Annotated in this window: 53 protein-coding genes (1 of these 53 only partly in view); 25 read left to right on the top strand and 28 right to left on the bottom strand. The window is 66.7% G+C overall.

All coding sequences use genetic code 11. The features are described 5' to 3' along the window. From wecB to AVMA1855_RS12540, 9 genes are all read right to left on the bottom strand, one after another. Nucleotides 1-820, bottom strand: partial view of a non-hydrolyzing UDP-N-acetylglucosamine 2-epimerase gene (gene wecB / locus AVMA1855_RS12580; RefSeq protein ID WP_284425952.1) — the 5' portion only. The gene continues 275 nt to the left of window position 1, outside the view; the window shows 820 of its 1095 coding nt (coding positions 1-820); it begins with the start codon at nt 818-820; the stop codon falls past the left edge of the window. Continuing rightward, nucleotides 817-1905, bottom strand: a complete 1089-nt coding sequence (locus AVMA1855_RS12575) for a DegT/DnrJ/EryC1/StrS family aminotransferase (RefSeq protein WP_284425951.1) — start codon at nt 1903-1905, stop codon at nt 817-819. The genes wecB and AVMA1855_RS12575 overlap by 4 nt, the downstream gene beginning before the upstream one ends. Nucleotides 1906-1930: 25 nt before the next feature. Further along, nucleotides 1931-2515: an acyltransferase gene (locus AVMA1855_RS12570; RefSeq protein WP_092743376.1), complete on the bottom strand. Its 585-nt coding sequence runs from the start codon at nt 2513-2515 to the stop codon at nt 1931-1933. 21 nt (nt 2516-2536) lie between these two features. Next, a complete protein-coding gene (locus AVMA1855_RS12565) occupies nt 2537-3286 on the bottom strand; it encodes an ABC transporter ATP-binding protein (protein WP_092743589.1) in 750 nt (249 codons plus the stop codon). 2 nt (nt 3287-3288) lie between these two features. After that, nucleotides 3289-4104 carry an ABC transporter permease gene (locus AVMA1855_RS12560; RefSeq protein WP_284396534.1) on the bottom strand — a complete coding sequence of 272 codons (816 nt, stop codon included), beginning with the start codon at nt 4102-4104 and terminating at the stop codon, nt 3289-3291. Nucleotides 4105-4108: 4 nt separating this feature from the next. Beyond that, complete coding sequence (locus AVMA1855_RS12555) at nt 4109-5059, bottom strand: Gfo/Idh/MocA family oxidoreductase (protein WP_284425950.1); 951 nt, start codon at nt 5057-5059, stop codon at nt 4109-4111. A 20-nt stretch (nt 5060-5079) separates the two neighbouring features. Then, nucleotides 5080-6375 (bottom strand): nucleotide sugar dehydrogenase, encoded by a 1296-nt coding sequence (locus AVMA1855_RS12550; RefSeq protein ID WP_284425949.1) that lies wholly within the window; start codon nt 6373-6375, stop codon nt 5080-5082. 117 nt (nt 6376-6492) lie between these two features. Next, the gene (locus tag AVMA1855_RS12545) at nt 6493-7977 is read right to left on the bottom strand and encodes a mannose-1-phosphate guanylyltransferase/mannose-6-phosphate isomerase (protein WP_284425948.1); all 1485 of its coding nucleotides are present in this window, start codon (nt 7975-7977) and stop codon (nt 6493-6495) included. Beyond that, entirely contained in the window at nt 7974-8345 is a 372-nt protein-coding gene (locus tag AVMA1855_RS12540; protein WP_284426012.1) for a DUF2304 domain-containing protein, read from the bottom strand. The genes AVMA1855_RS12545 and AVMA1855_RS12540 overlap by 4 nt, the downstream gene beginning before the upstream one ends. A 363-nt stretch (nt 8346-8708) precedes the next feature. On the opposite strand from AVMA1855_RS12540, the gene AVMA1855_RS12535 reads away from it, so the two are divergent. Together AVMA1855_RS12535 and groL are read left to right on the top strand one after the other, a co-directional pair. Next, nucleotides 8709-8999: a co-chaperone GroES gene (locus AVMA1855_RS12535; protein WP_005799501.1), complete on the top strand. Its 291-nt coding sequence runs from the start codon at nt 8709-8711 to the stop codon at nt 8997-8999. 52 nt (nt 9000-9051) lie between these two features. Then, nucleotides 9052-10695, top strand: a complete 1644-nt coding sequence (gene groL / locus AVMA1855_RS12530; RefSeq protein ID WP_284425947.1) for a chaperonin GroEL — start codon at nt 9052-9054, stop codon at nt 10693-10695. 128 nt (nt 10696-10823) lie between these two features. On the opposite strand, the gene AVMA1855_RS12525 is transcribed toward groL, so the two are convergent. From AVMA1855_RS12525 to tal, 4 genes are all read right to left on the bottom strand, one after another. Further along, nucleotides 10824-12914 carry a TonB-dependent siderophore receptor gene (locus AVMA1855_RS12525; protein ID WP_284425946.1) on the bottom strand — a complete coding sequence of 697 codons (2091 nt, stop codon included), beginning with the start codon at nt 12912-12914 and terminating at the stop codon, nt 10824-10826. Nucleotides 12915-13144: 230 nt separating this feature from the next. Then, complete coding sequence (locus AVMA1855_RS12520) at nt 13145-15055, bottom strand: methyl-accepting chemotaxis protein (RefSeq protein WP_284425945.1); 1911 nt, start codon at nt 15053-15055, stop codon at nt 13145-13147. Nucleotides 15056-15209: 154 nt separating this feature from the next. Continuing rightward, complete coding sequence (gene pgi, locus AVMA1855_RS12515; RefSeq protein WP_284425944.1) at nt 15210-16805, bottom strand: glucose-6-phosphate isomerase; 1596 nt, start codon at nt 16803-16805, stop codon at nt 15210-15212. Nucleotides 16806-16808: 3 nt separating this feature from the next. Further along, nucleotides 16809-17756: a transaldolase gene (gene tal, locus AVMA1855_RS12510; protein WP_284425943.1), complete on the bottom strand. Its 948-nt coding sequence runs from the start codon at nt 17754-17756 to the stop codon at nt 16809-16811. A gap of 170 nt (nt 17757-17926) precedes the next feature. Here tal and zwf point away from each other — a divergent pair, with 170 nt between their 5' ends. Next, nucleotides 17927-19435, top strand: a complete 1509-nt coding sequence (gene zwf, locus AVMA1855_RS12505; protein WP_284425942.1) for a glucose-6-phosphate dehydrogenase — start codon at nt 17927-17929, stop codon at nt 19433-19435. Between the two features lie 174 nt (nt 19436-19609). Further along, a complete protein-coding gene (locus AVMA1855_RS12500; protein ID WP_272551228.1) occupies nt 19610-20455 on the top strand; it encodes a MurR/RpiR family transcriptional regulator in 846 nt (281 codons plus the stop codon). A 92-nt stretch (nt 20456-20547) separates the two neighbouring features. On the opposite strand, the gene fabF is transcribed toward AVMA1855_RS12500, so the two are convergent. Continuing rightward, the gene (fabF, locus tag AVMA1855_RS12495; protein WP_284425941.1) at nt 20548-21816 is read right to left on the bottom strand and encodes a beta-ketoacyl-ACP synthase II; all 1269 of its coding nucleotides are present in this window, start codon (nt 21814-21816) and stop codon (nt 20548-20550) included. A 166-nt stretch (nt 21817-21982) separates the two neighbouring features. Between fabF and AVMA1855_RS12490 the strand changes: the two genes are divergently transcribed. Both AVMA1855_RS12490 and AVMA1855_RS12485 read left to right on the top strand, forming a co-directional pair. Then, nucleotides 21983-22582 (top strand): TetR/AcrR family transcriptional regulator, encoded by a 600-nt coding sequence (locus tag AVMA1855_RS12490; RefSeq protein WP_284410872.1) that lies wholly within the window; start codon nt 21983-21985, stop codon nt 22580-22582. Between the two features lie 165 nt (nt 22583-22747). After that, a complete protein-coding gene (locus AVMA1855_RS12485; RefSeq protein ID WP_284410870.1) occupies nt 22748-23179 on the top strand; it encodes a DoxX family protein in 432 nt (143 codons plus the stop codon). A 114-nt stretch (nt 23180-23293) separates the two neighbouring features. Here AVMA1855_RS12485 and AVMA1855_RS12480 read toward each other — a convergent pair whose 3' ends face one another. The 3 genes from AVMA1855_RS12480 to AVMA1855_RS12470 are packed head-to-tail and all read right to left on the bottom strand — an operon-like array spanning nt 23294 to nt 26265. Continuing rightward, nucleotides 23294-24367: an ABC transporter ATP-binding protein gene (locus AVMA1855_RS12480; RefSeq protein ID WP_284425940.1), complete on the bottom strand. Its 1074-nt coding sequence runs from the start codon at nt 24365-24367 to the stop codon at nt 23294-23296. After that, nucleotides 24364-25341 carry an ABC transporter ATP-binding protein gene (locus AVMA1855_RS12475; protein WP_272567463.1) on the bottom strand — a complete coding sequence of 326 codons (978 nt, stop codon included), beginning with the start codon at nt 25339-25341 and terminating at the stop codon, nt 24364-24366. Before AVMA1855_RS12475 ends, AVMA1855_RS12480 begins: the two co-directional genes overlap by 4 nt. A 12-nt stretch (nt 25342-25353) precedes the next feature. Continuing rightward, nucleotides 25354-26265: an ABC transporter permease gene (locus AVMA1855_RS12470; RefSeq protein WP_272567462.1), complete on the bottom strand. Its 912-nt coding sequence runs from the start codon at nt 26263-26265 to the stop codon at nt 25354-25356. A gap of 79 nt (nt 26266-26344) precedes the next feature. On the opposite strand from AVMA1855_RS12470, the gene AVMA1855_RS12465 reads away from it, so the two are divergent. After that, complete coding sequence (locus tag AVMA1855_RS12465; RefSeq protein WP_284396463.1) at nt 26345-26662, top strand: hypothetical protein; 318 nt, start codon at nt 26345-26347, stop codon at nt 26660-26662. Between the two features lie 129 nt (nt 26663-26791). Here AVMA1855_RS12465 and AVMA1855_RS12460 read toward each other — a convergent pair whose 3' ends face one another. The 6 genes from AVMA1855_RS12460 to AVMA1855_RS12435 form a co-directional block, all read right to left on the bottom strand. Continuing rightward, complete coding sequence (locus tag AVMA1855_RS12460; RefSeq protein ID WP_284425939.1) at nt 26792-28363, bottom strand: ABC transporter substrate-binding protein; 1572 nt, start codon at nt 28361-28363, stop codon at nt 26792-26794. Nucleotides 28364-28416: 53 nt separating this feature from the next. Next, a complete protein-coding gene (locus tag AVMA1855_RS12455) occupies nt 28417-29637 on the bottom strand; it encodes a M20 aminoacylase family protein (RefSeq protein ID WP_272567459.1) in 1221 nt (406 codons plus the stop codon). A gap of 3 nt (nt 29638-29640) precedes the next feature. Continuing rightward, nucleotides 29641-30621: an ABC transporter permease gene (locus AVMA1855_RS12450; protein ID WP_272567456.1), complete on the bottom strand. Its 981-nt coding sequence runs from the start codon at nt 30619-30621 to the stop codon at nt 29641-29643. 121 nt (nt 30622-30742) lie between these two features. Further along, nucleotides 30743-32323, bottom strand: a complete 1581-nt coding sequence (locus AVMA1855_RS12445; RefSeq protein WP_284425938.1) for an ABC transporter substrate-binding protein — start codon at nt 32321-32323, stop codon at nt 30743-30745. 261 nt (nt 32324-32584) lie between these two features. Then, nucleotides 32585-33706, bottom strand: a complete 1122-nt coding sequence (locus AVMA1855_RS12440) for a porin (RefSeq protein ID WP_284405052.1) — start codon at nt 33704-33706, stop codon at nt 32585-32587. Between the two features lie 208 nt (nt 33707-33914). Beyond that, on the bottom strand, nt 33915-34949 hold the full coding sequence (locus tag AVMA1855_RS12435; protein WP_284425937.1) for a porin: 1035 nt from the start codon (nt 34947-34949) through the stop codon (nt 33915-33917). 305 nt (nt 34950-35254) lie between these two features. Here AVMA1855_RS12435 and coq7 point away from each other — a divergent pair, with 305 nt between their 5' ends. After that, nucleotides 35255-35872, top strand: coding sequence for a 2-polyprenyl-3-methyl-6-methoxy-1,4-benzoquinone monooxygenase (gene coq7 / locus AVMA1855_RS12430; protein ID WP_284425936.1), 618 nt, complete (start codon nt 35255-35257; stop codon nt 35870-35872). Between the two features lie 47 nt (nt 35873-35919). Here the strand turns inward: coq7 and AVMA1855_RS12425 are convergent, their stop codons facing one another. After that, nucleotides 35920-36369, bottom strand: coding sequence for an OsmC family protein (locus AVMA1855_RS12425; RefSeq protein ID WP_284425935.1), 450 nt, complete (start codon nt 36367-36369; stop codon nt 35920-35922). Between the two features lie 304 nt (nt 36370-36673). Between AVMA1855_RS12425 and ilvA the strand changes: the two genes are divergently transcribed. The 3 genes from ilvA to AVMA1855_RS12410 all read left to right on the top strand — a co-directional run bounded on the left by ilvA (nt 36674) and on the right by AVMA1855_RS12410 (nt 39711). Continuing rightward, nucleotides 36674-38239 carry a threonine ammonia-lyase, biosynthetic gene (gene ilvA / locus AVMA1855_RS12420; protein ID WP_284425934.1) on the top strand — a complete coding sequence of 522 codons (1566 nt, stop codon included), beginning with the start codon at nt 36674-36676 and terminating at the stop codon, nt 38237-38239. Between the two features lie 78 nt (nt 38240-38317). Further along, nucleotides 38318-39130, top strand: a complete 813-nt coding sequence (gene cobS / locus AVMA1855_RS12415) for an adenosylcobinamide-GDP ribazoletransferase (protein ID WP_284425933.1) — start codon at nt 38318-38320, stop codon at nt 39128-39130. Then, the gene (locus AVMA1855_RS12410; protein WP_284425932.1) at nt 39127-39711 is read left to right on the top strand and encodes a histidine phosphatase family protein; all 585 of its coding nucleotides are present in this window, start codon (nt 39127-39129) and stop codon (nt 39709-39711) included. Before cobS ends, AVMA1855_RS12410 begins: the two co-directional genes overlap by 4 nt. A gap of 84 nt (nt 39712-39795) precedes the next feature. Here the strand turns inward: AVMA1855_RS12410 and AVMA1855_RS12405 are convergent, their stop codons facing one another. Continuing rightward, on the bottom strand, nt 39796-40239 hold the full coding sequence (locus AVMA1855_RS12405; RefSeq protein ID WP_284425931.1) for a general secretion pathway protein C: 444 nt from the start codon (nt 40237-40239) through the stop codon (nt 39796-39798). A 47-nt stretch (nt 40240-40286) separates the two neighbouring features. On the opposite strand from AVMA1855_RS12405, the gene gspG reads away from it, so the two are divergent. The 10 genes from gspG (at nt 40287) to AVMA1855_RS12355 (ending at nt 49841) form a co-directional block, all read left to right on the top strand. Then, the gene (gene gspG, locus AVMA1855_RS12400) at nt 40287-40739 is read left to right on the top strand and encodes a type II secretion system major pseudopilin GspG (protein ID WP_284396434.1); all 453 of its coding nucleotides are present in this window, start codon (nt 40287-40289) and stop codon (nt 40737-40739) included. Nucleotides 40740-40820: 81 nt separating this feature from the next. Beyond that, nucleotides 40821-41258, top strand: a complete 438-nt coding sequence (locus AVMA1855_RS12395) for a pilus assembly FimT family protein (RefSeq protein ID WP_272567445.1) — start codon at nt 40821-40823, stop codon at nt 41256-41258. Continuing rightward, complete coding sequence (gene gspI / locus AVMA1855_RS12390) at nt 41255-41638, top strand: type II secretion system minor pseudopilin GspI (protein WP_272567444.1); 384 nt, start codon at nt 41255-41257, stop codon at nt 41636-41638. The genes AVMA1855_RS12395 and gspI overlap by 4 nt, the downstream gene beginning before the upstream one ends. A gap of 1 nt (nt 41639) precedes the next feature. After that, nucleotides 41640-42326, top strand: a complete 687-nt coding sequence (locus AVMA1855_RS12385) for a PulJ/GspJ family protein (protein ID WP_284396429.1) — start codon at nt 41640-41642, stop codon at nt 42324-42326. After that, complete coding sequence (gene gspK / locus AVMA1855_RS12380) at nt 42323-43321, top strand: type II secretion system minor pseudopilin GspK (protein WP_284425930.1); 999 nt, start codon at nt 42323-42325, stop codon at nt 43319-43321. The genes AVMA1855_RS12385 and gspK overlap by 4 nt, the downstream gene beginning before the upstream one ends. Before the next feature lie 56 nt (nt 43322-43377). Further along, the gene (gene gspL, locus AVMA1855_RS12375) at nt 43378-44622 is read left to right on the top strand and encodes a type II secretion system protein GspL (protein WP_284425929.1); all 1245 of its coding nucleotides are present in this window, start codon (nt 43378-43380) and stop codon (nt 44620-44622) included. Beyond that, nucleotides 44619-45209 carry a type II secretion system protein M gene (locus AVMA1855_RS12370; RefSeq protein WP_284425928.1) on the top strand — a complete coding sequence of 197 codons (591 nt, stop codon included), beginning with the start codon at nt 44619-44621 and terminating at the stop codon, nt 45207-45209. Before gspL ends, AVMA1855_RS12370 begins: the two co-directional genes overlap by 4 nt. Nucleotides 45210-45276: 67 nt before the next feature. Further along, a complete protein-coding gene (gene gspN, locus AVMA1855_RS12365; RefSeq protein ID WP_284425927.1) occupies nt 45277-46092 on the top strand; it encodes a type II secretion system protein N in 816 nt (271 codons plus the stop codon). Nucleotides 46093-46096: 4 nt separating this feature from the next. Beyond that, entirely contained in the window at nt 46097-48475 is a 2379-nt protein-coding gene (gene gspD / locus AVMA1855_RS12360) for a type II secretion system secretin GspD (protein ID WP_284425926.1), read from the top strand. A gap of 4 nt (nt 48476-48479) precedes the next feature. Next, nucleotides 48480-49841, top strand: a complete 1362-nt coding sequence (locus AVMA1855_RS12355; protein ID WP_272567432.1) for a GspE/PulE family protein — start codon at nt 48480-48482, stop codon at nt 49839-49841. A gap of 9 nt (nt 49842-49850) precedes the next feature. Here the strand turns inward: AVMA1855_RS12355 and AVMA1855_RS12350 are convergent, their stop codons facing one another. Further along, entirely contained in the window at nt 49851-50243 is a 393-nt protein-coding gene (locus AVMA1855_RS12350) for a hypothetical protein (RefSeq protein ID WP_284425925.1), read from the bottom strand. 9 nt (nt 50244-50252) lie between these two features. Then, nucleotides 50253-50849 carry a peptidoglycan recognition protein family protein gene (locus tag AVMA1855_RS12345; protein WP_284425924.1) on the bottom strand — a complete coding sequence of 199 codons (597 nt, stop codon included), beginning with the start codon at nt 50847-50849 and terminating at the stop codon, nt 50253-50255. 185 nt (nt 50850-51034) lie between these two features. On the opposite strand from AVMA1855_RS12345, the gene AVMA1855_RS12340 reads away from it, so the two are divergent. The 4 genes from AVMA1855_RS12340 (at nt 51035) to AVMA1855_RS12325 (ending at nt 54976) form a co-directional block, all read left to right on the top strand. Beyond that, entirely contained in the window at nt 51035-52054 is a 1020-nt protein-coding gene (locus AVMA1855_RS12340; RefSeq protein WP_284425923.1) for an LLM class flavin-dependent oxidoreductase, read from the top strand. Nucleotides 52055-52208: 154 nt separating this feature from the next. Then, nucleotides 52209-53444 (top strand): type II secretion system inner membrane protein GspF, encoded by a 1236-nt coding sequence (gspF, locus tag AVMA1855_RS12335; RefSeq protein ID WP_284425922.1) that lies wholly within the window; start codon nt 52209-52211, stop codon nt 53442-53444. 38 nt (nt 53445-53482) lie between these two features. Next, nucleotides 53483-54388 carry a 5'-nucleotidase gene (locus tag AVMA1855_RS12330; RefSeq protein WP_284425921.1) on the top strand — a complete coding sequence of 302 codons (906 nt, stop codon included), beginning with the start codon at nt 53483-53485 and terminating at the stop codon, nt 54386-54388. A gap of 120 nt (nt 54389-54508) precedes the next feature. Further along, entirely contained in the window at nt 54509-54976 is a 468-nt protein-coding gene (locus AVMA1855_RS12325; protein ID WP_272567427.1) for an EF-hand domain-containing protein, read from the top strand. 110 nt (nt 54977-55086) lie between these two features. On the opposite strand, the gene AVMA1855_RS12320 is transcribed toward AVMA1855_RS12325, so the two are convergent. After that, the gene (locus AVMA1855_RS12320) at nt 55087-55518 is read right to left on the bottom strand and encodes a hypothetical protein (RefSeq protein ID WP_284396393.1); all 432 of its coding nucleotides are present in this window, start codon (nt 55516-55518) and stop codon (nt 55087-55089) included. Nucleotides 55519-55746 lie beyond the last annotated feature (228 nt).

Below are 55746 nucleotides of genomic sequence, written 5' to 3'. Positions count from 1 at the left end.
CCACCATATCGAGATATGAGAGCGGTTCAACCACATGCAACTTGGACAGGCTGGCTTGCAAGCCCGTTGCCTCGATAAGGCGTCTTGTGCGCGGATGCAAAGGGAGGACAACGGGCATGTCCTGCGCGACTTCTACCAACGCTTCGACGATCTGCGTAAGACGTGAGGGGTCGTCTGTGTTTTCTGCACGGTGACAGGTTGCAAGCACATAGCCGCGCTGAGACAGTTGCAGCTGTTCGAGGATGAGACTCCGCTGCAGGGCAAGGCTGCCATAAAACAGCGATGCGTCGTACATGACGTCCCCCACCAAATGAACCCCGCGGGTAAGACCTTCGTTGGCAAGATGCCCAACGGCGGTAGACGTGGGACACAACAGCAGTGTCGAAACACGGTCAGTCAAAATCCGGTTGATTTCTTCCGGCATGCGCATGTTGAATGATCGCAAGCCCGCTTCCACATGCGCCACGGGAATGTTCAACTTGGCAGCCGCCAACGCACCGGCCAGTGTCGAATTGGTATCACCGTAGACCAGCACCCACTCTGGCCGCTCTTTGAGTAGCACCGCCTCGATCGCCTCCAGCATCCGGCCGGTCATCGCACCATGGTTGCCTCCGGATATCGCCAAGTGCACGTGGGGTGCAGGGATCTCCAACTCGTCGAAAAACACCTTCGACATGTTGTCGTCAAAGTGCTGGCCCGTATGAACGATGAGTTCTTCCAATTGATCGGCAAACCCAGACTGGATGGTCCGCGACACTGCGGCTGCTTTGATGAACTGGGGTCGGGCACCCACGATCGTGAGAATCTTGCGTCTGGTCATTCCATGGCTTTCGTCAATGCACTCACTACCCGATCCTGGTCGGAAACGGTCAGGAAGGGTCCCATGGGCAGACTCAGCACCTCTTGAGCCAAACGATCACCCACGGGTAACTGCAAATCCGGGTCTGCCACGGCAGGCTGCTTATTCAAAGGAAGTGGGTAATGAATGGCGGTAGGCACACCTGCCTCGCTCAGCACGGCTTGAACGCGATCACGCTCTTGCACACGAACGGTGTACTGAGCCCAGGCACTCTGCTGATTGGCTGCGATGAGCGGGATAGTAGAAATACCCGCTGAATTCAGCAATTGGCGATAACGGTCTGCCACTTGCTGACGCAACTTTATTTCTTCGTCAAAGCTATCCAGCTTGGCCAGAAGCACAGCGGCTTGCAAGGTGTCCAGACGGCTGTTCACCCCAACCCGTATGTGGTGATATCGCCGATCTTGCCCATGGCGGGCAATCTGGCGCATCACTCGCGCGAGCGCTTCATCATTGGTAAAAATGGCGCCACCATCGCCGTAGCAGCCGAGCGGTTTGCTTGGGAAAAAGCTTGCACACGCCACCGTTGTGAGATTGCAGCTTTTTCGGCCATGGTAGGTCGCGCCAAAGCTTTGGGCTGCATCTTCGATGACGGGGATGCCATGGCGAGCAGCAACCGCATTGATCGCGTCGAAATCCGCGCATTGACCATACAGGCTGACTGGAATGATGGCCTTGGTCTTCGGCGTGATCGCTGCTTCAAGCTTGGACGCATCGAGGTTGAAGGTGTCAGCCCGGACATCCACATAGACGGGCCGTGCACCGAGCAAGGCAACGGTTTCCGCCGTGGCAATGTATGTAAAACCAGGCGTGATGACTTCGTCCCCTGGACCAATGCCCAGGGCCATCTGAGCGATCTGTAGCGCGTCCGTGCCATTGGCCACCGTGATGCAATATTTCGCGCCGGTGTACGCAGCCAACCGCTCTTCCAGTTCATGGACTTCAGGGCCCAGGATGTACTGACCGTGTTCCAGCACCTTCTGAATGCGGGCGTCGATATCAGGCCGAAGCTTTTGATACTGGGTCTTGAGATCTGTGAATTCCATGTGTGGACTTATTGTGTTTAAGGAGTCAAGCACGCTGAAGCCGACCATCTCGCAAGGAGTAGCGCAAACCGGTGTCGGGACAGGTCGCATCACCGTCGCCTTCCAGGGGCAAATCCAGTCGCTCGCCGTGCTCGCTCATCCAGCCAATTTGACGGGCGGGGACGCCAGCCATCAAGGCATATGGTTTGACGTCGCGATTGACCACCGCACCTGCTGCAATGAAAGCATGTGCGCCTACGGTGCTTCCGCACACGATGGTGGCGTTGGCACCCAGGGTGGCGCCACGCTGAACAAGAGTTGGACGGTACTCATGCTTGCGCTTCACGCTGCTCCTTGGGTTGTAGACGTTCGTGAACACGACGCTCGGGCCACAAAAAACGTCGTCTTCCAAAGTGACAGCGTCGTAGACGCTGACATTGTTTTGAACCTTGACGTTATTGCCGATGACCACATCGTTGCCCACATAAACGTTCTGCCCGAATGAGCATCCTTCTCCAATGCGCGCGCCCGCACAAATATGTGCCCAGTGCCACACGCGAGTTCCGGCCCCGATCTGCGCGCCCTGGTCGATGATGGCTGTTGGGTGGGTTGTATATATAGGCTCGCTCATGCCAATGCTCCTGATGTTTGGCTAGCTGGCGTGATATGCCGCAAGGCAGTCATCGATGTTGCCGTGCATGCGAATTTGCCCCTCATTCAGCCAGATGCCCTGATTGCAGAACGTCTTGAGAATGGGATCGCTGTGAGAGGCCAGCACCAGAATCTTGACGCGGCTCATCATGTTCTCCAGTCGAATACGGGCTTTATCGATGAATTGCGCGTCCCCTACCCCGATCATTTCATCCATCAAAAGAATGTCGGGCGCAACGGCGGTGGACACAGCGAAGGCGAGCCGCAGCATCATTCCCGAAGAGTAGGTGCGGACTGGCAGATGCAAGTAATCGCCGAGTTCCGTGAACTCCTCGATGTCCAGCACCAGTGCTTTCGCATCCTTGCTGTTGATGCCCATGACGACACATCGTGTCGCAATGAATTCATATCCACTTGCTTCGGGATCCATTCCCAGCATCAAGTCGATCAGTGAAGAGATGTGTCCGGATGAGCGCATGACGCCAGAGGTCGGCTCATAGACACTGGACAGCACACGCAACATGGTCGACTTGCCCGCACCATTGCGCCCGATCAGCCCAACACGGTCCCCATCCTTGAAGGACAAAGTTACGTTGCGCAGCGCCCTGACTGCAATCGCGCCACCGCCGATATCTTCAATTCGGCCTCGGTGTCCTTGTGCCTTGCCCAGCAAAGTATTGAGGAGTCCGCGCGAGCGTGAAGAAAACAGTGGGAAATCGACGCTCACCTGGTCGAGTTCGATACTTGCCATGTTCAGAGCCAATACACGAGCCTGCGGCGGCTCTTGAGAAAAATGGTGAAAAATGCCGCCACCAGCGCAATGAAGGTCAGCCCGGCCATCAGATAGCTGTGGGGATCGACTGCTTGCCCCAAGACCGGAGCCCGGATCAAATCCAAAAAGGCCGCGAGCGGATTGATGTGCACGATCAGCTTGGCTCGCTCGCTGAGTTGCGAGGGCTGCCACATCACCGGGGTGAGAAACATGGCGATCTGCATAAAGCTGGTGACGATCATTGGGATGTCCCTAAATCGAGCACATAGCGCCCCCAGAACGCACGCCACCAGTACCGCGCAGAGGACGGTAAAGGCAAGTCCCAGCACAAAAGGCAGTACCTGAACTTTTCCCAAGCCGCCGAACACCAGCAACACGATGATCGCGATGGGAATGTTGTGTCCCAGCATGAGCAAGTTGCGCCATATCACCCGTAATCCAAAGGCAGACTTGGGATAAGGCGTTTGCTTCAGGAAAGCACCGGCTGAAGTGAATGTGTGACAGCTATCGGAAATAGACTGGGAGATAAACAAGAACAGGACATGGCTGACGCAGAAAAACGGCAGGTAAGTCTGCACATCGATCTTGAATACTTGCGATCCAATCAGCCCGAATGCACCGATGAAAATCGCTGTGTTGATCGATATCCACACCGGTCCAAGAAAGGACCTGCGATATTGCTTGAGAATATCTTCAAGCCCCAAGTGCAACCAGAAACGCCATAGCTTCAACGCGCCCTGCACGTCGGACAATAGCAACTGGAGTTGAGAAAGCGGCTTCAGACCGAAAGCTTCCATGCTCTCAATACCCCTTCCGGCGCACGAAGGGATGCACACGCTCATCCCTATCGGCCGCAATGGACGCGCTGCGAATCACGTCCACCGTTTCGATACAATGCCGCGCGTCCGCCAAGCCGTACCCTCGGCCCTCCAGGATTTCGCGGTAACTGGTAGTGTGCAGATCGGTGAAGCCTTCGGAAAACTCGAGTTGCTCACCGCTGACATCGATGTTCCGGTACGTGGGCTTCTTGCCTTTGACTTCTTCGGGTAGATCGTTGGCATCGATGGACAAAAACCATCGCACCCGGGCGCGTTCGTATTCCAGATAACCGGCGGCCTTCGTTTCCTCGCTCAGGTGGATGCGATTGTTCTGAAGCTTGCCGAAGATGAAGTGCAGCATGTCGAAGAAATGCACGCCGATGTTGGTGGCCACGCCAAACGATTTGCGTGGGTCGCCCTTCCAGCTCTCCAGGTACCACTTGCCACGCGATGTGATGTAGGTCAGTTCGACATCGAACTTGGTGTCCTTGGGTGCCGCAGCCACTTTGTCGCGCAGCTTCAGGATCGCTTCATGGTGGCGCAACTGGAGAATGTTGAATACCCGCCGGCCCGTCTCCTGCTCGATGCGCGCCAGTTCGTCCATCAATTGCGGTGTGGGAACGAGCGGTTTTTCGCAGATCACATCACATCCCAGGCGCAGGCCAGCAGCGATGTGGGCATGGTGCAGGTAGTTGGGCGAGCAGATCGACACGTAGTCAAGTGCGGTAACTGGATCGCGCTTGAGCTGGTGCGCATGTTCCGCAAACCGTTCGAACTCGGTAAAGAAGTCGCTCTGCGGCGAAATGCTGTCGATGATGCCGACCGAATCGTTGATGTCGTAAGCCACGGCCAGATGGTTGCCGGTGTCCTTGATGGCACGCATGTGGCGCGGCGCGATGTAACCGGCGGCGCCGATGAGGGCGAAGTTTTTCATGGCGGATCCGAAGGAGAGAATTACAAGCGAAAGACGGTGAAGCCGGCCTCGACGGCCTGCCCGCGGTGGTAGAGGCTCTTGACGTCCGCCAGCACAGGTTGTGCGCCACGGCAGTACGAGCGAAGCTCCGCGGGCGTGGCCTGACGGTATTCGTTATGGCCGACCGCTACCACCAGGGCATCGACCGGATGGTCGGCATCGACACGGCCCAGCGCCAAGCCGTACTCGTGGTCCACCTCTTGCGCGCTGGCCCAGGGATCGGCGATCACCACGTCCGCGCCCCACGCCAGAAACTCCCGCACCATGTCCACGACCTTGCTGTTGCGGATGTCCGGGCAGTTTTCCTTGAACGTGATGCCCAGGATGCCGATGCGGCAGCGGGGCACGTCCATGCCGTTCTTGAGCATGAGACGAATGGTGTTGCGCGCTACGTAGCGCGCCATGTTGTCGTTGATGCGTCGCCCGGCCAGGATGACCTGCGGGTGGTAGCCCACTTCCTCGGCCTTGTGGGTCAGGTAATAGGGGTCCACACCGATGCAGTGGCCGCCCACCAGTCCCGGCCGGAAGGGCAGGAAGTTCCACTTGCTGCCTGCAGCCTCCAGCACGTCGAGGGTGTCGATGCCCAGCCGCTCGAAGATGACGGACAGCTCGTTCACCAAGGCGATGTTCAAGTCGCGCTGGGTGTTTTCGATGACCTTGGCCGCTTCGGCCACTTTCAGGCTGCTGGCCTTGTGGGTGCCGGCCGTGATGATGCTGCCGTACAGCGCATCCACCGCGTCGGCCACTTCGGGGGTGCTGCCGCTGGTGATCTTCTTGATCTTCGTGAGGGTGTTGACCCGGTCGCCCGGATTGATGCGCTCCGGGCTGTAGCCGCAGAAGAAGTCCGTGTTGAAGGTCTTGCCGCTGAGCCGTTCGAGCACCGGCACGCACACTTCTTCGGTCGCGCCAGGGTACACGGTGGATTCGTAGATGACCACGGCGCCGTCCGGCATGACCCTGCCCACCGTTTCACTCGCCTTGACCAGGGGCGTCATGTCGGGGCGGTTGGCCTTGTCCACCGGGGTGGGCACCGTCACGATGAAGACCTTGCAATCGCGCAGGTCCTCCGGGTTGGCGCTGTATTGCAGGTGGCTGGCGGCTTGCAGGTTTTCCGGGGTCACTTCCAGCGTGCCGTCCTGGCCCGATTGCAACTCGGCGATGCGTGCGGCATTGATGTCAAAGCCGATGACCGGCCGCTGGCGGCCGAACTCCACCGCCAAGGGCAGGCCCACGTAGCCGAGCCCGATCACGGCAATCCTTGCTTGTTCTAGATTCATGTTTTTATGTTGGAAGAATGGAGAGAGTCAAGTGCGGGTGCCGCACTGCTCGCATGCCGGGAAATGCGCGAGCGGGCCTGGCAATCGTCACGCCGGTCGCGAAGGCAATCCAATTCATCATGAAACGCCTTCGGCACCGGTAGAGCGCCCGTAGATGTCGTCGAACCGGACGATGTCGTCCTCACCCAGATAGTCGCCCGATTGAACCTCGATGATTTCGAGAGGCGTCTTGCCCGGATTGGCCAGCCGATGGCGGCGGCCCACCGGAATGAACGTGGACTCGTTCTGTGCCAGCAGATAGGTGTCGTCGCCATTGGTAATTTCAGCGGTCCCCCGCACCACTACCCAATGTTCAGCGCGGTGGTAGTGCATCTGCATGCTCAGGCGCGCGCCCGGGTTCACCACGATGCGCTTGACCTGGAAGCGTTCGCCGCTGTCGACAGCGTCGTACCAGCCCCATGGCCGGTGCACTTTCCGGTGGTGGTGGGCCAGCGCGTGCCCCAGCTGCTTCAGCCGGGCCACGATCCTCTTGACGTCCTGGGTGCGGCGCTTGTCGGCCACCAGGACCGCATCGGGTGTTTCGACGACCACGATGTGGTCGAGCCCCACGCCGGCCACGAGCCGGTGGGTGGACATCAACAGGGTGTCCTGGCTGTCTTCCAGCAGGGCATCGCCCACGGTGGCGTTGCCTTGGCCGTCGCGCGGCAGCACGCCCCACAGGGCATCCCAGGCACCCAGGTCGGACCAGCCGGCCTGCAGCGCGACGGCGAACGTGGGGATACCGATCTCCGGCATCAGCGGCAACCGTTCCATCACGGCATAGTCGATGGAATCCGAAGGGCAGGCCTGGAAGGCAGCCGCGTCAGGCCGGATGAAGTCGAGATCACGCTGCGCCCCCGCCATCGCGGCCTCGCAGGCCTGGAGGATGTCGGGGCGGCAAGCACGCAGAGCGGCCAACCACTGGCTGGCGCGCACCATGAAAAGGCCGCTGTTCCAGAAATAATCACCCGCATCGAGATAGCGCTGCGCGGTCGCGGCATCGGGCTTCTCGGCAAAGCTGGCAATGCGGTGGATGCCCGCACCCTCCGGGCCCGCCGCATGGCACTGGATGTAGCCGTAGCCGGTTTCCGGCCGGTCCGGCACGACGCCGAACGTCACCAGTCCGCCCGACAGGGCCATGGAATGGGCCCGCCGGACCGCGGCGTGAAACGCAGGCAAATCCTTCACCACGTGATCGGCCGGCATGGCCAGCATGATCGGATCATCGCCTCCAGCGCATGCCTGCAAGGCGGCCAGCGTCAGTGCGGGCGCGGTGTTGCGCCCCTCGGGCTCCAGGAGTACGCGTGCCGTCCGGATGCCGACTGCCAGCAACTGGCTGGCCGCGATGAACCGGTGCTCGGTGTTGCAGACCAGGATGGGATCGGGCGCGACGCCGATCTCCGGCGCCCACGCCCGCAGCCTCAGTGCCGTGTCCTGGAGCATGGTGCGGGGACCGGCCAACGCCAGAAACTGCTTGGGATAGGCCTCCCGCGACAGGGGCCACAAACGCGTGCCCGACCCGCCGCACAGGATGACCGGCAACAACGGCTGCGCCAAGGTCATGGCTGCGTTCCATCGCCCATCACGCGCGCGCGCAGGCTTTCATTGTCGGCCTGCAACAGGGCCAGCCGCTGGTTCAACCGGCGGACATCCCTCTCAATGCGGGTGTTCACCATGTCGGTGTGCAACGACTTCACCAGCAGCACCATGCTGGCCATCAGCAGCAGCAACGCGGGGGGATAGCTGATGCCCAGCAGCTTGGCAAGACGATCGATCAGCCCCGGCCAAGCCCCCAGCAAGGCAGCGGCCCCAGCCACCACCACCCAGAACAGGCCGTGCATCAGATACAGGTGATCCCTGCGGATCAGGTAAAGGATCAGCACCGCCAGGCCGATGCCCATCAGCGCGGTGGTTGCTTGCAAAGACGCCATTGGACTCCCGAATCTATGGATCTGACCCGCATCGGGCGTTTGATTGAGAGCACCGCCGGGAACAGCGCCCATCCCTGCTTGGGGACCAAGCGGACTGCGGGCGCCGAATCACCTCCGGCCTCAAGGAGGTCGGTATTGTAGGTGCACGCCTCATCCATCCCTCAGCCGCCCTCCTTCCTGTGGGCGCGCCGCACTCCCACTGCCAGTCCCCCTCTTGAAATGCGAAAGAATGCCCGTATCATTAGCACTCGACGCGACCGAGTGCTAGCAACGCTGGCGCCAAGCCGCTGAAGTCAGAAAGCGCCCGCACCCTGCGGGCGTGTTGTTGATGTCGCAATCCTTTTTTGAACCAGGAGAGATGCAATGAACCTTCGCCCCCTGCACGATCGCGTGATCGTCAAGCGCATTGAAAGCGAAACCACGACCGCTTCCGGCATCGTGATCCCCGACAACGCCGCTGAAAAGCCCGATCAAGGTGAAGTGCTGGCCGTCGGTCCCGGCAAGAAGAACGACAAGGGCGAGCTGATCGCTCTGAACGTGAAGGTCGGCGACCGCGTTCTGTTCGGCAAGTACTCTGGCCAGACCGTCAAGGTCAAGGGCGACGAGTTGCTGGTGATGAAGGAAGACGACCTGTTCGCAGTCGTCGAAAAGTAAGCCTTCCGGCCCTTTTCCCGAACATCCTGTTTACTGAATCCGGAGAAATCAAATGGCAGCAAAAGACGTAGTTTTCGGCGGCGAAGCCCGCGCCCGCATGGTCGAAGGCGTGAACATCCTGGCCAATGCGGTCAAGGTCACCCTGGGCCCCAAGGGTCGCAACGTGGTGCTGGAGCGCTCGTTCGGCGCCCCCACCGTGACCAAGGACGGTGTGTCCGTGGCCAAGGAAATCGAACTCAAGGACAAGCTGCAGAACATGGGCGCCCAGCTCGTGAAGGAAGTGGCTTCCAAGACGTCCGACAACGCCGGTGACGGCACCACGACCGCCACCGTGCTGGCACAGGCCATCGTGCGCGAAGGCTTCAAGTACGTGGCCGCGGGCATCAACCCCATGGACCTCAAGCGCGGCATCGACAAGGCTGTGACGGCCCTGGTGGAAGAGCTGAAGAAGGCCTCCAAGGCCACCACGACGTCCAAGGAAATCGCCCAGGTGGGTTCGATCTCCGCCAACTCCGACGAAACCATCGGCAAGCTGATCGCTGACGCCATGGACAAGGTCGGCAAGGAAGGCGTGATCACCGTGGAAGACGGCAAGTCCCTCGAGTCCGAACTGGACGTCGTGGAAGGCATGCAGTTCGACCGCGGCTACCTGTCGCCCTACTTCATCAACAACCCCGAAAAGCAATCCGCGATTCTGGACAACCCCTTCGTGCTGCTGTTCGACAAGAAGATCAGCAACATCCGTGACCTGCTGCCCACGCTGGAGCAAGTCGCCAAGGCCGGCCGTCCGCTGCTGATCATTGCCGAAGAAGTCGAAGGCGAAGCCCTGGCGACGCTGGTGGTCAACACGATCCGCGGCATCCTGAAGGTCGTGGCAGTGAAGGCCCCCGGCTTCGGCGACCGCCGCAAGGCCATGCTGGAAGACATCGCCATCCTGACGGGCGGCAAGGTCATCGCCGAAGAAGTGGGCCTGACGCTCGAGAAGGTGACCCTGGCCGACCTGGGCCAGGCCAAGCGCATCGAAGTGGGCAAGGAAAACACGATCATCATCGACGGCGCCGGCGCCGCTGAAGACATCGAAGCCCGCGTCAAGCAAGTGCGCGTGCAGATCGAGGAAGCCACGTCCGACTACGACCGCGAAAAGCTGCAAGAGCGCGTGGCCAAGCTGGCCGGCGGTGTGGCCGTGATCAAGGTCGGCGCTGCCACCGAAGTCGAAATGAAGGAAAAGAAGGCCCGCGTGGAAGACGCCCTGCACGCCACGCGTGCAGCGGTGGAAGAAGGCGTTGTGGCCGGTGGTGGCGTGGCTCTGCTGCGCGCCAAGCAAGCCGTGGGCAACTCGATCAAGGGCGACAACGCCGATCAGGACGCCGGTATCAAGCTGGTGCTGAAGGCCATCGAAGCCCCTCTGCGCGAAATCGTGAACAACGCCGGCGGCGAAGCCTCGGTCGTGGTGAACGCCGTGCTGGCCGGCAAGGGCAACTACGGTTTCAATGCCGCCAACGACACGTATGGCGACATGCTGGAACTGGGCATTCTGGACCCCACGAAGGTCACCCGCACGGCCCTGCAGAACGCCGCTTCCGTGGCGTCCCTGCTGCTGACGACGGAATGCATGATCGCTGAAGCCCCCAAGGACGACGCACCGGCCGGCGGCGGCATGCCCGACATGGGCGGCATGGGCGGCATGGGCATGTAATTGCCGGCCGCACCGGACGGGATGCACTCCCGCCCGGCTGCTCCATCAAAAAACCCCGCAGGCGGCAAGGCCTGCGGGGTTTTTCTTTGGCGGAGCCGTGGGTGCGGCCCGCAGGATCGATGGGCCGCTCAGAAACGGTAGGTCGCGCTCAGCACCACGTTGCGCCGGGGCGCCCACCAGCAATCGCCGCGCGACAGGCAGGTGCTCATGTACTGCTTGTCGGCCACGTTGTTGATGTTGAGCGCGTAGCGCCATGCCTGGCTGTCATAGGCCAGCAACGCATCTCCGACGAGCGAGGACGGAATGCGCGGACCGGACCCATCGCGGAACGCGGAGAGGTACCGCACCCCGGCCCCGGCCGAGAACCCGCGAATCCCCGCGACGGAAAAGCGATACAGGCCCCACATCGCCGCCTGGTTGCGGGGCAGGCCTTCCAGGGTCGGATCCACGTCGGTGTAGTTGTAGTGGGCGATCAGATCGAACGCGGTGGTCACGCGGGTCTTCAGTTCCAGCTCCAGCCCCTTGTTGCGGGTCTGGCCGGCCTGCAGCGTGTTCATCGGATTGGTCGGATCGGTGACTTTCTGGTTCTTTTCCTTCAGGTCGTACACCGAGGCGGTGAACGAGGTCGCGCCGCCTTCGGGCAGGTACTTCACCCCCACTTCGATCTGCTCGCCTTGCAGCGGCTTGAAGCGGGCCCCCGAGGTGTTGGTGCCGCTTACCGGGCTGAACGACTCCGCATAGCTGATGTACGGCGTCCAGCCGCCGGCCAGTTGGTACATCACGCCCAGGCGCTTGGTGGTGTCGCTGGTGCGGTCATCGGCCGAGCCGGCCAGGGCATTCGCCACGCGGTCATGGCGCAGGCCGGCGATGAAGATCCATCGGTCCCACTTCATCTGGTCCTGCACATAAATGCCGGTCTGGCGCTGCACGTTCCGGGGCTGCGCGGTGAGCGGCCGGTCGGTCCGCCCGCTGTACACCGGCGCGAACGCGTTGATGGGCGAATCATAGGCATCGCCGGATTCCGCCTTGTCCTCCGACTGGCGATTCCAGTCGAGGCCCAGCAGCAACTGGTGCTGCACGGCGCCCGTGGTGAGCCGGCCCAGCAGGTTGGTGTCGACCGCGGCCATGCGCGTGCGGGTCACGTTCTGCCCGTACAGCCGGCCGATCAGGCGCTGGTTGACCGGGTCGGCGCCCCACCCACCCGGATCGGTGAAGAAGTCCGCATAGTGGTAGCCGCCCCGGTTCTCGTTGCGGGCCCAGCGCAGGTTCTGGCGCGCCGTCCAGGCATCGTTGAAACGGTGTTCGAACTGGTAGCCGATAGATTGCCGATCGGTGTCGTAGTAGTCGCCCGGCTCGCCGATGAACCGGCTGGTGGGCAACTGGCCGTTGGGATTGGGCAGCAAGGTGCCCGACCAGGGCAGGAACTGCGAGGTGCTGCCCGAGCGGTCCTGCTGCCAGTGCGCCTGGAGCAGCAGCGACGTCGCCGCATTGGGCCGCCACATCAGCGACGGCGCGATCAGGCGGCGGTCGTCGGGCACGTGGTCCACCTGCGTGTCGGCGTCGCGGGCCAGCGCCACGAGCCGGTACGACCACTGGCCATCGGCCGTCAGCGGGCCCGTCAGGTCGGCTTGCAGTTGCTTGCGGTTCCAGCTGCCGATCTGCACGCCCACTTCGCGCTGCGCCTCCTGCAGCGGGCGCTTGCTCACCATGTTGACCACGCCCGCCACGGTGCCGGTGCCGAACAACATGCCCGACGGGCCACGCAGCACCTCCAGGCGCTCCAGCGTGTACAGCTCCGCGGGCGTGGTGCTGGTGTAGTAGTTGTAGCTCTGGCGCAGGCCGTCGAGGTAGATGTCCGGGTAGCTGCCGCGCACGCGCACGCGGTCGGAGCGGCTGTCCAGACCATAGGCATCGCTGCGCACGCCCGCCGCATAGAGCAGCGCCCCCTGGAAGGTCGTCGCGCCCTGGTCGACCATCTGGTCGCGCGTGATGACGGTGACCGATTGCGGCGTTTCGCTGAGCGGCGTGTCGGTCTTGGTGGCCGTGGTGGCGTTGCGGGCGCGGTAGCCCACCACGGGGCCGGTGGCGGATTCCTTTTCGGCGTTGGCATCCACCCGCACTTCGGACAGCGTGGCGCCCACGCCCTGTGCATGCGCCCAAGGCACCAGCCCCAGGGCGGCGGCCACGCAGGCCGTGCCCCGCAGATCAATGAATTTCATGGCAAACATAAATAGTATTGATAACGATTCCTATTCTAGAAATCGATGAACGATCTGTAAGCAATTTGTTGCAATCAGGCGACATGCCGACGCTGCATCCCAGGGACGCGGCCAAACCGGCGGCAGAACCTCCTGCCTCGGTGGACCCCAAGAAAATCCCCACGGGTCGCGAGACCGGCGGGGATTGTCTGGATGCTGGCGATGTCAAAGCCGGCAGCGAAGCCTTCCCGTCACACCTTGAAGGCCCCCACCACCTGCCGCAACAGGTCGGTCTGCTCCTGCATGGAGCGCGCCGCGGCGGACACTTCCTCCACCAGCGCCGCGTTCTGCTGCGTCGTGGTGTCGAGCTGGGCGATGGCCTGGTTCACCCGCTCGATGTCCCGGCTCTGCTCCACGCTGGCGGCCATGATCTCGCCCATGATCGAGGCGACGCTGGTGTTGGTGGCGATGATCTCGCTCATCGTCGTGCCGGCCTGCACCACCAGGGCGCTGCCGGACTCCACCTTGGTGACCGAGTCCGCGATCAGGTTCTTGATGTCCTTGGCCGCTTCGGCCGAACGCTGGGCCAGGCTTCGCACCTCGCTGGCAACCACCGCGAACCCACGGCCCTGCTCGCCCGCGCGGGCCGCCTCGACCGCGGCGTTCAGCGCCAGGATGTTGGTCTGGAACGCGATGCCGTCGATCACCCCGATGATGTCCACCACCTTCTTGGAAGACGTGCTGATCGAATCCATGGTCTCGACCACGTTGCCGATGACCTGCCCGCCCCGGGACGCCACCTGGAACGCATCGGTGGCCAGGCGGTTGGCCTGGTTGGCGCTGTCGGCGTTGCGCTTGACGGTGCTGGTGATCTGCTCCATGGAGCCCGCCGTTTCCTGCAGGAACGCGGCCTGCTCCTCCGTGCGCACGGAAAGGTCGTGGTTGCCGCTGGAGATTTCACCGGAGGCCGAGGCGATCGACGATGCGCCCGTGACCACCTGGCTCACCACGCCCTGCAGGCGGGCGATAAAGGCATTGAAGCTCGCCGCGACCGCGCCGAACTCCGCCCCGCCGGTTTCGGGCAGGCGGCGCGTCAGGTCGGCCTCGCCGGCCGAGAGCGCGTCGATGTTGCCCTTGAGGACGGCCAGGCGCTTCATGAACAGGCGAACGCCCATCACCATCAGGCCCAGCAGCACCAGGGCCATGGGCACCTGCACGGCGGCCAGCTTGGTCAGGATGCGGTGGCTGTTGACCGCCAGGAGCGATGCCGGAATTGCCGTGGCGATGAACCATGGGCTGCCGGGAATGGGCTGGAGGAACAGCACCTGCGAACCCTGCCCATCTTGGTACGCCCCCTGGGCCGAGGCCCCGCCCTGCAGGGTGGGCAGCAGCCGCTGAATTTCCGCCGCCATGGGCGAGCTTGCCGCGATGTCCGAGACGTTCTTCAAGACGACGTTGCCCTGGATCTTCGTGCTGTTGCTGACGATCTTGCCGTCGCCCTCGACGATCAGGATCTGTCCCTGGATCCTGCTTTCCATGTCCGCCACGAGGCGGTTGAAAAAGCCCAGCGTCACGTCGATGGTGGACACGCCATACAGCTCGTCGCCCTTGTAGATGGGCATGGCGCAGTTGGTGCGCGGCTGCGGGCTGGCGGCGTCCTGGTAGGCCTTGGCCCACTTGCACTGGCCCTTGGGCGCCGTCTTGCCGTTCTCATACCAGGGCTGCTCCCAGTATTTGAGCGACTCGGGGGAATTCCAGTGGGTGTTGACCACCAGCTTGTTGCTGCCGTCCCGCGCGAAGAAGGTGCTGAACTTGTCGCGGCCCGGCTCCCGCTTGTTGGGCAGGGGCCAGATGCCGCCGCCGAACACGTTGGGGTCGCCGTACTGGTCGACCAGGCCGGGCTGCAGCACGTCGATCTGGTCGCTGGCCAGCAAGGCCACGGTCTGGGTGATGCTGCGGGACTGGGCCTCGACCTGGCGAAGCTGCTCGCTGATGCGCACCGAGATCTGCTCCACGTTGGCGGATACGACCTTGCCTTCCAGCGTGGACAGGTCCGGCGTGACGGACAGTTGGATGACGGCGAACGTTCCCAGCAGAAGGAGCAGGAAGAAGCCGCAGATCAGGAGGGTGAAACGGGTTTGGGTGGAAGCAGTGCGGATCATGGGCAGTCCGGTGATGGGATAACAAAGGAAGACACGCGGTCTCCCTTCGTTATCGGCAACCGTCCGGCGGCGTTGAGGCCCGCCGGCCCGCCGTTACAACCCTGCTCGCCCCTCGACACCCCATCGCGCCCTCCCGGAGCGCCAGATGTTCAGGTCACCGCAGCTGGCGCAACAGGCCGGCGGTCGAAGCGTCCAGCCCGTCGGTGTCTCCCGAGGACAGGCGGGGCTCCAGCTCCCGGGCCAGCACCTTGCCCAGTTCCACCCCCCACTGGTCGAAGCTGTTGATGCCCCAGACCGCGCCGCTCACGAACACGCGGTGCTCGTAGAGCGCGATGAGCGCGCCCAGCGACGCGGGTGCCAACTGGTCCAGCACCAGGAACGTGCTGGGGCGGTTGCCGGTGAAGTGCCGGTGCCCGGACTCCTGCGGCCGGCCCAGCATCAGCGCCTTGGCCTGGGCCAGGGCATTGGCCACGAGGCGCGAGTGGTGGTGCGGCAGGTCGCGCGCGCCCTTGCGCAGCGCGATGAACTCCACCGGAATCACGTCGGGCCCCTGGTGGACCATCTGGAAGAACGCGTGCTGGCCGTTGGTGCCGGGTTCTCCCCACACCACGGGCGAGGTCTGCACCGCCAGCGGCCGGCCTTCCCAGTCCACGCCCTTGCCGTTGCTCTCCATCTCCAGCTGCTGCAGGTAGGCCGGCAGCCGGCGAAGGCCGTGGCTGTAGGGCGCCACGCAGCGGCTGGCGAACCGGTGAAAGTTGCGGTACCACACGTCCAGCAGGCCGAGGCGCACCGGCAGGTTGCGCTCCAGCGGCGCGTGGCGAAAGTGCTCGTCCATCGCGTGGGCGCCGGCCAGCAGGTCGCGGAAATGCGCCGCGCCGATGGCGATGGCGATCGGCAGGCCGATGGCCGACCACAGCGAATAGCGCCCACCCACCCAGTCCCAGAAGCCGAGCGTGGTGTCGATGCCGAACTCCGCCGCGGCTTCGACGTTGGTCGTCAGCGCGACGAAATGGCGCGACACCGACACGCGCCCGGCCTGCCGTGGGCTGCCGCCGTGCGACAGGAACCAGTCGCGCGCCGCATGGGCGTTGGACATGGTCTCGGCGGTGGTGAACGTCTTGGAGGCGATGAGGAACAGCGTGCTCTCGGGCCGCAGCGTGTGCAGCAGCGTGCCCAGTTCCTGCCCGTCGACGTTGGAGACGAAGTGCAGGCGCTTGTCGCTCTGGCGCAGGTCGTCCAGCGCCTTCACCACCATGGAAGGCCCGAGGTCCGACCCGCCGATGCCGATGTTCACGATGTCGGTGATGGCGGTGTCGACACGCACGCGCTCGGCCAGCGCCAGCATCGCATCGAGCGTGGTGTGCACGTCGCGCAGGCTGTTTGCTACGAAATCAGTAGCGCCAGGGGCATGATTTTCTAGGGCATCGGCCGGATTTCGCAACAACCAGTGCATCACCGCGCGCTGCTCGGTGTGGTTGATCGCCTCGCCGGCGAACATGGCGTCGCGGTAGGCCTCCAGGCCGCACTCGCGCGCCAGTTGCATGAGCAGCGCCTCGGTCGGCCGGTCGATGCGGTTCTTGGACAGGTCGGCGAACAGGTGCGGCGCCTCCTGGCTGAAGTCCTCGAAGCGCAGCGGATCGGTGGCGAACGCCTGGCGCACGTCGAAGGTGCGGCAGCTGTCGTCGTAGCGGGCCTGCAGCGCCGCCCAGGCGGTGGTGTGGTCGCAGCGGATGCGTTGGGGCATGGTCATGGGTCAGGCGGCCTGCATCATGTGTTCGAGCTTGGCCGCATCGGCCGCGAAGGCGCGGATGCCTTCGGCGAGCTTCTCGGTCGCCATGGCGTCGGCATTGAACGCGTAGCGGAAGGCGGGCTCGTCGTATTCGACGGCCGGCAGGTCCAACGCGCGCGCGGCCTCGGGGTCGAGTGCCCGGGTCAGCGGCGCCTCGCTGGCCGCCAGTTGCGCGAGCAGGTCTGGGGCGATGGTCAGCAGGTCGCAGCCGGCCAGCGCGGTGATCTGCCCCACGTTGCGAAAGCTCGCTCCCATGACCTCGGTGGCGATGCCGAAGTGCTTGTAGTACTGGTAGATCTGGCGCACCGACTGCACGCCGGGGTCGTTGGCGCCGGCCATGGCCGCCTCGTCCCACTGGGCGCCGGCCTGCTTCTTGTACCAGTCGTAGATGCGGCCGACGAAGGGCGAGATCAGCCGCACCTTGGCGCGGCCGCAGGCCACGGCCTGCACGGGCGAGAACAGCAGGGTGAGGTTGGTGTGGATGCCGCGCTCTTCCAGGATGCGGGCGGCTTCGATGCCCTCCCAGGTGGCGGCGATCTTGATGAGCACGCGGGCGGTGTCCACGCCCTCGGCCTGGTACAGCTCGATGATGCGTTCGCCCCGCGTGACGGTGGCCATGGTGTCGAACGACAGGCGCGCATCCACTTCGGTGGAGACGCGGCCGGGAATGAGGGAGAGGATTTCGCAGCCGAACCGCACGATCAGCCGGTCCATGATTTCTTCGACCGGATGGCCCTTCCAGCGGGTCACGGCCTCTTGCAGCAGGGGGGCGTAGTCGGGCTTTTGCACCGCCTTGAGGATGAGCGAGGGGTTGGTCGTCGCATCCTGCGGCTGGTAGGCGCTCAGTTGGCGGAAGTCGCCCGTGTCGGCCACCACGGTGGTGACTTGTTTGAGGGCGTCGAGTTGGTTCATGCAATGCTCCCGTGAGGTGGCGTGCGGGGGCGCTCGGGCGGGCCCCGTCGGCACGGCAACCGCAGAGTGTATTGCGCGGTAACCCGGGTTCCTGTCAGTCGCCGCCTCATCATGAAACTCGGTAACATGCCCGGCAGCTTAATTACCAATCTTCTGGGGACGCGACAACGATGAGTTTCGATCTGGTTCTGTTCGGCGGCACGGGCGATCTGGCATGGCGCAAGCTGCTGCCGGCCCTTTTCCAGGCGTTCCGCCACGGCTCGCTGCCCGCGGGCGGCCGCATCATCGGCGTGGCGCGGGACGACCTGACCGACGCCGCCTACCGCGAACTGATCGCCAGCCGTTTCGCCGCCGTGGTGGACGACAAGCGCCCGAGCGCGGAGGAGTTCCAGCAGTTCGCGGCCTTGCTGCAGTACCAGCGCATGGACCTGTCCAAGCCCGAGGACTACGCCCGGCTGGCCGAGCGGCTGGGCGAGCGGCAGGCCGACACCGTGGTGATGTACCTGGCCACCGCCCCGGGCCTGTTCACCACCGCCTGCGAGCAGCTCGGCGCCGCCGGGCTGGCCACCCCGAACACGCGCGTGGTGCTGGAAAAGCCGCTGGGCCACGACCTCGAATCCAACCGCGCCATCAACGCGGCGGTGCGCACGGTGTTCAACGAGTGGCAGATCTTCCGCATCGACCACTACCTGGGCAAGCCGTCGGTGCAGAACCTGCTGGCGCTGCGCTTCGGCAATGCGCTCTTCGAGCCCCTGTGGCGCCGCGAGACCGTCGCCAGCATCGAGATCACCATGGCCGAAAAGCTGGGCGTGGAAAAGCGCGGCGCGTTCTACGACGGAACGGGCGCCCTGCGCGACATGGTGCAGAACCACGCGCTGCAGCTGCTGTGCGCGATCGGCATGGAGCCGCCCATCAACGCCCATGCCGATGCCATCCGCGACGAAAAGCTCAAGGTGCTGCGCTCGCTGGTCCCCTGGACACCCGCCACCCTGGCACGCGACGTGGTGCGCGGCCAGTACACGGCCGGCAGCCTGAGCGGCGAGCGCGTGAAAGGCTACGCCGACGAGGACGGCGTGGCGCCCGGCAGCCGCACCGAGACCTTCGTGGCCCTGCGCACCGAGATCGCCAACTGGCGCTGGGCCGGCGTGCCCTTCTACGTGCGCACCGGCAAGCGACTGGCCTCGCACGAGGCGCACATCGCCATCAACTTCCGGCCCACGCCCCACCCCATCTACCGCTCGCCGATGGGCGCGGCCAACCGCCTGGTGATCCACCTGCAGCCGCGCGACGGCGTGGCCCTGCACCTGTTCGCGGCGGGCCAGGAAAAGCGCGGCACCCGCGTGTCGGAAGCGCAGGCGCTCGCGCCCGTGCACCTGGACCTCGACTTCGAGCAGCGCTTCGGCACCGAGCGCGTGGGCGCCTACGAACTCGAGCAGCGCTTCGGCACCGAGCGCGTGGGCGCCTACGAACGCCTGCTGCTGGACGTGATCGGCGGGCGCCTGAACCTCTTCGTGCGGGCCGACGAGCAGGAAGCCGCCTGGCGCTGGGTGGAGCCCATCATGCAGGCCTGGCGCGACTCCGACGACGGCCCCCGGCCCTACGCCGCCGGCAGCTGGGGCCCCAGCGCCGCCAGCGCCATGGTGGCGCGCGACGGCCACACCTGGATGGAGGAGACTTGAGCCGCCCCCTGTTTCGCCTGCGGCGCCTTTCCCCGGAGGGGGACGACGCCCGTGGCCTGGCCAAGCCAGTTCCACGGCGTCTGCTGGCGTGGCCTGCTCCGCGGCCATCTGACGGTCGAGGCCGCGTCGGTGGCTCGCAGCACGTGTGCTGTCCGGCGATGAGGGGCCCCCGTCATGCTTGAACGAATCACCGCATCCCTGCCATCCCTGGCCCCGGCCGAGCAGCGCGTGGCCCAGCTCGTGCTGGACGACGCGCGGGCCTTCGCCCGGCTGCCGGTGCGCGAACTGGCCGCGCGCGCCAGCGTGAGCAAGCCCACCGTGGTGCGGTTTTGCCGCAGCATGGGCTACGACGGCCTGGCCGACTTCAAGCTCAAGCTGGCCGGCAGCGTGAGCGAAGGGGTGCCCTTCATCCACCGCAGCGTGGACGCCGACGACAAGACCGGCGACGTGTTGGTGAAGGTGGTGGACAACGCCGCCGCCGCTTTCCTGCAATACCGCAACGCCGCCAGCACGGGCGCCATCGAGCGCGCCGCCAAGGCCATCGCGGACACCTGGCAGACCGGCCGGCGCATCGAGTTCTACGGCGCCGGCAATTCGGGCATCGTGGCGCAGGACGCGCAGCACAAGTTCTTTCGGCTGGGCATCACCAGCATCAGCACGAGCGACGGCCACATGCAGGTCATGAGCGCCACCCTGCTCGGCCCGGGCGACTGTGCGGTGATCGTCTCCAACTCCGGCCGCACGCGCGACCTGATGGACGCGGCCGACATCGCGCGCAAGAACGGCGCCACCACCATCGCCATCACCGCGAGCGGGTCGCCCCTGGCCCTGGCCTGCCACATCCACCTGGCGGCCGACCACCCCGAGGGTTACGACCGCTACAGCCCCATGGTCTCGCGCCTGCTGCACCTGCTGGTGATCGACGTGCTCGCCACCTGCGTGGCCCTGCGCATCGGCGAGCCGCTGCAGCCCCGCCTGCAGCAGATGAAGGACAACCTGCGGGCCAAGCGGTATACCTGATGCGGGGCGCCCTCCAGGAAGGAGGCACATAGCCTTTCAGGCCTCCAGCGCAATAAAAACTAGGGCGTATAGCTATTATTTTTATAGCAAACTCAGACCGCCCATCGGCGGAACACCAGCGATGCGTTCACGCCGCCGAATCCGAACCCGTTGACCAGCGCATGCGCCAGCGCCATCGGGCGCGCCCGGTGCGCCACGATGTCCAGCCCTTGGGCGAGGTCATCGGGCTGGTCCAGGTTCAGCGTGCCGGGCACGACCTGATCGCGCAGCGCCATCACCGTGAAGACCGACGCCACGGCGCCCGCCGCCCCCAGCAGATGCCCGGTCGCCCCCTTGGTGGAGGCAATGGCCACCGCGGCCCCTTCGCCGAACAGGCGGCGGATCGCCGCCAGCTCGCCCCGGTCGCCGACATAGGTGGACGTGGCATGGGCATTGAGGTGCTGCACCTGCGCCGGCTGCAGCCCGGCCTGCGCCAGCGCTGCCTGCATGCTGCGCAGGGCACCGTCGCCGTCTTCCGGGCCCGAGGTGATGTGGTGCGCGTCCGCGGAGGTGCCGTAGCCGACCACTTCGGCCAGCGGCACGGCGCCGCGCGCCAGCGCATGCTCCAGCGCCTCCAGCACCAGCACGCCGGCGCCCTCCCCCATCACGAAGCCGTCGCGCGCCGCATCGAACGGGCGCGACGCGGCGGCAGGGTGGTCCGCGAAGCCGGTGGACAAAGACTTGGCCGCGGCGAAACCGCCCAGGCTGACGCGGTCGATCGCGGCCTCGGTGCCGCCGCACACGGCCACGTCGGCTTCGCCACAGCGGATCATGCGCACGCCGTCGCCGATGGCCTGGATGCTGGCGGCGCAGGCCGTCACGGGCGCGCCGATGGGCCCTTTCAGGCCATGCCGTATTGACACGTGCCCTGCCGCCAGATTGATCAGGAACGACGGCACGGTGAAAGGCGACAGGCGCTGCGGCCCCCGCGTGTCGGTGGTGCGCACGGCCTCGGCAATGGCGCCGAAGCCGCCGATGCCGGAGGCGATCACCGTGGCCGTGCGGTGGGCCGCGTGGGCATCCGCCGGCGCCCAGCCGGCCTGCGCCAGGGCCTGCTGCGCCGCGCCGAGGGCGAAGGGGATGAAGCGGTCCATCTTGCGAGCGTCTTTCGTGCCGATCACAGACATCGGATTCCAGCCGCCCTGCCCGTCTTCCTCGATGGTGGGCACCACGCCGCCCACTTTGGCCGCCAGCCCCTCCACCGTGGCTTCGGGCAGGCGCCGCAGGCCCGATGCACCGGACAGCAGTCGGCCCCAAGCCAGTTCCACACCACAGCCCAGGGGAGACACCAACCCCATGCCGGTCACGACGACGCGCCGCATCAGGCTGCCCCGCCCGAAAATACCCCGCCCGGGGTCACCTTGTGATTCACCATCATTGGCCTCGCTGGTTGATGCACGGCTGCCCGCGCTTTTATGATTGCGGCCGTCATCATAAATGCACGATCAGTTTTTTGCGTACGGTCGCAATCAAAAAGGAAAATCAGCGATGAAAGTGTCCAAGGCCCAGTCGGCGGAAAACAGGCAAGGCATCCTGGACGCCGCCGCGCGGCTCTACCGCGAGCGCGGCCTGTCGGGCGTGGGGGTGGCCGACATCACCCGCGACGCGGGACTGACCCACGGCGGCCTGTATCGGCACTTCGCCTCCAAGGACGCGCTGGTACGCGAAGCCTGTGCCCGTGCGTTCGATTGGTCGATCGCCCCGCTGGACGGCGCGGAAGGCGCGACCGGCCTGGCAGCGCGCGTGAACAGCTATCTCTCGGCCACCCACCGTGACAGGCCCGGCGAAGGCTGTCCCGCCGCCGCGCTGGCGGTGGACGCGGCCCGGGCCGGCAGCGACCTGTCCGAGGTGTTCGCACGCGGCATCGAGCGCAACATCGACCGCTTCGCCCGGGTGATCGAAGAACTCGCCCCCGACGGCGGCCCCATCAGCGCCGAAGGCCGGGCGCGCGCCATGGAAATGCTGGCGACCATGGTGGGCGGGCTCGTGCTGGCCAGAGCCACCGCCGCCGCCCAGCCTGCGCTGTCCGATGAAATCCTCGCCACGCTGCGCGACAGGCTGAACGCACCGGAGGACAAAGCGGTTTGACCGGCGGCAGCGCCCACAGCGCAGCGTGCTGCGCTGCACTGTGCGGTCTGGGGTACACGGCGTGGTCCAGGTGCGACAGCCCTTCGGCCGATTGTGAGAAAACGCACTGACACCTCCCGAACGGGCCCGCATACTGCGTTTTTTGACTCAGAGAGGAGAGAAACCATGAACAACGTATCCCGCCATACCGACGCCGCCCCCTCGGACGATGCCGGCAAACTCGTGCTGCGTGTCGCCGTCGGCGTGCTCGTGCTGCTGCACGGCATCTTCAAGCTGCAGAACGGGGTGGGCTTCGTCAGCGGGCTGCTGGAGCGGGCCGGCCTGCCGGGCGCCCTGGGCTACCTGGTGTTCGTCGGCGAAATCCTGGCGCCGGTGCTGATGATCGTCGGCCTGGCCACCCGTGCCGGCGCCGCCATCGTGGTGGTCAACATGCTGGTGGCGTTCGGCCTCGTGCACATGGCCGACCTGTTCGCGCTCAACAAGCAGGGCGGCTGGGCGCTGGAACTGCAGGGCCTGTACCTGTTCGGCGCGTTGAGCGTGGTGCTGCTGGGCGCCGGGCGCTACAGCGTGGGCGGCGTGAACGGCAAATTCAACTGAAGGGGATGGGCGGTGGCGCCCACCGCCGCTCACCCGAATCACCTGAGCCACTCTTTTGCTATAAAAAATATAGCAAAAGGGACATGATCCACTAGGGCATCGGCCCGATTTCGATCAAACCGTGGCGGGAACGGGCACCGCCACCAGCGGGATGCGCCCTTCTTCGATGCCGTGGCAGGCCACGCGGGCGCCGCCCTGGTTCAGCAACTGCGGGCGCTCGGTGCGGCACCGGTCGTTGGCGTGCGGGCAACGCGGGTTGAACGCGCAGCCGGACGGCGGGTTGAGCGGGTTGGGCACCTCCCCCTGCACCGGCGTGCGCGAGCGGCCGGTGTCGTGCATCTTGGGGATGGCGTCCAGCAGCATGCGCGTGTAGGGATGGCGCGGCGTGGCGAACAGCTCGCGCTTGTCGGCCAGCTCCACCAGGCGCCCCAGGTACATCACGCCCACCTGGTCGCTCACATGGCGCACCACCGCGAGGTTGTGCGAGATGAACAGGTAGGTCAGGTGCCGCTCGCGCTGCAGGTCCTTCATGATGTTGAGCACCTGCGCCTGCACCGACACGTCGAGCGCCGACGTGGGCTCGTCGCACACGAGGAATTCCGGCTCGGTGGCGAGCGCCCGCGCGATCGAGATGCGCTGACGCTGGCCGCCCGAGAACTGGTGCGGGTACTTCACCATGTCCAGCGGCGACAGGCCCACCGACTGCAGCAGCTCGCCCACGCGGGCCTTCAGCTCGGCCTTGTCGGTGATGAGGCCGTGCTCGCGCAGCGGCTCGCCGATGATGTCCTCGACCAGCCAGCGCGGGTTGAGGCTGGCATACGGGTCCTGGAAGATCATCTGGATGCGGCGGCGCATGGCCTGCGCGTCCTTGCCCTTGAAGGCCGCGTGCGCATCCTGCCCGTCGAAGGTGAGGCCGCCGCGCGTGGGCTCGTACAGGCCCACCAGCAGCCGCGCCACCGTGCTCTTGCCGCAGCCGGATTCGCCCACGAGCGCCAGCGTCTTGCCGCGCTCGATCTCGAAGCTCACGCCGTCGACGGCGTGCAGCAGCGTGCGCGGCTTGCGCTCCAGCACGCGGTTGAGCCAGGGGGCGGACACATCGAACGTCTTGGCCAGGTCGTGCGCCTGCACCAGGGGCTTGCCCGCGGCGGCACTGGCGCTGGCGGAAGGGATGGGAGTGTGGGCGCTCATGCGGCGGCTTTCTTGGGCAGGTCGTGCAGCCAGCAGGCGGCTTTCGTGGCGCCTGCCTGCAGCAGTTCGGGGCGCTCCACCTTGCAGCGGTCGAAGGTGTGGGGGCAGCGCGGATTGAAGGCGCAGCCCTGGGGAATGGCGTTCAGGCGCGGCATGGCGCCGTCGATCTGGTTCAGGCGCTCGCGCTCCTGCTCCATGTCGGGAATGGACGCCATCAGGCCGGCCGTGTAGGGGTGCGCCGGGTGGTTGATGACCTCGTGCACGGGGCCGATCTCGGCCACGCGGCCGGCATACAGCACCGCCACCCGGTCGCAGGTCTCGGCGATCACGCCCATGTCGTGGGTGATGAGCATCACGGCCGCGCCGCGGGATTTGCAGATGTTCTTGAGCAGCTGGATGATCTGCGCCTGGATCGACACGTCCAGCGCCGTGGTGGGCTCGTCCGCCACGATGAGCTGCGGCTCGGCCGCCAGCGCCAGGGCGATCACCACGCGCTGGCGCATGCCGCCCGAGAACTGGTGGGGGTAATGGTCCACGCGCTGCTCGGCCGCCGGGATGCCCGTGTCCTTGAGCAGGTCGATGGCACGGCGGCGGGCCTCGGCGGCATTCACCGGCAGGTGGGCCTGGATGGTCTCGACGAGCTGCTGGCCCACCGTGTACAGCGGGTTCAACGAGGTCAGCGGGTCCTGGAAGATCGCGCCGATGCGCCGGCCGCGGATGTGCCGCATCTCGCGCGACGACAGGTTGTCGATGCGCTGGCCCTCCAGCACGATCTGGCCGGAGGCCACCCGCCCCGGCGGCTCCAGCAGGCCGATGATGGCCGCGCCCGTGAGCGACTTGCCGGCGCCCGACTCGCCCACCACCCCCAGGATTTCACCGGGCGCGATGGAAAAGGAGATGTCATCCAGCGCGCGCAGGGTGCCGCGGCGGCTGGGGAATTCGACGACGAGGTTCTTGACTTCGAGAAGGCTCATGGGGGGGTGCTTTCAGCGGAGACGGGGATTCAGCGCATCGCGCAGCCAGTCACCCAGCAGGTTCACCGACAGCGCGATCAACACCAGCATGGCGCCCGGAAACACCGTGATCCACCACTCGCCCGAGAACAGGTAGTCGTTGCCGATGCGGATCAGCGTGCCCAGCGAGGGCGAGGTGGGCGGCGCGCCCACGCCCAGGAACGACAGGGTCGCCTCGGTGATGATGGCCGTCGCCACCTGAATGGTGGCCAGCACCATCACCGGGCCCATCACGTTGGGCAGCACATGCTTGCGCATGATGCGCAGCGAGTTGACACCCGTCACGCGCGCGGCCTGGACGTATTCCTTGTTGCGCTCCACCAGTGTGGAGCCGCGCACGGTGCGCGCATATTGCACCCAGCCGGTGAGCGAGATCGAGATGATCAGCACCCCGAACGCCAGCGACTCGTGCGCATTGGGAAACACCGCGCGGCCCACGCCGGCGATCAGCAGCGCCACCAGGATGGCCGGGAACGACAGCATCACGTCGCACAGGCGCATGAGCACCGCATCCACCCAGCCGCCGCGAAAACCCGCGAGCAGCCCGAGCGCCACGCCCACCACCACCGACAGCACCACCGAGGCAAAGCCCACGATGAGCGAGATGCGCGCGCCGTAGATCACCGCGGACAGGATGTCGCGGCCCTGGTCGTCGGTGCCCAGCAGGTATTTGGTGGAGCCCTCGGCGCTCCAGGCCGGCGGCAACCGCGCATCGCCCAGTTCGAGCGTGGTCAGATCGAACGGGTTGTGCGGCGCGACCCAGCCCGCGAAGAACGAGCAGAACACGCAGATGAGCGCGATCACCGCCGCGCCGATGGCTACGGGCGAGGTGCGAAAGCTGTGGCCGACATCGCTGTCGAACCATCGGAAGAGCGTTTTTTTCATCGTGTTTGCTTCCAAAAAGTTGGATGGTGGACTCCATTGAGCTAGGATATAAACATGATTACCAACTAATGGAATTCTTATGTTTGCAAATTTCATTTTCTTATTCGGCCTTATTTTTCTCACTGCTTGCTCTTCAACCAACTCCTCTTGGAATGAATTAGGTGCGGCAATCATAAAATCCGAATTGGCAAACGATCCGCAACCGTTTAAAAATCAAAACACTTCAAATATATACACTCCCGGAATTTATAGAAATCAGTATGGACAACCTGTAACTCTTGAGCCAGCCGGCGGCGCAGTGCCTGGAGAACAACTGCGGATCAAACCAAATGCATATGGTCCTGGTGTGCATATGGATCAATATGGGCGCCCAGTAAAAGAACGAGCATGGCCTTGAGCAGCCGCGCAGGTCAACAAATTAAATACCCCTTACCAAAATCCATTCGAATACAAAAAAATATTGGCAAAATAAATCACAGGAAGATCAATAGCAATTACATAATGCTTTAGCTAGCCATTGCGGCGCTCACTTGACGATGCTCATCCATTTGAAGGGCATGAAGTTGTCGGCCATCTGCACCAGCTTGACCTTCTTGCTCACGCCCCAGGCCAGCGCCTGCTGGTGCAGCGGCACGTGGCCGATGTCGGTGGCGTGGATCGCGAACGCCTCGCGGATCATGGCGTTGCGCTGGGTCTTGTCGGTTTCCGCCTGGATCCGCTTGGTGAGCTCGTCGACCTTGGGGTTGCAGTACGCGCCCAGGTTGAACTGGCCGGCGCCCTTGTCGTCCACGCACGTCATGAGGGCGTTCAGCGCGTTGTGCGCGTCGTAGGTCGCGGGCGACCAGCCCAGCATGTAGAAGCTCGTGTCGCGGCGCAGCACCTTCGGGAAATAGGTGCCCTTGGTCTCGGCCTGCAGATTGATCTTGACGTTGATGCGCGCAAGATTGGCCGCCACCGCCTGGCACACGCGGCCGTCGTTCACATAGCGGTCGTTGGGGCAGTTCATCGTCAGCTCGAAGCCGTTGGCATAGCCCGCCTCGGCCATGAGCTTCTTGGCCGCATCCACGTCGTAGGGCAGCCGCTTCATGTCGGCCTGGAAGCCGTTGATGCCGGGGCCGACCAGCTGGGCGGACGGGTTGGCCGCGCCGCGCATGACGGTCTTGCGGATGCCCTCGATGTCGATGGCCTGGTAGAACGCCTGCCGCACCCGCTTGTCCTTGAAGGGGTTCTTGCCCTTCACGCTGGAATACAGCAGCTCGTCGCGCTTTTGGTCCATGCCCAGGAAGATGGTGCGCAGCTCGGGGCCCGTCACGGCGCGGGTGTTGGGGCTGGTGTTGACGCGCTCGATGTCCTGCACCGGCACGGGCTCCATCACGTCCACCTCGCCCGACAGCAGGGCCGCCACGCGGGTGGCGTCGTTGCCGATCGGCGTGTAGATGATCTCGCTGGCATTGCTCTCGATGGCGCCCCAGTAGCTGCCGTTGCGCGTGAACACCGTGCGCACGTTGGGCTGGCGCTCGCGCACGCGGAACGGCCCGGTGCCGTTGGCGCGAAACGACGCGGCGTTCTCGATGCCCTTGCGGCGGTCCACCGGCGTCGTGGCCTGGTTGGTTTCGCACCACTTCTTGCTCATCATGTACACGAGCGTGAGCACGTCCGGCAGGATGGGATAGGGCGAGCGGGTCTCGATCTCGACCGTGTAGTCGTCGATCTTGCGCACTTCCTTGAAGTCGTTCGTGTAGCTCTTCATGTCCGAGCCCTCGACCTGCGTGCGGCCCAGCGAGAACAGCACGTCGTCCGCCGTGAACGGGGTGCCGTCGTGGAACTGCACGCCGCGCCGCAGTTCGAAGCGCCAGACCGTGGGCGAGGTCATCTTCCAGCTGGTGGCCAGCGCGGGCGCCAGGCTCAGGTCCTTGTTGCGGCCCACGAGCGGCTCGTAGACGTTGCCGGTCACGCTCAGCTGCAGCGATTCGTTGAGCGAGTGCGGGTCCATCGACAGGGCATCGCCCTGGTTCGCCACGCGGATGGTCTGCGCCCCTGCGACGGACACCATGGCGACCATCGCCAGGGCCAACGCCGTTTTTGTCTGGAATTTCATGGGGACTCCTGAGGAAGAAAAGGGGGATGTGCGCACACGGGCCGATGCGGGCGTCAGGCGCTCGCCAGCGGCATGGCCTGCTCGACCAGGCTGGCATGCAGCGCGGCGCCCAGCGGCAGGATGTCGTCGTTGAAGTCGTAGCGGTTGTTGTGCAACGCGCTGTTGCCCGGGCCCGTGCCCTGGCCGATGCGCAGGTAGGCGCCGGGCTTGTTCTGCAGCATGAAGGAGAAGTCTTCCGCGCCCATGCTGGGGTCCATGTCGCGCACCACGTTCTCGCCGCCCACCAGTGATTCAGCCACGTCGCCCGCGAACTGCGCATGGCTTTCGGTGTTGATGGTGGCCGGATAGATGCGTTCGTAGCGCACCGTGGCGGTGGCGCCGAAGCCGAGCGCAATGGCGCTGCACAGCTCCTGGATGCGCCGCTCCACCATGTCCTGCACCACCGGATCGAAACTGCGCACGGTGCCCACCAGCGTGGCCGTGCCGGGCAGCACGCTGAAGGCGCCCAGGTCGCCCGCCTGGATCGCGCACAGGCTGATCACGGCGCTGTCGATGGGGCGCACGTTGCGCGAGACGATGCCCTGCACCGCGGTGATGATGTGCGCCGCGACCAGCACCACGTCCACCGTCTGGTAGGCATGGGCGCCGTGGCCGCCCCGGCCGGTGATCTCGATCGTCACGCGGTCGGCCGCGGCCATCATCGCGCCCGAGTTCAGGCCGATGGTGCCGGGCTTCATGGCGGGCCAGTTGTGCATGGCGTACACCGACTGCACGGGAAAGCGTTCGAACAGGCCGTCCTCCACCATCACCCGCGCGCCGGCAAAGCCCTCTTCGCCGGGCTGGAAGATCAGCACGGCGGTGCCGTCGAAATGGCGCGTGGCGGCCAGGTAGCGCGCCGCGCCGATCAGCATGGCGGTGTGCCCGTCGTGCCCGCACCCGTGCATGAGGCCGGACTTGCAGGACTTCCAGGCGAAATCGTTCTGCTCGGTCATCGGCAGCGCGTCCATGTCGGCACGCAGGCCGATCATGCTGCGGCTGCCGCGGCCCTGCCCCCGGATGACGGCGACGATGCCCGTGCGCCCGATGCCGTCGTGGATCTCGTCCACGCCGCAGACCTTGAGGGCCTCTTTCACGCGCGCCCCGGTGTACACCTCCTCGAAGCCGAGCTCGGGGTGCGCATGCAGGTCCCGCCGGAATGCGGTGAGTTCGGGGTGGTACTGCGCGATGTGCGCGAAGGCCCGGCCCCCGGCCTTGAAGCGAAGCGCCTGCGCCATGTCTCAGTGCCCTCCGGCCTTGCCCACGCGCAGGCGCGGATCGACGGCGAAATAAAGCAGATCGACCACGAGGTTGATCACCACGAAGATGAGCGCGATCAGGCACAGGTAGGCCGCCATCACCGGAATGTCCGCGAAGGTGACCGCCTGGATGAACAGCAGGCCCATGCCCGGCCACTGGAACACCGTCTCGGTGATGATGGCGAAGGCGATGAGGCCGCCCAGTTGCAGGCCGGTGATGGTCATCACCGGCACCAGCGTGTTCTTGAGGGCATGGCCGAAGTGGATCGCCCGGTCGGACAGGCCGCGCGCGCGGGCGAACTTGATGTAGTCGGTGCGCAGCACCTCCAGCATCTCGGCGCGCACGAGCCGCATGATCAGCGTGAGCTGGAAGATCGCCAGCGTGATCGCCGGCAGCGTGATGTGGTGCCAGCCCTTGGGGGTCAGCAGCCCGGTGCTCCACCAGCCCAGTTGCGTGACAGGGCCCCGCCCGAAGCTCGGGAACCAGCCCAGGTGCACGGCGAACACGAGGATCAGCAGGATGCCGATCAGGAAGGTGGGCAGCGACACGCCGAGCAGCGACAGCGTCATGAACAGCTGGCTCGCGAAGCTACCGCGCCGCAGCGCTGCGTACACGCCCATCGGCACGCCGATCAGCAGCGCGAGCACGGCGGCCACGAGGGCCAGCTCCAGCGTGGCGGGAAAACGCTCGGCGATCAGCCGCGACACCTTCGCGCCCTGGCGCAGGCTGAGGCCGAACTCGCCCTGCGCGGCGTTCACCAGAAAGTGCCAGAACTGCACGATGAAGGGCTTGTCCAGGCCGAGCGCCGCGCGCAGCTCACGGATCTGCTCGGGCGTGGCGTCCTGGCCGAGCAGGAAGGTGACGGGATCTCCGACGTACTGGAACAGCATAAAGGAGATGAAGGCCACCGCGATCATCACGATGACGGCCTGAATCAGGCGTCGCAGAATAAAGGCAAGCATCAGTGAACCGTGAGTGAATCGGGCATGCTAGCAGGGGGATGGGCCATCGCCACGAATACCCCCCGGCCGGCAGTTGGGCAAGCGCCAGGCCGGGTTGGCGGCCTTGGCAGGATCGCGTGCATCAATTGATCTTGACCGTGCGCATGTCCACGCGGTTGTCGGCCCGGTGGACCACGTCCACCGTCTTTTTCATGGCCCAGGGAATGACCTGGTCGTACAGCGGAATGTGCGAAACCGTGTCGTTGGACAGCTGCAGCGCCTCGGTCAGCATGCGCGAGCGCACCGGTGCATCCGTCTCCGCCTTGATGCGGTCCACGAGGTAGTCCATGCGCTCGTTGCTGTAGCGGCCCACGTTGTAGTTGCCGTCGCCGCCCGTGCCGACGGTGCGCACCAGCGACTGCAGGCTGTAGAGCGCGTCGAACGTCGGCACGCCCCAGCCGAGCATGTAGATGCTGGCTTCGCTGCGCTGGATCATCGGAAAGTACGTCACCTGCGGCAGCGTGCGCAGCTTGGCCTTCACCCCGATGCGCGCCCACATGGCCGTCACGGCCTGGCAGATGGCCTCGTCGTTGATGTAGCGGTTGTTGGGGCAGGCGAAGTCCACCTCGAAGCCATCGGCGTAGCCGGCGTCCGCCATGAGCTTCTTCGCGGCATCGACGTCATAGGGCATGCGCTTGCCTACCCCTTCGGTCCATCCCGCGACCTGGGGCGCCACCAGCGTACCGGTCGGCTTGCCCAGGCCGCGCATGATGCTGCGGGTGAGCGTGTTCACATCCACGGCTTGGTAGAGCGCACGGCGCACGCGCACGTCCTTGAACGGGTTCTTGCCCTTCACGCTGGAGCCCACCAACTCATCGCGGAACTGGTCCATGCCGAGAAAGATGGTGCGGTTCTCCACGCCATCGACCACCTTCAGGTCGGCGCCGGAGCGCAGCCGTGCCAGGTCCTGCGGCGAGGGATCAAGCACCATGTCCACCTCGCCGGAGAGCAGGGCCGCCACGCGCGTGGACGCGGATTTGATGGGCGTGTAGACGATCTCCGTCACGTTGCCTTCCATCGTGCCCCACCAGTTCGGGTTGCGCTTGAACACCATGCGCACGTCCGGCTGCCAGGACTCGAGCGTGTATGGCCCCGTGCCCATGGCATTGCGGTGCGCGAAGTTCTCGTCGGTGCCCTTGATGTCCTTGGGTTCCACGGACTTGTTCTTTTCGGCCCAGGCCTTGCTCATGATGCGCAGCTCGGTCAACTGGCGCAGCAGCACGGGATTGGGCGACTTGAGGAAGATGTCGAACGTCTGGGCATCGACTTTCACGATCCGGTCGAAACCTTGCACGAACGGCGTGTAGTTGGAGGTCTTGGCCATGGCCCGGGAAAGCGAATACACCGCATCGTCGGCCGTGAACGCCGAGCCGTCATGGAATTTGACGCCCTGCCGCAGCGTGAAGCGCACCTGCGTGGGGCTCACCTCGCGCCACGCAGTCGCCAGCACGGGTTCGATCTCGAAGGTGCGGCTGTTGTAGTACGTCAGCGTTTCGTACACGTTCGCGTGCAGCCCGTTCTGCAGGGCATTGTTCTGCGAGTGGATGTCCCAGGTGGAGATTTCGCCTTGGCTGGCCCATTTGAACGTCTTGGAGTGGGCCAGGGGCGACGCGAGGATCGCACAGGCGGCAGCGCCCGAAACAATGGCAGTGATGAGCTTCATGGAACCCTCTTGGATAAAGCGTGGAACATGCCGCTTCCTTTGTGAGGAATGCGGAAGGTCGCTGGAAGCCGGGGTCTGGCCGGCCCAGGATCTGGCATGAGCGGGAAACCCATGCAAGGAAGGTGCCAGTCCCCGCCCTGCGCGGATCGGCGCTGGCGGGCCACCCGGCCCTTCGTGTGCAATCAGTGCAGACAGCCTCTTTCGAAGAGGCTGGCGTTCGCATCGATGATCGGCCGCGCCCCGGGGCGCAGCCAGGGCACGTCAGAAGCGGTGACGCAGGCCGATCGTGTAGCCCGTGCGGCTCTTGGCGCCATTGACCTGGCCCGCCGCGTTGCTCAGGCTGATCTGGTCACCCTTGAGCTTGGTGTGGTCGAGTTCGAGGTACGCGTCGGTGCGCTTGGAGAACGCGTAGTCGAAGGCCATCGTGAAGAAGTCCGCCTTGCCCTTGGCGGCCGCCGTGTTGCCCTTCTGGTCGGCACGGAAGTAGTGCGCGCCGATGTTCAACTGGGGCGTGATCTGATAACCCGCACCGACTTTGTAGATGGTGCGTTTGTTGGCAGCCAGGAAGGCCGGCCCGCCGAAGCCGCCGTTGATCGTGCCCTGCCACATGGCGCCCAGCACGGCCCGGTCGACCGCCGTGAGACCGTCATCCACCTTGTTCTGGCCGTAGCCCGCATTGAAGTACCAATCGCCCATGCGGTAGGAGCCACCGACCGTCCAGGCATCGACCTTCTTGCCCGAGGCGAACTCGTAGTTCTGGTAACCCAGGCCAGCGGCCAGGCCACCCGCTGCATAGCGCAGATAGCCCCCGGCCGTCTTGCCGCCGGTGGGACTCTTCTCATCGAACGAATACTGCAATGCGCCCCGCCACGGACCGACCTCGGCCATGTACTTGAGCATGTTGTCGGCCCGCGCGCCCAGTGCAAAGCCGATTTCCGGCTTGTACACGTCCATGTAGGGGGAATAGGGATAGGAGGCGTAGGTGCTCGTGACCAAGTCGAACAGGATGTTGTACTGGCGGCCCATGGTCAGCCGTCCGAAGCCTCCCTGCACGCCCACCCAGGACTGCTGGAAATAGGGCGTCGCCGGGGTTCCCGTGTCTGCCCCGAATCGGTTTTCCAGATTGACCAAGGCCTTCAGGCCACCGCCCAGATCCTCGGTCACATTGATGCCCCAACGGCTTTGCGACATGCCGCCGCCCACCATCTGGTTCAGCGAGCCCCCGGGACTGCCGGCCGGGCCTTCGTTGTTCGTGTGGCGATATGCCATATCCACAATACCGTACAGCTGCACGCTACTGGTATTGGCCTGGGCGAAAAGCAATGGCGAGGCCACACCCAGCGCCGCGGCAGCGATGGTTTTTGTCACAAACGAAGTACGCATGTGTTGTCTCTTTCTGCTTGGAATAAGGGAAATTCATTTTAGAAATCCCGGTTTTTGCAGAACAGACCGTATGGCAGCATACCCACAGGCGTTTTCCCTAGTTTTTTGTTACATACGCGACACAGGGGACACCAATGCAAAAAGCCGCCGACCCGAAGGTCGGCGGCTTTTTTCTTCTCAAGAACCGCTGACTTGCGTCAGCGCTCTATTAGAAGGAGTGGCGGATACCAACTTGGTAGCCGTTGACGTTCTCGCCAGGCAGAGCGGTAGCGCCGGTCAGGCCGTTGCTGGCCAGAACGCGCGTTGCGCCGCCCTTGTTTTGCATGTGAGCGATCGTGCCGTACACAGCGGTGCGCTTGGACAGGTCATACACGTAGCCCAGAGCCAGCACGCGGGAATCGGCGCTGCTGTTCTTCAGGTCCAGGTTCGCGAATGAAGCCTTCACCGTGCCAGGACCGACAGGAGCGGTCAGGCCGATCAGGTACGTGCTGTACTTCGTTTGCACAGCAGCGTTGTTCTTTTCTTGGTGCCAGATGAAGATTGGCTTCACGACGCCCAGGTCGTACGAACCAGCGATGGAGTACGTGGTCACGTCTTGGGGAGCCGTAGCGCCGCGCAGCTTGTCAGCTGCCAGGGTCACGCTCAGAGGACCGTTTTCGTAGCCGCCGGCCAGGCCGAGGTAGTTGCCAGCCTTGTCGTAGGCAGCGTTGGAAGGCGTTTCGCCGAAAGCGTAGTGCACGGTACCGAAGAAGCCACCCAGGTTGCCAGGGGTGCGGTAGCTCACGCCGTTGCCGATACGGAAAGGTTGGCCAGCAATGCCGAAGCCCAGGAAGTTGGCAACGCCAACTTGACCGAACGGATCATACGAGCTGGGCTTGTCGTAGCCAGCGGTCAGTTCACGGCCCAGGCGAACTTCACCGAAGTTGCCCATCAGGCTCAGCGTGGCACGGCGCTTGAATTCGAAGCCAGGACCTGCAGCGCCGCCGCCAGCACCGGTGCCGGTGTCGTTCTGGATAGCGCCTTCGAGCCAGAAGCCAGCCTTCAGACCGCCACCGAGGTCTTCAACGCCGCGGAAACCCAGACGGCTGGTTGCATTGCCGCTGTTGTACACGCCGGTCACGGAATTGTCGGCGGAGATGCGGCCAACGCCTGCATCGACGATACCGAACATCGTGACGGAAGATTGAGCCATTGCAGCGCCGGAAGCAGCCAGCACAGCCAAGGCAATCAGGGATTTTTTCATTGCGAGTTACTCCAAGGTTAAACGAGGGCGCCGGTTCGGGGGGCTGAGATGCACAAGCGCAGTCCGCCGGATCCCCGGGCCAACCTCCTGGTGGGGAAGTTGTCCTTATTGCAACAGAGCCACGTCCGTTTCGCAAAGGAATTCCCTCACAATTGCACCGAAAGGCCCAAATCGTTGCTGTGTTGCAACAACCCTTGGGGCGTCACGGAACTGACTTATCGCGGCGCCCAGCGGGCAAAGGATGCTCGCATTTTTGTATCCATTCGAAAATTCTGTAGCACTTTCGAACTCCGCCCGATTTTTCCATGGATCCACTTCTGACGGCGGTCGATACCGCACTGCGCACCCTCTTCGCCAAACCCCGAGCGGGGGAGCCGTCACCGGCCCGCGCCCATTCTGAAGGCAATCTCTCGCCCGCGGAAAAACGCCTGGCGGGCGCGCTCATGCGGGTGAACCACGTGGGCGAAGTGTGTGCCCAGGCACTCTACACCGGCCAGGCCGCCGTGACGCGGGATGCGCACCTGCGCGCCCACCTGCTGGAGGCGGCGCGGGAGGAAACGGATCATCTCGCCTGGACCCGCGAGCGGCTCGACGCCCTGGGCGACCGGCCCAGCCTGCTCAATCCGCTCTGGTTCGCCGGGGCGTTCGCCATCGGATGGACCGCGGCCCAGATCAGCGACCGGGTGAGCCTGGGGTTCGTTGTGGAAACCGAGCGACAGGTGGCGCAGCACCTGCAAAGCCATCTGGAGCGCTTGCCAGCGCAGGACCTGGCTTCCCGCTCGGTCGTGGCACGCATGAAGAGCGACGAAGAGCGACACGCGAGCGGTGCCCTGGCCGCAGGTGGCCAGGAGTTGCCTGCCCCGGTGCGCCTGCTGATGAAGGCTGCCGCCAAGTGCATGACCACGGTGGCGCACCGCATCTGAGCAAAGCCCCCCCCGGAGCGGCGGCCGTTGGAGCGCCGCCAGGCCGATCACCCCTCGACGATGTCGAAGCCCGTGGTGATCTCTGCCATCTTGCCCAGCATGATGCTGGCGGAACAGTATTTTTCGTGGCTCATGGCGATCGCACGCTCGACCGCCGCCGCAGGCAGCGCCTTGCCCGTCACGGTCAACTGCATGTGGATGCGGGTGAACACCTTGGGATCGACCGGGGCGCGTTCGGAGGTGAGCTTGACGCTGCAGCCGCGGACATCGTGCCGGCCGCGCTTGAGAATCAGCACGACGTCGTAGGCCGTGCACCCCCCCGTGCCGGCCAGGACTGTCTCCATGGGGCGCGGCGCCAGGTTCTGCCCTCCGTTGGCGGGATTGGCGGCATCGGGCGCGCCGTCCATGGCCAGGACATGGCCGCTGCCGGTTTCGGCGATGAATCCCATACCGGACCGGGTGCCCGTGGCGCCCGTCCAGGTGACTGTGCATTCCATGTTGTTTTTCTCCATCAAAAAAAGCGAAACGGCATTTCCATCCCCAGATGGTCCGTCAATTTTGCTGCAACGCAGCATGGTTTGGGCTACACTTCGCACCATGCGTTGCCCGAAAGGGTGGACAGCAAGCCCAAACGGTTTGTTCGCACCCATTGTCTCCTCCATCTCCTCAAAGGATGGATTCGGCCCCGGACTTCACAGTCCGGGGCCGTTTTTTTTGCCCAGCGCACGACGGCAGCAGCGTCGGGCCACCACCTATGATGGCGGCCCTGCCCGCGACCGGCGCGGCAACGATCCGCACGACATGACCCAGCACCTCACGCCCCTGGACTACCTGAAGAAGATCCTCACGGCCCGCGTCTACGACGTGGCGGTCGAATCGGCCCTGGAACCCGCCAAGGCGCTGAGCCGCCGGCTCCACAACCAGGTGCTGCTCAAGCGCGAGGACCAGCAGCCGGTGTTCAGCTTCAAGCTGCGGGGCGCCTACAACAAGATGGCGCACCTGTCGCCCGAGCAGTTGCAAAAGGGCGTGATCTGCGCCTCGGCTGGCAACCATGCCCAAGGCGTGGCGATGAGCGCGCACAAGCTGGGGACCCGCGCCGTCGTCGTCATGCCGACGACCACGCCCCAGCTCAAGGTGGATGCCGTCCGGACGCTGGGCGGCGAGGTCGTTCTGCACGGCGACAGCTACTCCGACGCCTACGAGCACGCGGCCCAGTTGCAGGCCGCCCAGGGCCTGACCTTCGTACACCCCTTCGACGATCCCGACGTGATCGCCGGCCAGGGCACCATCGCCATGGAAATCCTCCGCCAGCTGCAGAGCCTGGGCAGCAACCGGCTCGATGCGGTGTTCGTCGCCATCGGCGGCGGCGGGCTGGTGAGCGGCGTGGCCAACTACATCAAGGCGGTGCGCCCCGAGATCCGCGTGATCGGCGTGCAGATGAACGATTCCGACGCCATGGCGCAGTCCGTGGCGTCCGGCAGCCGGGTCACGCTGGCCGACGTGGGCCTGTTCTCCGACGGCACGGCTGTCAAGCTGGTGGGCGAGGAGACCTTCCGCGTGGCCAAGGGCCTGGTGGACGAGTTCATGACCGTGGACACCGACGCCGTGTGCGCCGCGATCAAGGACATCTTCGTGGACACGCGCAGCATCGTGGAGCCGGCCGGCGCCCTGGCCGTGGCCGCCATCAAGCAATATGTCGATACGCACAAGACGCGGGGCGAGACCTACGCGGCCATCCTGTGCGGCGCCAACATGAATTTCGACCGCCTGCGCTTCGTGGCAGAGCGCGCCGAGGTGGGCGAGGAACGCGAAGCCCTGCTGGCGGTCACCATTCCCGAGGAACGCGGCAGCTTCAAGCGGTTCTGCGAGGTGGTGGGGGAACTGCCCGGCGGCCCGCGCAACGTGACCGAGTTCAACTACCGCATCAGCGACGCCGCACGCGCCCATGTGTTCGTGGGCCTGACCACGCACGGCAAGGGCGAGTCGGAGAAGATCGCCCGCAACTTCCAGCGCCACGGGTTCGAGGCGCTCGACCTCACGCACGACGAACTGGCCAAGGAGCACCTGCGCCACCTGGTGGGCGGCCGCTCGGCGCTCGCTCAGGAGGAGCGGCTGCTGCGCTTCGTCTTCCCCGAGCGGCCGGGGGCGCTGTTCAAGTTCCTGAGCCTGATGCAGCCGAGCTGGAACATCAGCCTGTTCCACTACCGCAACCAGGGCGCCGACTACGGGCGCATTCTGGTGGGCATGCAGGTGCCGCCGGGCGATGCGGCGGCGTTCGACGCCTTCCTGGCCACACTGGGCTATCCCTATGTGGAAGAAACGCTGAACCCGGCTTACCAGTTGTTCCTGCAGGCCGGGCGCGCCTAGCCCGAAGGCTTTGCGCCAAAACGGCCTCCAGCACAATTAGTACTAGGGCATATAGCTATTAATTTTATAGCAAACAGCATGCAGGCGCTTCGCCACTATCTGCTGGCCGTGCAGTTCTTCACCCGGATTCCCGTCACCGGCCGGACTGCGGCCTGGGTGGGCTATAGCCCTGCCCTGCTGCGCGCCAGCGCCGGACACCTGCCGGGCGTGGGCTGGCTGGTGGCGGCGGTCGCGGTGGCGGTGCACGCCGCGCTCGCGTGGGCGCTGGGCCCCCAGCCCGCCGCGCCCTGGGTGTGTGCGGTGTTCAGCACCGTGGTCACCGTGCTGGTCACGGGGGGGTTCCACGAAGACGGCCTGGCCGACGTGGCCGATGGCCTGGGCGGCAGCCTGCAGCGCGAGCGGGCGCTGGAGATCATGAAGGACTCGCGCATCGGCGCCTTCGGGGCCATGGCGCTGGTGCTGGCGCTGGCCGCCAAGCTGGCCTTGCTGGCGCTGCTGGGCGCCGGCGGCCTGGGCGTGGTGTTGCCGGCACTGGCCGCAGCGCATGTGCTGTCGCGCTTTTGGCCCCTGGTGCTGGTGCGCACCCTGGCCCATGTGGGCGACACGGCCACCTCCAAGAGCAAGCCGCTGGCGGACCAGATCAGCGGACGCTCGCTGGCCACCGCGCTTTTGTGGTCGATCGGGCCTCTGGCGCTGATGGGCTATGCGCTGGGCATTGCTGTATTGATGGCGGCCATCTCGGCCAGCGCCCTGGCCGCGCTGTGCATGCGCCGCTGGTTCGCGCGGCGGCTGGGCGGCTTCACGGGCGACTGCCTGGGGGCCACGCAGCAGATCGGCGAAATCGCCATCTACCTGGCCACCGCCATCGCGCTGGGGCCTGGCCTGCGGTGACGCAGCGGCGCCTGTGGCTGGTGCGGCATGCGCTGCCGCTCGTGGCGCCGGGCGTGTGCTACGGCGCGCTCGACGTACCCGCCGACCCTGCCGCGACGGCCGATGCCGCCCGCCGGCTGGCCCGCGCGCTGCCCGGCACGCTCGCGGACATGCGCCACTCGCCGCTGCAAAGGTGTGAGCAGCTTGCGCAGGCCCTGATGGCGCTGAAGGCCGATTCGGCCAGCGAGCCCGACGCCCGCCTCGCCGAAATGGATTTCGGCACCTGGGAAGGCCGCGCCTGGGACGCCATTGCCCGGGCCGACATCGATGCGTGGACGGCGGATTTCGGTGCGCCCCGCGCCAGCGGCGGCGACAGCCTGGCCGCGATGCTGCTGCGCGTGGATGCGGCACTGTCCGAGGCACGCCAGTTGTCCCACGACCGGAGTGGCGATGTGCTGTGGATCACCCATGCGGGAGTAGCGCGCTGCGTGCAGTGGCTGCAGGCCCGGCCCGGGCGCCTGCCGCGGGCCGACGAATGGCCGGTGGCCGCACCGGCCTATGGGGAATGGACCACGGTGCCGCTGGACGGGCCAACGCACTGAACGCGTCGGAGACAGCGGCTTTCGCCCCACCTGAAACAGGTGTCTTTCTTTGTGCTGCACACCCCGCGTGCGGCCCCCGAACCGCTACCGCTTGTCCGGAATTTCCAGCGTGACCGTGGCCGCGCCGTCGTGCGACGGCCCCAGCCGCGCCTGGCGGCGGCCCAGGGCCTGCAGCACCAGCCCTTCGGCCACCGTGGCCCCGACGCGAAACGGCTTGGCCGGCTGGTTGTCCACGGCGATCAAGGCCGCGCCGCCACCGCTGGACGTGCCCGCCAGCACGCCCACCAGCGCGAACCGGCTGGGTTCGCGCACCGCCGGCGCCGACGGCGCGGCGGGCCCTGCCCCGAGCAGCCGCGCCAGGGCCTGGGCGTCGGGTGCCAGGGGCGCGGGCTCTGCCGCCGCCACGCCCGGGCCCGCCGGCCGGGCCGAGAGGCGCAGGCCCCAATAGACCACGCTGGCGCCCGCCAATGCCCACAGGGCCATCGTGCCCAGGCGCACGCCCCACCTGCCGTATGTGTTTGTCACCATCGCACGATTATGATTGACCGCATCTGCCCTATCCGAGTCGCCCCTCAGTGAATTCACACGCTTTCTCCCTTGCCCGCACCGCACGCCGCCGCCTGGCGGCCGGTTTCACCCTGATCGAACTGATGGTGGTGCTGGTGATCATCGGCGTGCTCGCCGCGCTGATCGTGCCCAACGTGCTCGACCGCGCCGACGACGCCCGCAGCACGGCGGCGCGCACCGACATCACCAACATCGTGCAGGCCCTGAAGCTGTACCGGCTGGACAACCAGCGCTATCCCACGGCCGAGCAGGGCCTGCAGGCGCTCATCGCCAAGCCCACCTCGGGCCCCGCGCCCGGCAACTGGCGCCCCTACCTCGAGAAGCTGCCCAACGACCCCTGGGGCCGCCCCTACCAGTACCTCAGCCCCGGCATCAAGGGCGAGGTCGATGTGATGTCGTTCGGGGCCGATGGCCAGTCCGGCGGCGAGGGCAAGGATGCGGACATCGGCAGCTGGCAGTGACGGCCGCGCCACGGGGCACCGGCTTGCGGCCGCCGCCCGCATGAACGCGCCGGCCCCCGCCCCTGTGGCGATCGACATCCCGTGACCCCGCACCCTTTCCGCCGCGCCCGGGGCTTCACCCTGTTCGAGCTGCTGGTGGTGGTTTCGATCATCGCGCTGGCCACGGCCGGCGTGGGCTTTGCGCTGCGCGACAACGGCCAGACGCTGCTGGACCGCGAGGGCGAACGGCTTTCGGCGCTGCTGGAGGCGGCGCGCGCACAATCGCGGGCATCGGGCGCCACCGTGCGCTGGCGCGCGTTCGCCGGCGGCTTTCGCTTCGAAGGGCTGCCGGGCAATCCGTCGGCCGGCGCCTGGCTGGACCCTGGCACGCAGGTGCTGGGGCCGGGCCTGCTGCAGCTCGGGCCGGAGCCGCTCATCGGCCCGCAGCAGGTCGTGCTGGCCAACCAGGGCCACCCGGGGCGCGCGGTGCGCGTGGTCACCGACGGGCTGCGGCCCTTCGCCGTGGAGCCCGCGCCATGACCGGCCGCCCCGGCGGGCCGCGCCGGCCGCGCGAGCGCGGCTTCACACTGGTCGAGGTGATGGTGGCGCTGGCCATCGTGGCGATCGCGCTCATGGCCGGGCTGCAGGCCACGTCGGCCCTCACGCGCAATGCCGCGCGGCAGACCGACGTGCTGCTGGCCCACCTGTGTGCCGAGAACGAACTCGTGAAGGTGCGCCTGTCGCGCCAGATGCCGGCCATCGGCGACAGCACACTGGCCTGCGAGCAGGCCGGGCGCCGCTACGACGTCACGCTGGTCGTGCGGCCCACGCCCAACCCGCAGTTCCGCCGGGTCGATGCCCAGGTGTCCGACGGGCAGAACTCCGTGCTGCGCCTGTCCACCATCGTGGGGAGGTACTGACATGCGCCGCCCGACCCGGCTTTCGCGCGGCTTCACGCTGATCGAGCTGCTCGTGGCCATCGCCATCATGGCCATCCTGGCGATCATGAGCTGGCGCGGGCTCGACGGCATGGTGCGCGCGCAGGAGCAGACGCGGGAGCGGGCCGACGGCCTGCTCGTCATCCAGGCGGCGCTCGCCCAGTGGGGCACCGACCTGGATGCGCTGCAGGCCATCGACCAGACCGAGCCGCTCGACTGGGACGGCCAGGTGCTGCGCATGACGCGCCGCAGCAGCGCCGAGCCCGACGAAGGCCCGGTGGTCGTGGCCTGGACCCGGCGCAACGTGAACGGCATCGACCAGTGGCTGCGCTGGCAATCGCCGCCGGTGCGCACGCGGGCGCAATGGCGCGAGGCCTGGCAGCGCGCGGCGCAGTGGGCCCGCACGCCGGGCGAGGCCGAGCGGCGCACCGAGACCGTGCTCATGCCCCTGGTGAACTGGCAGATCTACTACTACCGCGACGGGGCCTGGTACAACGCCCTGTCCAGCAGCGAGACGACCGCCAACCTGCCGCAATCGCAGGGCCCGACGGCCGCCACCAACATCCCCGAAGGCGTGCGCCTGCAGCTGACGCTGCCACCCGGCCGCGCGCTGGCGGGCACGCTCACCCGCGACTGGGTCAACCCGGTGAACGGCGGAGGCAAGACATGACCCGCGCCCGCCGCACACTGCCGCGCCGCCCCGCCGCACGCGGCGCGGCGCTGCTGGCCGCCATGCTCACGGTGACGCTGGTGGCCACGTTCGCGGCCGCGGCCATGTGGCAGCAGTGGCGCGCGGTCGAGGTGGAGACCGCCGAGCGCGCGCGGGCGCAGTCGGCCTGGATCCTGGCCGGCGCGCTCGACTGGTCGCGGCTCATCCTGCGCGAGGACGCCGCCGCGCGCGATAGCGACGGCACCGACCACTTGGCCGAGCCCTGGGCCGTGCCGCTGGAAGAAGCGCGCCTGTCCACCTTCCTCGCGGCGGACCGCAACGTGAGCCAGCCCGAGGATGCGAGCACCGACACGGCCGATGCCTTCCTGTCCGGCCGGATCATCGACCTGCAGTCGCGCCTGAACCTCTTCAACCTGGTGGACGGCAACGCGGTGCAGGAAATCCCCCTGCGCCAGTTCACCCGCCTTTTCGAGCAGCTCGGGCTGCCGCGCCAGCAGCTGAACCTGCTGGCCGACGGGCTGCGCCAGGCCAAGGCCACGGGCGGCGATGCGGGCAACGCGCCCCTGATGCCGCGCACCCTGTCGCAACTGTCCTGGCTGGGCGTGGACGCCGCCACCATCGCAGCGCTGGAGCCCTACGCCACCGTGCTGCCGCGCAGCACGCGGGTGAACCTGAACACGGCCAGCGCCCAGGTGCTGCAGGCCAGCATCGAGGGGCTGGACATGGCCGGCGCGCAGCAGCTGGTGCAGGCGCGCGAGGCCCGGCACTTTCGCAACGAGGAAGACGCGCGCAAGCTGCTGAGCGGCTCGGCGCGGATGGACACCACCACGCACACCGTCTCCTCGTCGTACTACGAAGTGCTCGGCCGGCTGCGGCTGGGAAGCACCGTGGTGCAGGAACGCTCCCTGGTCTACAAGGCCGGCCGCGAAGCCCGCACGCTGTGGCGCGAACGCGGGGTCTTCGCGCGCAACGACGCCGCCACGGCCACCCGCTGACCCCGGCCGCGCGCACCGTCATGCCACGCCCCTAAAATGGCCCGCGAAACCCATCCATGAGCACCCTCATCCTTTCCTTGCCCCCGGGCCACCCGGGGCCGGCCACCGAGTATGGCTACACGCTGACCACCGACGGCCACACCGCCACACGACACGCGAACGCGCCCGCCGCGCTGCTGCCCGACCCGGGCCGCGCCGGCGAGGTGGTGGCCGTGGTGCCGGCCCGCGCCCTGTCGTGGCAGCGCGTCACCCTGCCGCCCGGTGCCGGCACGCAGGCGCCGCGCCTGCGCGCCGTGCTCGAAGGGCTGCTCGAAGAGCGCCTGCTGGACGATCCCACCGCGCTGCATTTCGCGCTGGAACCCGGCGCCCGCCCCGGCGCGCCCGCCTGGGTCGCGGTGTGCGATCGGGCCTGGCTGCGCGCCGCGCTGCAGGCCCTGGAGGCGGCCGGCCGCCCGGTGCAGCGGGTGGTGCCCGAGTTCGCGCCCGGCCCCACCGCCAGCGGAGCGCTCGACCACTTCGCCCTGGGCACGCCCGAAGACGCCCATCTGGTGGCCACCGCGCAGGGCCCCGATCAGGCCGTGGCGGTGCTGCCGCTGTCGCCCATGGCCCTGCAGCTTACGGGTGCGATGGCCGGTGCGGATGCGGGGGGACAACCGCCCGCCGTGCGCGCCGAACCCGCCGTGGCCGCGCTGGCCGAGCAGATGCTGGGCCGCCCCGCAGCGCTCTACACCGCCAGCCAGCGCGCCCTGGACGCCGCCCGCGGCGACTGGGACCTGGCGCAGTTCGACCTGGCCAGCAGCGGCCGCACCCGCGCGCTGCGCAAGGCCGGCACCACGCTCGGCACCTTCGCGCGCGCCCCGCAATGGCGCGCCGCGCGCTGGGCCCTCGGGCTGCTGGTGGCCACGCAGCTCGTGGGCCTCAATGCCTGGGCCTGGCAGGAACGCCAGACACTGGAGGCCAAGCAGGCCGGCGTGCGCGCCGCGCTCACGCAGACCTTTCCCCAGGTGAAGGTGGTGGTCGATGCGCCCGTGCAGATGGAGCGCGAACTCGCCCAGTTGCGCCAGGCCGCCGGCAGCGTCTCGCCGCGCGACCTCGAACCCATGCTGGCCGCCGCGGGCGCCGCGCTGCCGCCGGGCCAGTTGCCCACCGCGCTCGACTACAGCGCGGGCGATCTTCGCCTGCGCGGGCTCGAGCTGCCCGCCGAGGCGCTGGCCAGCGCCAACCAGCGGCTGTCCGCCGCCGGGTATTCCTCCCGCATGCAGGACGGCCAGTGGCTGCTGCGCACCGGAGGCCAGCCATGAAGCGCCCCGCACCCGCCGCCCCCTCTTCGCCCTCCAGCGCCGTCGCGCCCCTCAAGGCGCGCTGGAAGGCCCTGGCCCCGCGCGAGCAGTCGCTGGTGCTGGCCGCCGGCGGCCTGGTCGCCGCCGCGCTGCTGTGGTGGGTGGCGGTCGCGCCCGCACTGCAGACCCTGCGCAGCGCGCCCGCCCGCCATGCCGAACTGGATGCGCAGCTGCAGCACATGCAGTCGCTGCAGGCCGAGGCCCTGCAGCTGCAGAGCGCGCCGCGTGCGCCGCTGGGCGACACCGCCCAGGTGCTGCGCAGCTCGCTCACGCAGCGCCTGGGCACCGCCGCGCAGATGGCGGTGCTGGGCGACCGCGCCACCGTCACGCTCAAAGGGGCGCCTGCCGATGCGCTGGCCCTGTGGCTTTCGCAGGCGCGCAGCAATGCCCGCACCGTGCCCATTGAAGCGCGCCTGGCGCGCAGCAGCGCGGCCGTGGTCGGCCCCACGCCGGCCGGCAAGCCGCCCGCGGCCCTGTCCAACCAGCCTGCGGCGCCCGACATGCCGCGCTGGGACGGCACGCTGGTGCTGGCGCTGCCGCCGGGCTGATCCGCTGGTCCTTGCCATCCCTCCTCTCGCCCACCCCTTCCCCGAGCCCCACTTCTTGAACGCCACCGTGTCCCGCAGCACCGCCCCCCGCCCTCCGTTCGCCGGCTCCGCCGTGCCGCGCTCGCCGCGCGGCTGGGCGCTGGCCGGCGTGCTGCTGGGCGCATTGCCGGCGCTGCTGGTCTTCGCTCCCGCGCAGTGGCTGGCCAGCGCCGTGGAGCAGGCCAGCGGCGGGCAGGTGCGGCTGGCGCAGGCGCGCGGCACGGTGTGGACCGGCTCGGCCCAGATGGTGCTCACCGGCGGCCGCGGCAGCCAGGACCAGGCCGCCCTGCCCGGGCGCCTGCAGTGGCGCCTGCGCCCGGCGTGGGACGGCGCCCGCGCCGAACTGCGGGCCGATTGCTGCACGCCCCAGCCGGTGCAGCTGCGGTTGCGCCCGCACTGGGGCGGTGCCCGCGTGACCGTGGCCGACGGCCGCAGCCAGTGGCCGGCCGCCGTGCTGGCCGGCCTGGGCACGCCCTGGAACACGCTGCAGCCGCAGGGCCAGCTGGCCCTGGGCACGCAGAGCCTTTCGTTCGACTGGTCCGCCGGCCGCCTCGTGGTGGACGGGCAGGCGCAGGTCGATGCGCTGGACATGTCCTCGCGCCTGTCCACGCTGCGCCCCATGGGAAGCTACCGGCTGGTGCTGCAGGGCGGGCAGGCGCCCACCCTGGCGCTGTCCACGCTCGACGGCGCGCTGCGCCTGTCCGGCAGCGGCCAGTGGGTGGGCCAGCGCCTGCGCTTCACCGGCGAGGCCACCGCGGCGCCCGAGCGCGAGGGCGCGCTGGCCAATCTCCTCAATATCATCGGGCGGCGCACCGGCGCGCGCTCCATCATCACCGTGGGTTGACCCTATGACTTCCTTGACTTCGCAACGCCTGCGGTTCGCACTCCACGCTTTGGCCGCAGGGGCCCTGCTGGCCTGCGCGGGCGGCACGCTCCAGGCCCAGACGGCCGTGGGCACCGGCACCAGCAGCGTGCGCGCCGGCGAGCCGGTCACGCTGAACTTCGCCAACGCCGAGATCGAGGCCGTGGCACGCACCATGGCCACCATCACCGGCCGCAACGTGGTGGTGGACCCGCGCGTGAAGGGCCAGCTCACCCTGGTGACCGAACGCGCGGTGACGCCCGCGGCCGCCTTCCAGCAGTTCCTGGCCGCGCTGCGGCTGCAGGGCTTCACGGTGGTGGAGGCCGCGGGCCTGTATAAGGTCGTGCCCGAGGCGGATGCCAAGCTGCAGGCCGGCAGCGTGAACGTGTCGGAAAGCGGCCTCGGCGGCACGCGCGGCGGCGGGCAGATCGTCACGCAGATCTTCAAGCTCAACTTCGAGAACGCGGCCAACCTGGTGCCGGTGCTGCGCCCGCTCATCAGCCCCAACAACACGATCAACGTGAACCCCGGCAACAACTCGCTGGTGATCACCGACTACGCCGACAACCTGCAGCGCCTGGCGCGCATCGTGGCGGCCATGGATGTCTCCAACGCCAGCGACGTGGAAGTGATCCCGCTGCAGAACGCGCTGGCCACCGAACTGGCGCCGCTGGTGTCGCGCCTGCTGGAGGGCAGCGGCACGGCCGCCGGGGCCGTTCCGGCCGTGGCCCAGGGGCAGTCGGACACGTCGTTCCGCACCACGCTGCTGGCCGAGCCGCGCAGCAACTCGCTCATCCTGCGCGCGGCCAACCCGGCGCGCCTGGCGCTCGTGCGATCGCTGGTGCAAAAGCTCGACCAGCCCGCCACGCCCGGCAGCAGCGCCGCGGGCGGCAACATCCATGTGGTCTACCTCAAGAACGCCGACGCCACCAAGCTTGCGGCCACGCTGCGCGCGGCGCTGTCGGCGGCCACGGGTAGCGGGTCTTCGGGCTCGGGCACCACCTCCAGCGCGCCCACCGGCTCAGGCCTGGGCTCGACCGGGCTGACGGGCGGCATGTCGCAGACCGGGGGCAGCAGCTCCATGAACAACAACTCCACGTTCGGCGGGAGCAACAGCAGCGGCGGCGGGCTGGGCAGCAACGCCAGCAGCGTGGGCAACTCATCCAACAGCAACCAGCCTTCCACCGGCGGGCAGATCCAGGCCGACCCGACGACCAACTCGCTCATCATCTCGGCGCCCGAGCCGCAGTACCGGCAACTGCGCGCAGTGATCGACCAGCTCGACGGCCGGCGTGCCCAGGTGCTGGTGGAAAGCCTGATCGTCGAAGTCGCCGCCAACAAGGTGGCCGAGTTCGGCATCCAGTGGCAGAGCGTGGTGGGCAACACGGGCAGCGGCACGGTGGGCGTGATCGGCACCAACTCATCGGCATCCACCTCGAGCGGTACCGCTAACATTCTCAATCTCGCATTGGCCGCTGCGTCCGGCAACACCACGACCCTTGCCAGCAGCGCGGCAGGACTCGGCAAAGGTCTCAACGTTGCCATTGCCCCGCGCATCAACGGCAACTACTACCTGGGCGCGCTGGCGAACTTCCTGGAGAACACGGGCGATGCCAACGTGCTCTCCACCCCGAACCTGATGACGCTGGACAACGAAGAGGCCCAGATCATCATCGGCAACAACGTGCCGTTCGTGACCGGCTCCTACGCCAACAGCACCGGCAGCAGCACCGTCAACCCGTTCACCACCGTCGAGCGCAAGGACGTGGGCCTGATGCTGCGCGTGCGCCCGCAGATCAACGAGAACGGCCAGGTCAAGCTCACGCTGTACCAGGAAGTCTCGCAGGTGGATTCGGCCACGCTCACCTCCGCCAACGGCCCCACGACCAGCAAGCGGTCGATCGAATCCACCGTGCTGGTGAACGACGGCAGCGTGATCGTACTGGGCGGCCTGCTGGAAGACCGCTACGCGCTCGGCCAGGACAAGGTGCCGGTGATGGGCGACCTGCCCCTGGTGGGCGGCCTGTTCCGCAACGAGAACCGCTCGCGCAAGAAGACCAACCTGATGGTGTTCCTGCGCCCGCTCGTGATCCGCGACGCGGCCACCAGCGACGCGGTGATGACCGACCGCTACGAAGCCATCCGCGCGCTGCAGCAGACCACCCAGCCCGCGCCCAGCACCGTGATGCGCAGCGTCTCGGACGCCCCCGTGCTGCCGCCCCTGCCCGCCGCCCCGGTGGTGCCGCAGATCCCGACCCGCACCGCGCCGCTCGCACCGCTCCTGCCCGAGCAGCGCGCCATCCCGCGGCCGGTGCCCACGCCGTCCGAGTACACCGCGCCCCCGGAAAAGCTCAGCCCCCAGTAAGCCCATGCGCCACCCGCTTCCCTACGCCTTCGCGCGCACCGCCCAGCTGCTGCTCGAGGACGACGGCCAGACCACCGTGCTGTGGCACGGCCCCGCGCCCGATGCCGGCGCCCTGTCGGAGGTGCTGCGCAAGTACGCCGTGCGCGAACTCATGCCGCTGGACGCCCACGGGCTGGCGCAGCGCATCAGCGCGGCCTATTCGCAGGGCGAGTCGAGCGCGGCCACCGTGGTGAGCGAGGTCGAATCCGATGCCGACCTCTCGCGCATGATGCAGGAGCTGCCGGCGGTGGAAGACCTGCTGGAATCGGCCGGCGACGCGCCCATCATCCGCATGCTGAACGCGCTGCTCACGCAGGCCGCGCGCGACGGCGCGAGCGACATCCACATCGAGCCCTACGAGCGCCACTCCAGCGTGCGCTTTCGCGTGGACGGCACCCTGCGCGAGGTGGTGCAGCCCAACCGCGCGCTGCACGCCGCGCTGATCTCGCGCCTGAAGATCATGGCCGACCTGGACATCTCGGAAAAGCGCCTGCCGCAGGACGGCCGCATCAGCCTGCGCCTGGGCACCCGCGCCATCGACGTGCGCGTGTCCACCCTGCCCAGCGCCCATGGCGAACGCGCCGTGCTGCGCCTGCTGGACAAGAGCGAGAGCAAGCTGAGCCTGGAGGCCGTGGGCATGCAGGGCAACACCCTGCGCCGCTTCGACAGCCTGATCCACCAGCCGCACGGCATCATCCTGGTGACCGGGCCCACGGGCTCGGGCAAGACCACCACGCTGTATGCCGCGCTCGGCCGCCTGGACGCGGCCAGCAGCAACATCATGACGGTGGAAGACCCCATCGAATACGAGCTGCCGGGCGTGGGCCAGACGCAGGTGAACGCCAAGATCGACCTCACCTTCGCCAAGGCCCTGCGCGCCATCCTGCGCCAAGACCCGGACGTGATCATGATCGGCGAAATCCGCGATTTCGAGACCGCGCAGATCGCCATCCAGGCCTCGCTCACCGGCCACCTGGTACTGGCCACGCTGCACACCAACGACGCCGCCAGCGCCGTCACGCGGCTGACCGACATGGGCGTGGAGCCCTTCCTGCTGTCCAGCTCGCTGCTCGGCGTGCTGGCCCAGCGCCTGGTGCGCAAGCTCGATCCGTCCGACCCCAGCGGCTACCGCGGCCGCACGGGCGTGTTCGAGATGCTGGTGGTGGATGACACGCTGCGCGCGCAGATCCACAACCAGTCCTCCGAGGCCGACCTGCGCGCCACGGCCCTGGCCGGCGGCATGACGCTGATGCGCGACGACGGCGAGCGCCTGGTGCGCGCCGGCATCACCAGCCCCGAGGAAGTGCTGCGCGTCACGCGGGATTGAAGCGGCGCTTCACGGAGCGGAGTACTTTTGGTGATCAACTGGTCCGTCGCCCCAATCAAAGTAGGTGATATCGCCATCTGCGGTGACGACCTCTGCCAATCCACCGGCGCGCAGCCGGTACTCTTTGCCTTCGATGGTGGTTTTGTAGTAGCAAGGCAGCCATGAGTAATCATCGAGGAACAACTGCCAGAAGTGCTTGGCCTGGTTGAACTTTTCATTGAACTGCTCGACGTTCATCTCAAAGTGGGCACACATCAAAGCGGCGGTGGGGCCCATATCCGCCGCAAAGACCCTCTCTATCCGCACAGCCTTCACATGCGGTGTATGGGTAATCCACAGATAGGCGATGCAAGCGGCCAGCGGCACCGTCAACAGGCAAAGAAGGAATGCTTTTTTCTTCATCTCAAGCCCTCAATACTCGACTTTGGATGCTTCCGATTCCAGTTTTACGGAAACCTCGGGATGGCGGTAAACCGCCGTGCGTTTGAGGTTAAGGTGCTGCATCAAGGCGCCGACGAGCCACACGCTGGCGGCGTTTTGTGCGGCAGTGGGGGCTGTGTATTGCTTATTTTTTGAAACGCCCACGACTTCGATGCCCAGGGAATCCAGATTGCTCGGATACCTGAGATGGGCCGGTTTTTTCATTTCCAGTTGGTGTATCGCAAAGTCCTTATCCTTCTGCGGCAAAGACGAAGCCAAGATGCTTTTCAGTGCCTTGGTCTGGTCTGGGGTGCAGGTATAGGTCTCCATGCACTTGGACTTGATTGCCCCCACATGAAAGCAGACCCGATCCATGCGCGCCGTCTGGTAAATCATCCCGCCAGGCGCGATGAGAAAGTGCGCACCCACGCTGCGCCAGTAATAGGCCAGCAGCGTCGGAAAGGCGGTGGTGCTGTTGGTCTGGTGCAGGATGATGCCGTTGACGCTCGACAATTCGCCATGCTCAAGATTCGAATAACGGTTGTGCAATATCCGTGAGCCATGAATCATTCCATCGACAATTTTCATAGAAGTCGTTGCGGTCGGAGCCGCGTTGTGTTGATCGTGTGATTTACCCTTGAGGCGATCACCCCTCCCTTGGGGGCCGAATATTACAAGGTGCCGACCCTGCGCGAGACGGCCTTGTCCATCGGCGGTATGAGTGGATGTCCATGGGCGAGCACAGGTTTGGCCGGCGCCCCACAATCGTTTGCATGACCTCTACGCAACGCCCCACGCAACGATTCCCCGCTCTCTCCATGCTCGATCTGGTGGCCGTTCGCGAAGGCGGCACGGTGGCCGAGGCCCTGCAGATCGCCGTGCGCACCGCCCAGCGTGCCGAATCGCTGGGCTTTTCGCGCTACTGGCTGGCCGAACACCACAACATGCCCGGCATCGCCAGCTCGGCCACGGCCGTGCTGGTCGGCCACATCGCCGGCGCCACGCAGCGCATTCGCGTCGGCTCGGGCGGCATCATGCTGCCCAACCACGCGCCGCTGGTGGTGGCCGAGGCCTTCGGCACGCTGGCCGAGCTGTACCCCGGCCGCATCGACCTGGGCCTGGGCCGCGCGCCCGGCACCGACGGCCCCACCATGCGCGCCCTGCGCCGCGATCGCGTGGAGACCGAGCAGGACTTTCCGCGCGACGTGGCCGAGCTGCAGCGCCTGCTGGGGCCCGTGCAGGCCGGCCAGCGCCTCGTGGCCACGCCCGGCGCCGGCACCGAAGTGCCCATCTGGCTGCTGGGCTCCAGCCTGTTCTCGGCCCAGCTCGCGGCCGAGCGCGGCCTGCCCTACGCCTTCGCCTCGCACTTCGCGCCGCGCATGCTGCACCAGGCGATCGATCTGTACCGGCGCCTGTTCCGCCCCTCGCCCACCTTGGCCGCGCCCTACGTGGTGGTGGGCGTGCCGGTGATCGCCGCCCCGACCGACGCCGAGGCCGAATACCTCGCCAGCAGCACCTACCAGCGGGTGCTGGGCATCCTGACGGGCAACCGCCTGCAGTTGCAGCCGCCCGTGGAAGACTTCGCGGCGCGGCTGTCGCCCCAGGAGCGCGCCGCCATCGGCGACTTCCTGTCCGCGGGCGTGATCGGCGGGCCGGACACGGTGCGCGCCGGCCTGCGCGAACTGGCCGAGGAAACCCGCGCCGACGAGTTCATGCTGGTGAGCGACGTGTACGACCCGGCGCTGCGCCTGCGGTCGCTGGACATCGTGGCCGCCGCCAACCGGGCGGAGTGAGCGGCCGGCCCGGCGCCGCGCGCGACGGACGGCGCCGGGGCGGCAGGCGCATGCCGGCCCGCCATCGCCGCGCGACACCGGCCTGCCACCGGCAGCGGCTACCATCACGCACCGCCCCGTTGCCCATTCCCCTCGCCGACCCCGACTGAACCGCATGCCCGCCTTTTCCTTTGAAGCCCTCGACGCGCAGGGCCAGACCCGCAAAGGCACCATCGAAGCCGACACCGCCAAGGCCGCCCGCAGCCTGCTGCGCGCCCAGGCGCTCGTGCCCATGGCCGTGGAAGCGCTCGCGGCGGGCCAGGGCCCCACCGGCGGGGGCGCGGCCACCTTCAGCCAGCGGCTCTTCACGCGGCCGGTGTTCGGCGCCACGGCGCTCTCCATCTGGACCCGCCAGCTCGCCGGGCTCGTCGCCTCGGGCCTGCCGCTGGAGCGGGCCCTCACCGCCCTGGCCGACGAGGCCGACGACGAGCGCCAGCGCCACCTCGTGGCCACCCTGCGCGCCGAGGTGAACGCCGGCTCCACCTTCGCCCGCGCCCTGGGCGCCCACCCGCGCGAGTTCTCGGCCATCTACTGCGCCGTGATCGGCGCCGGCGAGCACAGCGGCAACCTCGGCCTGGTGCTGGAGCGCCTGGCGGACGACCTGGAGGACCGGCAGGCGCTCAAGGCCAAGCTGATCGGCGCTGCGCTCTACCCCGCCATCGTCACCCTGGTGGCCATCGTCATCGTGCTGTTCCTGGTGGGCTATGTCGTGCCCCAGGTGGCGGCCGTGTTCGCCGGCACCAAGCGCGCCCTGCCCTTTCTGACCGTGGCCATGCTCGCCATCAGCGACGCAGTGCGCCACTACGGCTGGGCAGCGCTGATCGCTATTATTTTCATAGCATTCGGGGCAAGGTATGCCCTGGCGCAGCCGCGTTTTCGCGAGAAATTCGATGCCGTGTGGCTGACCCTGCCGCTGGTGGGCAAGCTCGCGCGCGGCTACAACGCGGCGCGCTTCGCCGGCACGCTGGCCATGCTGGCGGGCGCCGGCGTGCCCATCCTGCGGGCGCTGCAGGCCGCCGCCGAGACGCTGAACAACCGCGCCATGCGCGCCGACGCGCTCGACGCGCTGGTGCTGGTGCGCGAGGGCGCACCGCTGGCGTCGGCCATGGCGCAGAAAAAACGCTTTCCCGGCCTGGTCGCCATGTTCGCGCGCCTGGGCGAGCAGACCGGCCAGTTGCCCGTGATGCTGCAGCGCGCGGCCACGCAGCTGTCCACCGAGGTGCAGCGCCGGGCGCTGCAGCTGGCCACCATCCTGGAGCCCCTGCTCATCGTCGCCATGGGGCTCATCGTCATGCTGATCGTGCTGGCCGTGCTCATGCCCATCATCCAGCTCAACCAGTTCGTCAAATAAATGACCGGCCTGCCTTCCCTCCGCCGCCGGAGCCCTCCATGGCCATGACCCTGGACGACAAGCTCGTCGTCGCCATCTCCTCGCGCGCGCTGTTCGATTTCGAGGAGGAAAACCGCCTGTTCGACCCGCTGCAGCCGCAGACCTACATGCAGCTGCAGCTCGACCGGCTGGACACGCCCGCGCGCCCCGGCGTGGCGTTCTCGCTGGTCAAGAAGCTGCTGGCCTTCAACGAGCCCGGCCACCAGCGCGTGGAGGTGGTGGTGCTGTCGCGCAACGACCCGGTGAGCGGCATGCGCATCTTCCGTTCGGCCAGCGCCGCGCACGTGCCGCTGGAGCGCGGCGTGTTCACGCAGGGGCGCGACCCGTTCCGTTACCTGCGGCCGCTGGGCGCGCACCTGTTCCTGTCCGCCAACGAGGCCGACGTGCGCCAGGCCCTGCAACTGGGCTACCCGGCCGCGCGCGTGCTGACCGAATCGGTGCAGGCCAGCCACGCCAATCCGCACGAGGTGCGCATCGCCTTCGACGGCGACGCCGTGCTGTTCTCCGATGAGGCCGAGCGCGTGTACCAGGCGCAGGGGCTGGCCGCCTTCCAGCGCCACGAGACCGACAAGGCCGCGCAGCCGCTGCCCGACGGCCCCTTCAAGCCGCTGCTGGCCGCGCTGCACCGACTTCAGCAGGCGGCGGGCAGTTCGTCGGGCATGCGCCTGCGCACGGCCCTGGTCACCGCCCGCAGCGCGCCGGCGCACGAGCGCGCCATCCAGACGCTCATGAACTGGAACATCGCCGTGGACGAGGCCATGTTCCTCGGCGGGCTGGACAAGGGCGGGTTCCTGCGCGAGTTCGAGCCCGATTTCTTCTTCGACGACCAGACCGGCCACGTCACCTCGGCGGCGCGGCACGTGCCCTCCGGCCACGTGAACAGCGGCATCTCCAACCCCAGTTGAAGGCCGTCGGCGCAGCGACCTCTCCATCGAAAGGCAAAGAAGCGCAAACCTTTGCAACCGCCGGTGAAACCCTGCCGCCCCCGATTGCAAAAACCCGCTGGCCCCACCATCTGTGACACCATGCCCCGAATGAACACCCCTGCCGCTCCCCTGCCGTCCCGTGTCCATGCCGCCCGCGCCGCCGCGGCGCCGGTCCAGCCCGGTGCGGCCGCCCTGCGAGCCATCGCGCTGTTTTCCCTGCTCGCCATCGGCCTGGCCTTCAGCGCCGTGGCCGCCACGCCTCCGGCCGCGGCGCCCCAGGCCAAGGCGAGCGAGCCCCTGAGCAAGGGCGAAATCAAGGCGCAAAAAGAATTCAAGATGCTGGACTTCAACGGCGACGGCAAGCTGAGCCGCTCGGAAGTGGCGCTGTTCCCACGCCTGGCCAACGCGTTCGACGACGCCGATACCAACCACGACGGTTTCGTGTCGTACGAGGAAGTGCGGGCGTTCGCCGCCAAGTACCGGGCCGAACGCGACCGCGCCCGGGCCGAGGAAGCGAAAACCCCGGCCAGCGCGGCAGGCGGTGCGGCCAGCGCGGCCAAGCCCTAGCCGCCGCTCGGCTACCGCCACCGCCACCGGACTCGTCGTTTTATAGCCAAAACGGCCTCCAGCACAATCAGTACTAGGGCATCCTGCTATTGATTTAAGAGCAAATCACCTTACAGACCGCCCGTTCGCTTGACCTTGGGGTCGGCATAGGTGAGGGGCTCGTCCTTGGCTTCCTGGGCCAGGCGCTCCTGCAGCGGGGTCTTGTTGAGTTCCTGCGCCATCTCGACGGCGCTGCCGCTGGCGCGCCACATCGACTGGATGAACTCGAGCAGCTGCTTGTAGATGGGCTCCGGCGGCGGCTCCTGTTTCTCTTCGACCGTGTCCTTCTTCTTGACCTCGGTCCAGTCGCGGTTGCGTGTGTCCGGATCGGACGGCTTGTCCGGCTCTCGCACGATGGCGCCCTCGCCCAGCCGGTCCATCGACTCGACGGGGTTGGCCGCATGGATGGGCCGGACAGGAACCGCGCCGGAGGCCCCCGTGGAATACAAATCGGCGCCCTGGGGACGCCAGCTCGGCGATCGGTCAACAGGTGGCATTTGCATGGCGGGGTCCGTTCGTGAAAGTGGAGCGGCAAGGGGAATTCATCCCTCGTCGTATTTCATAACGGCAAAAAGAAAGGGAAATTAAGGCCTTTTTAACGGATCTGACCCGTCCTGAATGAGGTTGACACCTTTCTGTTCATCAGAAAGGAAAGTCAAGTGGATCAATGGGTTAAGAGAACGCAGAAGGACTACACACTGGCCTTTAAGCTGGCGGTGGTGGATCAGGTA

The organism is Acidovorax sp. SUPP1855, assembly GCF_030158955.1.
In the GTDB taxonomy this organism is placed as follows: Bacteria; Pseudomonadota; Gammaproteobacteria; order Burkholderiales; family Burkholderiaceae_C; genus Paracidovorax.
This window is presented reverse-complemented; position numbering and strand designations above follow the sequence as displayed.

Bases quoted from the DNA above. Each gene is read 5' to 3' on its own strand.
- AVMA1855_RS12575 (WP_284425951.1), bottom strand. From the start codon at position 1,905: ATGGAATTCACAGATCTCAAGACCCAGTATCAAAAGCTTCGGCCTGAT.
- AVMA1855_RS12570 (WP_092743376.1), bottom strand. From the start codon at position 2,515: ATGAGCGAGCCTATATATACAACCCACCCAACAGCCATCATCGACCAG.
- AVMA1855_RS12565 (WP_092743589.1), bottom strand. From the start codon at position 3,286: ATGGCAAGTATCGAACTCGACCAGGTGAGCGTCGATTTCCCACTGTTT.
- AVMA1855_RS12560 (WP_284396534.1), bottom strand. From the start codon at position 4,104: ATGGAAGCTTTCGGTCTGAAGCCGCTTTCTCAACTCCAGTTGCTATTG.
- AVMA1855_RS12555 (WP_284425950.1), bottom strand. From the start codon at position 5,059: ATGAAAAACTTCGCCCTCATCGGCGCCGCCGGTTACATCGCGCCGCGC.
- AVMA1855_RS12550 (WP_284425949.1), bottom strand. From the start codon at position 6,375: ATGAATCTAGAACAAGCAAGGATTGCCGTGATCGGGCTCGGCTACGTG.
- AVMA1855_RS12545 (WP_284425948.1), bottom strand. From the start codon at position 7,977: ATGACCTTGGCGCAGCCGTTGTTGCCGGTCATCCTGTGCGGCGGGTCG.
- AVMA1855_RS12540 (WP_284426012.1), bottom strand. From the start codon at position 8,345: ATGGCGTCTTTGCAAGCAACCACCGCGCTGATGGGCATCGGCCTGGCG.
- AVMA1855_RS12535 (WP_005799501.1), top strand. From the start codon at position 8,709: ATGAACCTTCGCCCCCTGCACGATCGCGTGATCGTCAAGCGCATTGAA.
- groL (WP_284425947.1), top strand. From the start codon at position 9,052: ATGGCAGCAAAAGACGTAGTTTTCGGCGGCGAAGCCCGCGCCCGCATG.
- AVMA1855_RS12525 (WP_284425946.1), bottom strand. From the start codon at position 12,914: ATGAAATTCATTGATCTGCGGGGCACGGCCTGCGTGGCCGCCGCCCTG.
- AVMA1855_RS12520 (WP_284425945.1), bottom strand. From the start codon at position 15,055: ATGATCCGCACTGCTTCCACCCAAACCCGTTTCACCCTCCTGATCTGC.
- pgi (WP_284425944.1), bottom strand. From the start codon at position 16,805: ATGACCATGCCCCAACGCATCCGCTGCGACCACACCACCGCCTGGGCG.
- tal (WP_284425943.1), bottom strand. From the start codon at position 17,756: ATGAACCAACTCGACGCCCTCAAACAAGTCACCACCGTGGTGGCCGAC.
- zwf (WP_284425942.1), top strand. From the start codon at position 17,927: ATGAGTTTCGATCTGGTTCTGTTCGGCGGCACGGGCGATCTGGCATGG.
- AVMA1855_RS12500 (WP_272551228.1), top strand. From the start codon at position 19,610: ATGCTTGAACGAATCACCGCATCCCTGCCATCCCTGGCCCCGGCCGAG.
- fabF (WP_284425941.1), bottom strand. From the start codon at position 21,816: ATGCGGCGCGTCGTCGTGACCGGCATGGGGTTGGTGTCTCCCCTGGGC.
- AVMA1855_RS12490 (WP_284410872.1), top strand. From the start codon at position 21,983: ATGAAAGTGTCCAAGGCCCAGTCGGCGGAAAACAGGCAAGGCATCCTG.
- AVMA1855_RS12485 (WP_284410870.1), top strand. From the start codon at position 22,748: ATGAACAACGTATCCCGCCATACCGACGCCGCCCCCTCGGACGATGCC.
- AVMA1855_RS12480 (WP_284425940.1), bottom strand. From the start codon at position 24,367: ATGAGCGCCCACACTCCCATCCCTTCCGCCAGCGCCAGTGCCGCCGCG.
- AVMA1855_RS12475 (WP_272567463.1), bottom strand. From the start codon at position 25,341: ATGAGCCTTCTCGAAGTCAAGAACCTCGTCGTCGAATTCCCCAGCCGC.
- AVMA1855_RS12470 (WP_272567462.1), bottom strand. From the start codon at position 26,265: ATGAAAAAAACGCTCTTCCGATGGTTCGACAGCGATGTCGGCCACAGC.
- AVMA1855_RS12465 (WP_284396463.1), top strand. From the start codon at position 26,345: ATGTTTGCAAATTTCATTTTCTTATTCGGCCTTATTTTTCTCACTGCT.
- AVMA1855_RS12460 (WP_284425939.1), bottom strand. From the start codon at position 28,363: ATGAAATTCCAGACAAAAACGGCGTTGGCCCTGGCGATGGTCGCCATG.
- AVMA1855_RS12455 (WP_272567459.1), bottom strand. From the start codon at position 29,637: ATGGCGCAGGCGCTTCGCTTCAAGGCCGGGGGCCGGGCCTTCGCGCAC.
- AVMA1855_RS12450 (WP_272567456.1), bottom strand. From the start codon at position 30,621: ATGCTTGCCTTTATTCTGCGACGCCTGATTCAGGCCGTCATCGTGATG.
- AVMA1855_RS12445 (WP_284425938.1), bottom strand. From the start codon at position 32,323: ATGAAGCTCATCACTGCCATTGTTTCGGGCGCTGCCGCCTGTGCGATC.
- AVMA1855_RS12440 (WP_284405052.1), bottom strand. From the start codon at position 33,706: ATGCGTACTTCGTTTGTGACAAAAACCATCGCTGCCGCGGCGCTGGGT.
- AVMA1855_RS12435 (WP_284425937.1), bottom strand. From the start codon at position 34,949: ATGAAAAAATCCCTGATTGCCTTGGCTGTGCTGGCTGCTTCCGGCGCT.
- coq7 (WP_284425936.1), top strand. From the start codon at position 35,255: ATGGATCCACTTCTGACGGCGGTCGATACCGCACTGCGCACCCTCTTC.
- AVMA1855_RS12425 (WP_284425935.1), bottom strand. From the start codon at position 36,369: ATGGAATGCACAGTCACCTGGACGGGCGCCACGGGCACCCGGTCCGGT.
- ilvA (WP_284425934.1), top strand. From the start codon at position 36,674: ATGACCCAGCACCTCACGCCCCTGGACTACCTGAAGAAGATCCTCACG.
- cobS (WP_284425933.1), top strand. From the start codon at position 38,318: ATGCAGGCGCTTCGCCACTATCTGCTGGCCGTGCAGTTCTTCACCCGG.
- AVMA1855_RS12405 (WP_284425931.1), bottom strand. From the start codon at position 40,239: ATGGTGACAAACACATACGGCAGGTGGGGCGTGCGCCTGGGCACGATG.
- gspI (WP_272567444.1), top strand. From the start codon at position 41,255: ATGACCGGCCGCCCCGGCGGGCCGCGCCGGCCGCGCGAGCGCGGCTTC.
- AVMA1855_RS12385 (WP_284396429.1), top strand. From the start codon at position 41,640: ATGCGCCGCCCGACCCGGCTTTCGCGCGGCTTCACGCTGATCGAGCTG.
- gspK (WP_284425930.1), top strand. From the start codon at position 42,323: ATGACCCGCGCCCGCCGCACACTGCCGCGCCGCCCCGCCGCACGCGGC.
- gspL (WP_284425929.1), top strand. From the start codon at position 43,378: ATGAGCACCCTCATCCTTTCCTTGCCCCCGGGCCACCCGGGGCCGGCC.
- AVMA1855_RS12370 (WP_284425928.1), top strand. From the start codon at position 44,619: ATGAAGCGCCCCGCACCCGCCGCCCCCTCTTCGCCCTCCAGCGCCGTC.
- gspD (WP_284425926.1), top strand. From the start codon at position 46,097: ATGACTTCCTTGACTTCGCAACGCCTGCGGTTCGCACTCCACGCTTTG.
- AVMA1855_RS12355 (WP_272567432.1), top strand. From the start codon at position 48,480: ATGCGCCACCCGCTTCCCTACGCCTTCGCGCGCACCGCCCAGCTGCTG.
- AVMA1855_RS12350 (WP_284425925.1), bottom strand. From the start codon at position 50,243: ATGAAGAAAAAAGCATTCCTTCTTTGCCTGTTGACGGTGCCGCTGGCC.
- AVMA1855_RS12345 (WP_284425924.1), bottom strand. From the start codon at position 50,849: ATGAAAATTGTCGATGGAATGATTCATGGCTCACGGATATTGCACAAC.
- AVMA1855_RS12340 (WP_284425923.1), top strand. From the start codon at position 51,035: ATGACCTCTACGCAACGCCCCACGCAACGATTCCCCGCTCTCTCCATG.
- gspF (WP_284425922.1), top strand. From the start codon at position 52,209: ATGCCCGCCTTTTCCTTTGAAGCCCTCGACGCGCAGGGCCAGACCCGC.
- AVMA1855_RS12330 (WP_284425921.1), top strand. From the start codon at position 53,483: ATGGCCATGACCCTGGACGACAAGCTCGTCGTCGCCATCTCCTCGCGC.
- AVMA1855_RS12325 (WP_272567427.1), top strand. From the start codon at position 54,509: ATGCCCCGAATGAACACCCCTGCCGCTCCCCTGCCGTCCCGTGTCCAT.
- AVMA1855_RS12320 (WP_284396393.1), bottom strand. From the start codon at position 55,518: ATGCAAATGCCACCTGTTGACCGATCGCCGAGCTGGCGTCCCCAGGGC.